Here is a 57,671-nt window from a genome sequence, read left to right as displayed (position 1 = left end):
AAGATGGTTTGCCCACCGACCAACAGGATGCCGCCGACACAAAAAGTCATGGGCAGGCGGACGGAATGTTTCACCGACGGGGAAAAATGGTTGGCTAGCGCGGCAACCAGCAGGCCGAAAAAGCTTACCGGGCCGACAACGGCGGTCGCGGTCGCAACCAGCGCGGCTATCCAGAGCAGCAGCCATAAGGTATTGCGCGTGTAGTTGATGCCCAAATTAATGGCCTGATTGCGGCCGAGCAGGTAAACATCGAGGCGGTGGCGTTCGCGCCAGATTACGGCAGCGCTGATGAGCAACACGACTGCGCCGATGCCCAACAATTCCGAGTGGACGGTATTGAAGGTGGCAAACATATTCGCCTGCGCGGCGGTAAATTCTTCGGGGTCAATCATGCGCGAAAGCAGCGACGACAGGCTGCGGAACAAAATCCCGAAAATCACGCCGATTAAAATCATGCGCGACAAATCGCGTCCGCCCTGTTTGATGAGCGTGTAAAACAGCAGCAGCGAGCCGCCCATCATGATGACCAGCTCAAAGCCGAATTTGCCCGTCAACGGCAGGGAAGCATAGCCTACGCCGCCGAGCGTAAACACCAGCAAGGTCTGCAAAAACACATACAGCGAATCGAAACCCAAAATCGAAGGGGTCAGAATCGGGTTGTTGGTCAGCGTTTGGAAGAGTTGCGTGGACACGCCGACCGCATAGGCGACCATCAGCAGCGCGGCAAGTTTGGTCAGGCGCAGGTTTAAAACAAAGTCCCAATCGCCTTTGACATTGAGCGTCATAAACAGGGCGCAGGAAACCAGCAACAGCGCAAAAGCCACCCACAACGGACGGCTGCTTCCTGCCATAAAATCGATATTTTTTTCAGACGGCATGAGCAGGTTTCCTTAATAAAAGCCACAAAAACAACACCGTACCCATGACTCCGAAAACAGTCGATACAGGGATTTCAAACGGAAACACAATCACGCGTCCGACAATGTCGCACAGCAACACCAAAGACGCGCCCAGCAAGGCCACCGCCGGCAGGCTTTGGCGCAGCTTGTCGCCCATCAGGCGGCTGATGATGTTCGGCACGACCAAGCCGATAAACGGAATATTGCCGACCGTTACGACCACCAAAGACGTAATCAGCGCCACAATAATCAGCCCCGACCACAGAATCGCCGTCCGGTTCAGCCCCAAGTTCACGCTTACCGTTTCGCCCAAACCCAAAATCGTCAGCTGGTCGGCAATCAAATAGGCAAACAAAGCCAAAACCCCCGTTGCCCACAACAGCTCATACCGCCCGAGTAACACGCCGGAAAAATCGCCCTGCTGCCACACGCCCAGCATTTGCAGCATTTCGTTTTGATACGCGATAAAGGTGGCCACCGCCTCAATCACACCGCCGAAAATAATCCCGACCAAAGGCACCATTAGTTGCGCGGTCGGCGGCAGGCGGCGGATCAGCAGCATAAAGACCAACATCCCGATCAGCGCGGCAACGGCGGCAACCGACATTTTTGCCAGCAGCGGCGCGGCCGGAAGCATCAGGGTCATCAGAAGCAAACCCAAAGCCGCGCTTTGGCTTGCGCCCACCATCGACGGTTCGACAAAACGGTTACGCATCAAAATCTGCATAATCATGCCGGCCACGGCCATCGATGCGCCTGTCAGCACAATGGCAAACGTGCGCGGCAGGCGGCTGATGAACATAACCTGTTGGCTGTCGGAGAGCGAAAATAGGGCGGACCAGTCGAATTGGGCCACGCCGACCGACAGGCTGACGGCAAACAATATCAGAAGCGCGATGCCGTTGATAAGGTTCAAATAAAAGGGCTTGTGAAACATAAACGATAAGGTCGTAAAAGAAACAAAGGCATTATTTTGTAGTTGTATCGTTTTAAAAGATAACGAAGCAAACGGGCAAGAATGCCCGTTTCAGACGGCCTGATGACCAAAATACAGCTTGGGCAAAGGCCGTCCGGATGCCGTGAAACGGAAGGATGGGCATTGCCGCCCGCCGAAACAACTATTTCGCCGCGTTGAATGCGTCGGCAACCTGTTTGGAAGCGTTCAGCAATTCTTGTGCGCCGCCGGCCGCCAAATAAGTTTCAGGAACAAGGTAAACCACCTGTCCTTTTTTCCAGGCGTTCGTTTCAGCGACCAGCGGATTGTTCAACACATCTTTTGCCGCCTGGCCTTCTTCACCGATGGCCGCGCCGCGGTCAAGGACGAACAACCAATCAGGGTTTTTCTCTTTCAAGTATTCAAAGCTGATAGGCTGGCCGTGGCTGCCTTCTTTAATCGATTCATCGACAGCGGGAACGCCGATGTCTTTATGCAGCCAACCGCCCAAACGTGAAGAAGGGCCGAAAGCCGACATCTTGCCGCCGTTGACCAATACCACCAAACCCTTACCTTTGCCTTGTGCCGCAGTTTTCGCCGCGTCAAACGAAGCGTCGATTTCTGCTTTCAGCTTGTCCGCTTCGGCCTGTTTGCCGAAGATTTGCGCCAGCGCGTCGATACGCTCTTTTGAGCTTTCTTTCAGATTGGCAGTTTCGGCGGTCATTTCGATGGTCGGCGCAATCTCGTTCAACTTGTCAAACGCCTTGGCTGCACGGCTGCCGATGATGATGAGCTGCGGTTTGTAAGCGTTTAAGGCTTCGTAGTCAGGCTCAAACAGCGTGCCGGCAGGTTTGGTCGTTTTGAAATATTCGTCCAAGTAGGGCAGGCGGTTTTTGTCGACGGACAAACCGGTTTTCACGCCCAGTTTGTTTAAGGTATCGAGCATGCCCAAATCGTAAACAGCGATGCGTTCAGGATTTTGCGGCACTTTCGCATCGCCGCGCGCCGTTTTGACGGTCAGGCTTGCGCCTTCGGTTTGGGCGGCAGAAGCGGAAGCAGTTTGGGCTTGGTTGGAAGCAGAATCTTTCGGTGAACACGCACCCAAAGCAAGGGTGCAGCATACGGCTAAAGCGGTCAAACGTAACATAGGGTTTCTCCGTGGTCGGAAATAAAGTAAATCGAAATGATAACTTGTATCGGATTATAAAGCTAGATGCCGTCTGAAAACTTTTGTTTTCAGACGGCTTTTTCAAGCTGATTGCTTAGAAGCGGTAGTTTACGCTCAAGCGGACATCGCGGCCTGGTTCAGGCAGAGAATTGGCACCTGCGCGCTGGCTGTGCGGCTTGTAGTTTTTATCAAAGACATTGTTGACGGAGAAGTTGACGTTCAAGTCGTCTTTGCCTGTCGGTTTCCAGTTGGCGAAGATATCGTTGACGCCGTAGCCTGCACGGACAACATTCAGAGCCACGTCAGAGCCACGCGAGGTCGGCGCATAGCCTGCATTTTGGACATAACGTCCGCGCCAGCCGATTTCCAGATTCGGATTGTCGAATTGGTAAGACAGGCCGGTTGTCCATGTGCGTCCCATCGGGATGGCGGTTGTCACGATGTCGGCTGTATCGCCGTTCAGTTTCGGTCTGCTGTAAGCTACGCCTGCGCGGGCGGTCAGACCTTTCCAATGGTAGGCGGCGTTCAGTTCGTAACCTCTGTTTTTCAGCTTGCCGCCGTTATACCAGACGTAGTTTCGTCCTTCTTGACGGATGGCCTGTACATCTTTGATTTGCTGATGGAAATAGCTGCCGGAGAGCGTCAGGGCAGAATTCCAGTGGTAGTTAAAGCCGATTTCTGCATTTCGCGAGCGTTCTGCTTTCAAGTCAGGCGACGAAACAATCGGCCTGTTGTTTGCTAAAGCCGCTTCGTACAGGCGTGGGCTGCGGGTCGCATAGTTCAGACTGGTGTTGATGGAGAAATCAGGAGTAATGTCATAAACCAACCCGATGCTTGGATTGAGGTTGCCGTCTGAATTTTCTGTTTTGCTACTGGTTTTCATTTTCCAACGGTCATAGCGCAAACCTGTGGTCAGCGTAACCGGAGAGAAATCCCAAATGCCTTCTACATATACGCCGGCATCGTTTTTCTTCTCACCGCCTTCTCCGTTTGAGCTGCTTTTTTGAGTGCGCCAGTTTACTCCGTATTTCAGGGTATGACGGTCAAAGAGGCGGCTGTCGAGATTGAGATTGGCTCCGTATGTCCGTACTTCGCCGTCCAATTCATAATTGGGATTGGGGACTTCGTCGCGTTTGGTATTCAAACGGTAAACATTGGTTTTGATTTTGTCGATAAAGCCCCAGTTTCCGCCTTTGAATTCCAAGTTGGTGGTGTCTTGGGTCAGCGTGCGGTAACGCGGCGAGTTGTTGGCGGTATTCGGAATGCGGTTGCCGTTGGCATCCAAAACGTATTGACCCGTGCGGCGGTCGGTTTGGAAGACTTGCGAGAAATCGAACTCCTCGCGCAGGGCGCGTTCCCCATATTGTTTTTCTTGGCGGTGGCTCAATTCAATACGGTTGTCTTCATTGAAGCGATAGCCGATTTTGCCCAGCAAACCGCGTGAACCCAATCCACTGTTTAAAACCTTATCGCTTCCGAGCAGATTACGGTAGCCTTTGCCTGCCGTGTATTCTTTGTCGCGTACGAAATTGCCTGAAACCAAAGCATCAAAACCGCCTGCCTGACCATAAACGCTTGCGCCGCGTGAATAGCCTTTATTGCTGCTGATGCCGGCATTGACTTTGAAACCGACGTTTTGACCTTCTCTCAGCAAATCTTTGGCTTCAACCGTTTCGGCAACAATTGCGCCGCTGGTTGCACCGATACCTGCGGAGGCTGAACCCGTACCTTTTTGCACGGCAACGACTTTTACCAATGCGGGGTCAAGCATAAAGCGGCCGTTGTGGTGGAAAATCTGGCTGTCGGTGTAAGTATCGTCAACTTTATAGTCTATTTGGTCTTGTCCCATGCCGCGGATGGTCACCCACTGCGACTGACCGTTGCCGCCGCCGAAACTGATAGAAGGCTCGTTGAACAATACGTCTTTTAAATCAGTGGAAGTCGTTTCTTCCATACGTTTCGTCGTTACACGGTGTGTGGCGCTTGTGGCCTGTCCTTTGACGGTAACGGTATCAAGCACAACATTGTCTTTGGCTTCATTTTCTGCGTGTGCAAAACCGGCTGCCAGTGTCAGTGACAGCAGGCTCAGTCGAAACAGGGGCGTATTCATTGAGAAATGTCCTTAATAAAATGACAGTAATAAAAAAATAAAAGCAAATAAAGAAAAATTATCTTTAAATCATGCAATTAAGAATAATCATCATTTATAATGATGCATATAAAAGAAACGGTTGTAAAGAGTTGTATTGAATTTGTAAAGGAAGTGGGTTGTTTTTAAACGAACTTTGCAGTTGGTATATCAGGCCGTCTGAAAAATATGTGATCGGGCATTTTTGCGTATGAAAATATTTGGAAAGACTGCATAGAAATTTTTACTTTTTCCCTTGAATTTGTCGCAAATAACCCAAATCTACCCACCATTACGGCAGGCTTTCTACTAAGTGTGCCGCTATTTTCAAGCAAACCGTGTCTGTCATGTCCGACAGACAATTGTTTTCAATCTATTTATTTATCGGAGCATTAAGACATGACCATCCGCCCTTTACACGACCGCGTAGTCGTCAAACGCTTAGAAGCTGAAGAAAAAACCGCCTCCGGCATCGTTTTGCCGGGTGCGGCTGCTGAAAAACCCGACATGGGCGAAGTAATCGCCGTGGGTGCGGGCAAAATCGGTAAAGACGGTGCGCGCCGTCCGCTGGATGTCAAAGTCGGCGACAAAGTGATCTTCGGCAAATACAGCGGCCAAACTGTAAAAGCCGACGGCGAAGAGCTGTTGGTAATGCGTGAAGAAGACATCTTCGGTATCGTTGAATAATTGTTGAATTAAGTTTCAGAACCAAAGGCCGTCTGAATCAAACATGAAGTTTTCAGACGGCCTCAAACAGATTTTTAATATTGATTTGGAGAATTTAAATGGCAGCAAAAGACGTACAATTCGGCAATGAAGTTCGCCAAAAAATGGTAAACGGCGTCAATGTATTGGCAAACGCCGTACGCGTAACTTTGGGCCCTAAAGGCCGCAACGTGGTACTTGACCGCGCTTTCGGCGGCCCGCACATCACTAAAGACGGTGTGTCTGTTGCAAAAGAAATCGAATTGAAAGACAAATTCGAAAACATGGGCGCGCAAATGGTAAAAGAAGTGGCGTCTAAAACCAACGACGTGGCCGGCGACGGTACCACTACTGCAACCGTATTGGCGCAATCCATCGTTGCCGAAGGCATGAAATACGTGACCGCCGGCATGAACCCGACCGACCTGAAACGCGGTATCGACAAAGCCGTTGCCGCTTTGGTTGACGAGCTGAAAAACATCGCCAAACCTTGCGACACTTCTAAAGAAATCGCCCAAGTCGGCTCTATTTCCGCCAACTCTGACGAACAAGTCGGCGCGATTATCGCCGAAGCGATGGAAAAAGTCGGCAAAGAAGGCGTGATTACCGTTGAAGACGGCAAATCTTTGGAAAACGAGCTGGACGTGGTTGAAGGTATGCAGTTCGACCGCGGCTACCTGTCTCCTTACTTCATCAACGACGCTGAAAAACAAATCGCTGCTTTGGACAATCCGTTTGTATTGTTGTTCGACAAAAAAATCAGCAACATCCGCGACCTGCTGCCTGTTTTGGAACAAGTGGCCAAAGCCAGCCGTCCGCTGTTGATTATCGCTGAAGACGTAGAAGGCGAAGCCTTGGCGACTTTGGTCGTGAACAACATCCGCGGTATTCTGAAAACCGTTGCCGTTAAAGCCCCTGGCTTCGGCGACCGCCGCAAAGCCATGTTGCAAGACATCGCTATCCTGACCGGCGGCGTGGTGATTTCCGAAGAAGTCGGCCTGTCTCTGGAAAAAGCGACTTTGGACGACTTGGGTCAAGCCAAACGCATCGAAATCGGTAAAGAAAACACCACCATCATCGACGGCTTCGGTGACGCTGCCCAAATCGAAGCGCGTGTTGCCGAAATCCGCCAACAAATCGAAACCGCAACCAGCGAATACGACAAAGAAAAACTGCAAGAACGCGTGGCTAAATTGGCCGGCGGCGTGGCAGTCATCAAAGTCGGTGCCGCTACCGAAGTCGAAATGAAAGAGAAAAAAGACCGCGTGGAAGACGCGCTGCACGCTACCCGCGCAGCCGTTGAAGAAGGCGTGGTTGCAGGCGGCGGCGTAGCCCTGTTGCGCGCACGTGCTGCTTTGGAAAACCTGCACACCGGCAATGCCGACCAAGATGCAGGCGTACAAATCGTCTTGCGTGCCGTTGAATCTCCGCTGCGCCAAATCGTTGCCAACGCAGGCGGCGAACCTAGCGTGGTTGTGAACAAAGTGTTGGAAGGCGAAGGCAACTACGGTTACAACGCAGGCTCCGGCGAATACGGCGACATGATTGAAATGGGCGTACTCGACCCTGCCAAAGTAACCCGTTCCGCGCTGCAACACGCCGCATCGATCGCCGGCCTGATGCTGACCACAGACTGCATGATCGCTGAAATCCCTGAAGAAAAACCTGCTATGCCTGATATGGGCGGCATGGGTGGTATGGGCGGCATGATGTAAGGCCGTCTGAAACCTTCAGACAAAAAGCAAAACCGCACGGTAATCAGCCGTGCGGTTTTTTATTTGCCAGTGGAAAGCGTGAGATGGTGCAGAGGGCATGCCATGATTTACGGAGAAATAAGGGTAGCCAAATTCCATTGAAACAGAAGCAGTTAAATAAACTTCATCATCAAAAAAGGCCGTCTGAAACTTTATTTTGCGTTTCAGACGGCCTGCTTAATGATCTAAACCGTTACTTTTTGCTCGAACGGCTGTATCGGACAGCTTGAGACAAGATTTCTTCAATTTCTATCCACATAATGCCTCCTTACAGTAAACCAGGTTGACCTAAAGCCGGGTCGTTGGCTCGTGCCGCTTGGGCATCTTCGACAGTCAGTCCAAGGGCTTTGGCTACGCCTTCGCCGTATGCCGGATCGCAACGGTGGCAGTTGCGGATGTGGCGGAATTTGATGAAGTCGGGGGCGTCGCCCATGGCTGCGGCGGTGTTGTCGAACAAAGCCTGTTTCTGCGCGTCGTTCATCAGGTTGAACAAGGCGCGCGGTTGGCTGAAGTAGTCGTCATCGTCTTGGCGGTAGTCCCAGTGCGCCGCGTCGCCGCTGATTTTCAAAGGCGGTTCGGCGAAGTCGGGCTGTTGCTGCCATTGGCCGAAGCTGTTGGGTTCGTAGTGCGGCAGGCTGCCGTAGTTGCCATCGGCGCGGCCTTGTCCGTCGCGCTGGTTGCTGTGGACGGGGCAACGCGGGCGGTTGACGGGAATTTGGCGGAAGTTTACGCCCAAACGGTAGCGCTGCGCATCAGCGTAATTGAACAAACGGGCTTGCAGCATTTTGTCGGGGCTGGCACCGATACCGGGAACCAGGTTGCTCGGGGCGAAGGCGGATTGTTCCACATCGGCGAAGAAGTTTTCGGGATTGCGGTTTAACTCAAATTCGCCCACTTCAATCAGCGGATAGTCTTTTTTCGGCCAAACTTTGGTCAAGTCAAACGGATGATACGGCACTTTTTCCGCATCGGCTTCAGGCATGACTTGGATGTACATCGTCCATTTCGGAAACTCGCCGCGCTCGATGGCTTCGTACAGGTCGCGCTGGTGGCTTTCGCGGTCGTCGGCAATGATTTTGGCGGCCTCTTCGTTGGTCAGGTTTTTAATGCCTTGTTGGCTGCGGAAATGGAATTTCACCCAAAAACGCTCGCCCGCTTCGTTCCAAAAACTGTAAGTATGCGAACCGAAGCCGTGCATATGGCGGTAGCTGGCGGGGATGCCGCGGTCGCTCATGACGATGGTGACTTGGTGCAGGGCTTCGGGCAACAGCGTCCAGAAATCCCAGTTGTTTGTGGCAGAACGCATATTGTTGCGCGGGTCACGTTTGACGGCTTTGTTCAGATCGGGGAATTTACGCGGGTCGCGCAGGAAGAACACAGGCGTGTTGTTGCCGACCATGTCCCAGTTGCCTTCTTCGGTATAAAACTTCAACGCAAAGCCGCGGATGTCGCGTTCCGCATCGGCTGCGCCGCGCTCGCCTGCCACGGTGGTGAAACGGGCGAACATTTCGGTTTGCTTGCCGACTTCGCTGAAGATTTTGGCACGGGTGTATTTTGTAATGTCGTGCGTCACGGTAAACGTACCGAACGCGCCCGAACCTTTGGCGTGCATACGGCGTTCGGGGATGACTTCGCGCACGAAGTCGGCGAGTTTTTCATTCAGCCACAAATCCTGTGCCAGCAGAGGGCCGCGCGGACCGGCGGTCAGGCTGTTTTGATTGTCGGCAACGGGCGCACCGTTGTTCATGGTCAGATGGGTGACTGGGCATTTAGAGATAGACATAGTTATTTCCTTTGTGAAGTTGTTATAGGTTGATGAAATGGTTTCCAGGATGGAATGCTTCTATACAAAATATGATAAATTTTCAATATCAATATTTAAATATAGTTTGCGTTAAGCTATGAATCAAACTATACAGAAAGGTTTTAGCTATTGAAACTATGAAACCGATTTAGAATAAATATTATTAATTAATAATCTAATATTGTTTGTTTTTATAAATGATGGTGTTATAAAAAAGATAGTGTATTTCACAGTCAAATAAATTTACATTTCTTGACGTTGCAATAATGCGCACCCCGATTTATTCGGGGTGTTTGTTTTGTTTTAAACGGTTTTAATGTTTTTATTTATGTTTTATTTTCAATAAATTAAAAATCGCCGGTGAAAGCCAGGTTTAATTTTTCATTTATATCTTTCCGGCTCGAAATCTTGACCGTTTTGTAATAAGTTGAAAGCTATCACAGCAAGTTTGCGCATGATGGCTATCAGTATGAGTTTTATGGGCTTTCCTTTGGCTTTTAATCTGTTTACGAAACTGGAAAAGACGTTACAGCGATAAGCAACTACGGCGGGCATATACAGGCTTTTTCTGATGTCGGCATTGCCGATTTTCGATATTCGGCTTTTGCCGTTTACGCTGCTTCCAGATTGGTTTTTGCGTGGGTCTAAACCGAGATAGGCAGTAAACTGCTTTTGGTTGGAGAAAGGATGTCTTTTGTAGGCGGAAAGCAATACTGCTGCGCTTTGTTCCCCTATGCCCGTAATGGTCTTTAGGCGTTTGCGTTGCGTATTGTAATCGGGATGAGACTTGTAGAACTGGAGCAGTTGCTTTTTGATGGCACGTATTTAGCTGCTCAGATTTTCAATGGTGGTTTTGATATGTGGGGCGATGTAGTCGGGTGCTTCGTGCAGTTTGGTGGTTTCGGTCGCACGTTGTTGTTTGAGATGGTCTAAATATCGGGCGAGTTCTTTGAGCTGTTTCTGTTCTTGTGACGGCGGTATCCATGCTTTCAGTTTGTGTTTCCGGTCTTGGCAGTATTGTGCGATTAGTCTTGCATCTTGCTTGTCGGTTTTACTTCGTTGAAGTTCGGCTATGGCATACCCTTTTATTCTTCGCGGATTCTCGACCGTAACGATGTAATGCTGATGTAAATAATGGGCTAGCGGTTCGTAATATGTTCCGGTGGCTTCGCAGCAGCAATGCAGCTCTGAAGTCATTTGATGAAATTTTAGCCAGTCTGTAAGTAGTTGGAATCCTTTCGGGTTGTTGCTGAATCTCTTTTCATGGTTTTGGCCGTCTGAAATGAGACAGCAATCTATTGTGAGTTTTGATACGTCTATGCCTAAGTACATGTGTTTTACCTTATAAATTCGGGTTGCGCCCTAGATAGTGTCCAAACTGTAGATGTACGAAAGCCCACGCTTCTATCTTTTTTACAAGCTATGGCTTTGGCCGTGCTTTCGAAGTCGTGGGCTTTACTTGGTGTTTCGTCAAACGCCAAGCCCTGAAAATGCTGGTTTCACGTTCAGGGCTTGAAGCTTATCGTGTGCTTGCCTTCGGCGACATTCGCCATGTGGCAGGGGTTGGCGCAAAAAACCGCCCCAACCCTTGCTAATAGCGTTTTTGGGTGAGCTAGCGTCAAGGGGTATCCAAAAAGTTTTATAAAGGCAAAAAACGCGCCTTTACAAAACTTTCTGGACGTCCTCCCCCTGACTTGTGTTCAAGTAAGTGGGTGGATTAGGGGTGTTTAATTTATAAAAATATTAACACTGCAAAAATTAAAACAAGGGCTATTGAAAAACCTATCAAAGCTTCTTTAAAAAAGACTTTAAATATAGACATTCCATATTTTTTATGCAAATGAACTATGGCGTAAAGTATTAATCCACCAACTACTATATCAAAAATCATATCCCAACCTTTGCCCCTTGATTACTTAACGATTTTTCTTCGTATCCGTCATACATCAAATTTTGCGGACTCTTTCCGCCCATTGTCAAGACTTGAGGCGTTTCTTGCTGTGCCTTTGGTGCTTCCGTTGCCGCCGATTCGGGCTGTTTTGTCTTGTAGGGGTTAAAGGGCAGGCCGTCATTTACATATTGGACACAGGTTTTTTTGCTGATCTCTTTTATTTTTGTGCCTTGATCGGTGTAACAGTTACAGCCTTTTTCAGATTTAATGCAGGCAGATGGCCAAGGCATGGCTTTAAAGTCTTTGTTCATACTATCGTAGATCGGGGCGGTTTCGGGACGCTCTGCTATTCTTGGTTCGTAGTCTTGCGGTGTGATATAGGGCTTTTCTTCCTCTTTTTCGGTTGTTTTCGGCTCTTGTTGTGGATATTGACCGCTTTGTTCAATTTGGGTTTGTGCCGTTTGTGTGTTTTGTGCAGTTTGGTTACTGTCTGTTTCGATTGTTTTTTTGACTTCTATCGGTTTTGATATGTCTTTATAACTGCCATATGCAATAAACATACTGAATATAATTACTATAAGAACCAAAGGCAAAATAAATATCACTTTGCTTCGTTTGGTTTTGATTTTTGTGTGTTCTTCGGCCGATTTGTAAACTCCAAATGCTTTTTTATCAAGTTTATAAACACTTTTAACGCCGTTTGCTATATCGCCGTTTGCTTCGGGGTTGGCGCATCTTTCCCATTCGACCATGCGCCGAACGCCTAGGCTGGTTTTGCCGATATGGCAATGATGACCTATCAGGCTTCTGACATTGGCATCTATAAGCCGTGGATGTTGTGTCAATAAAAAAATATCTATGCCTTTATGTCGGTGTGTTTCAAGTTCAGCGACATAATCAGGGACTTTTGAACCGCTTGGGCGTGGACGAAATACGCGTTGACACTCATCGATCACGAGAATCGCGCCAGTAGGTGCCCATTTGTGCCATGTCTGCATGGTTTCGCCTTCAGGGATCGGCAGATTTGGGATGATTTGGCCGTCAACCTCGGGAATTCCATCAAGATAAAGTGGACGGTTTTTTAAATCGTCTCTTGTCATCAAGTCTGAGATCATCTTTAATGTTTTGCCCGAACCAGGTACGCCTGTTATCAGATACAACATTTTTTTATCTCCTTTTTAATTATCTGTTTTATTTTTTTGACATAACTGCCGAGAGTTTGGCAAATGATTTAAGCGATGCAATAAATGCGAAAGTGCCAAATATCCAATTAAGACACACTCCCATGCCTGTTATATAAAGTATTTGTAAGGCATCATCAGATATACCGCCTATTTGATTTGTTACATAGCTTAATAACTGCTGTTGCAGTTCGTTTGCACCTACATAAGTTACAAACGACAAACCAAACGCGGCCATGATTTTTCCTGCTACGGTTGTCAATACGGCAGTTAACAATTTACTCCACATGTTACAACTCCTTGACTGCCGACCATGCCGCCCAGCTACAACTTATCATGCATATTAAAATCAAAATTGGCCTGATTTTTCGGGCAATGTCGCAAATTGTGTCATAACCCATCTCAAAACTTCCAAACAGTCCAAAATCAAATGATTGTGGCTTTGGACAAACGCCATCTGTCTGAAAGTGTTCCAACGGTTTCAAAGTTCCTATATCTTGATCGTTTTGCGGGATGCTTAGATCTTTTTCTTCTGCGTTGCCCAAATCTGCACACGCTGCGATATTTGGAAACAGCGAACATAATCCATTTTCTTGCTGTCTTGGCGTTTGTTGATTGTTAGGAGTGTTCTGACTATTCGGCTCATTTGGAGTATTGGGAGAATTAGGGCTATTTGGTGTGTTTGGCGTGTCTGGACTCTCCTGTCTGCTCGGTGTTGTCTTTTCGGGCTTATTCGGTGCTTCTGGACTGTTTGGCTTTAAATCTGGACGTGGCACATAATCAACGCCTACAGTACCATCTTGATTCATTTTGAATCTTGTTTGTTGAGGGGTGCTACTGCCTTCAGGTGTATACGGCGCACTAAGTGCGGTATCAGGGCTAAATGTGCTTTGCTCGGCAGATTGATTCATAACGCCCATTTTTGCCAGTTGGTTCATCAATTCGGCATGGTTTGTCTGATTGTTCTCAAGCATACGTTTTAAGATGTCTAACATTTCTTTTTGTGTCAGCATGAAATCATTAATATCAACTGAATCATTATTATTTATAATATTTTTACGGTTTAAATCGCTATTGGGATAAAAATTAAGGCCTAAAAACTGACCATCAACACCTGCAAATTTAGGACTATATGTAATTGTCAAATCATCTGCATATTTATATGTGATACTTGATTTAATTTTAGACAAATCATAATTCCCGATATCAAATCTTCCAGAAGGAGTAGATGATACATAGCTTTTCCATTCTATATTTTCGCCTAAATACCCAAATTCATGAAACCTAACGAGTACAACGTTTTTTCCTGATTTTTCTTGTCTTTCTAAATTTTCTTTTTTTTCTTGCTGTGCTTTGCCTTTTTGTGCTGCTTCTGCTGCTTTTTTAGCTGCTGCATTTGCTACTGCTTTTTGATAGTTTCCTTCGGCTTCTGCTTGTTTTTGAGCTGCATAAAATCTTTCTGCTGCATCTCTAAATTGTTGCGGTGATGGATTATTTACTAACCCTAAAGATCGCCCTAAATTCACAATGGATTCGGGCAATCCACCAAATAAGTTATTGCCGAAATCTCCTAAAGCAAGAACGGAACCTTCAAACGCTGACTGATAATTCCCAGCTCTTAATTGAGTTGCTACATATGAGCCATTTTTACTTAACGCATTTGCAGCCGATGACCCAAACCATACACCTGTAGCAGTTTTTTGAATCGCGCTTGTACCGACTCTTTGATTAACAGTCGTGTCCATCGTGCCAGTTTCGCCATATCGACCTGTAACCGTTACAGTTTTGCCTTGGCTACCATTAATATTTCCGCCATTTTTAGTTACTGTCGGTTTGCCGTTGTTTTGTACATCAACTTTCCAAACGCCTGTTTTTGGATCGTAGCCACGACGTTGCAATGCCTGGTCACTAGGGAAACCTGCGTTTTGATGTTGTACCGGCGGAGGAAGGCCGACTTCTGCAAACGCTGTTAACGGACTTAAAACTTGCGCGCCAAAACATATAAGCACAAGCAGGCGACTGCGTAAGGCGAAACGCCGAGAATAAAATAAACTTCGGGTATCATTCATTTTTCCTTTTCCCTTTTATTCGTCATTTTGCATATTGGCCAGTCTTACGACTTTTAGACAGACTACGACAATAAATAAACCTATAAAAGCAAGCAGCATAGACTGTCCCAACTCTCTACCCTGATCATAAAAATCTTGATTATTGCACTGCGGAAAGTTGATTTTTACTTGATTACCGTGATATTCCCATTCCGAACCAATAAAAACAGGGTGATTCAACACCCCGTCTTTATCTATTGTCGGTACGACTTGGGTCATCACGGCATTTGTTGCTTCTTCTGCTTTTTCATAGCAGATTCGGCCTACCAGATGTCCCATATCTGCACCTTATGCTTTGTTGATAACGCGTTTAACCAGACCAATTGACACGATGGCAATCGCAATACCTACAACAACGACACCGAATGCGACAATACCTGTTTTCAGTGCGCCAATTTCGGTTGCTGCTTCTGACAGCAGATCATCCGCCAATACAGGAGCGGACATAACGGCCACAGATGCGGCTACCAATGCTTTTTTAATCATGTTCATGATTTTTTCCTTTAATGTAAGGACGGTGTATTGATTTTTTGAATTTCGGCCACCGTCTTAAACCGAATTTCAATCTTTCAAAAATCCAAAAACGACAAATTCATATTGATTGCCGATTTCTTCAATACCTGCTTTTACGGCTTCTTCAAAATCGACAAATAAACCTGCGTTGTTTATTAGTTTTGTATGGCCTATATCCCCTGTTTCAGGGGACAGATACAAAAAGTCCCCTGTTGATACGGATTGAACAACATAGACTTTTTGCATAAATCAACCTTTCTTAATCGGTTGGAAACCGTGAACTTTCAGTTTTTGAGTTTTGCCGGTTGTCACAATTTCTACATTCAGATTTGCATCAATCGGAAATTGTGCTGTTTTAAATTGTTCAAAATTTGCGCTTGTGCCAAAGTCGTATTCCGTGGCTGAGCTTCCCAAAGCGTTGCCTTGGGTACTGTCTAAAGGAGTTGCTACGATCAGACGGCAGTAGTCAAAGGCTTTGCCCTCAATTTGTCCGCTAAATTTTTTAACGCCAACGATTTGGCCTTGCATTGTGAAAATCATCTTTTTTTCCTTTTTTTAAGCCTCTTTTCGGGCAGAGACTAATAAGCCCATGACATCGGCAGTTTTGCATATTGCGAATACATATGATTTAAATACGATTCTTCATTGAATTCATGTTTTTGTTTTTCAAGCTGTTTTTCCATATTTTGATAATATTCATACATAAAATATGGATCTGCTTTTTCTTTATTCTCTTGCAACTTTTCACTATGAATAAAGAGCATTTCGGACAGTTTGCAATCAAAATTATTTAGATTTAATGATTTTGGTAATTTTTGGTGGTCGGGTTCTATCAATTCAAAAAGTTCATCTTTTTTAAGATCAGGAAAAATCGCCTTCAATCCGTTGGCTGCTCTTCCAAATTGTTTCTTAACCCATTCGACATATCTGTTAGCGGAAATGACCTTATTTTTTTCAACCGCCTGAATACGGCTTGCGTGATTGGCAAATTTTTCGCAGATCGGATACGCTCCGCCAAAATAAAGACCTGGGTTTTGCAAGACTTCAAAGGGAATCACAATATCCTTTGACTTAAACTCAATTTCAAAGCGTGTCCAAACACTGGACTTGTCGCCCAGTTGTTTACCTTTTTCATAAACGCGGACATATTTTGAGGACTCTCGAGAGCCTATCCCGTAGGTTTTGCCCTTCGTCATTTTTTCTTCGTCTTCTTCTTCCCAGTCTGAGCCGATACATTCGCCTTTCGGTTTGACGTGATGGCAGGTGAAAAGACCTTTGTTTCGGTCCTCTCTTGCTTGGTTTGGGCTGTATTCGCCTTTAAAAAAGTCTTTTGCAATATCTACGCGTGTAATTTTTGGCCGTACCGCTTGAGTCAAAAACTCATAAAGTCTGGATTCCCAGCCGTTTTTTGCTGCTGTACAGCCTGTTGCGGTAAGCTCTACAAGCATTGTTTGATTTTGTCCGCCGAAATGGACGCGGCCATAAAGTACATCTTCATCACCCATCAGCCAGCATCTTTCATAAAAACGACCGCCCGAACCTTTTGATTCTTTGTAGATGCCAAAGCCCATAATTTCATACATCAGCATTGATGCTGCTTTTACAAAGTCTTCATCTTCTAAAAGACTGATTCTTGTGCCGTACTTATCAAAAAATGTACGCTCATGAAATGAAAAACTGATTTGATCGATAAAGGAAGAATCTGAAACACCACGACGGAGCGGAACACCTAACAGATTGCCTTTGCCGTCTAAGATATAGGTTTCGTAACATTCAAAGGATTCCTGGAATACTCCGGCGTCTTCGATTTCTGTACCCCCCCTGTTAGATGAGGGGGGAGAATAAGAAGCGACACCGTCCGTTCCGCCGTCCGCTGGCGCGGCCGCCAAACCGTCCGTTGCCGCTTCTCTCTCTAAAATCTCTTTCTTCATGGCGCATCCCTTAAATAAAAACCCTTTGCAAATAATACTTTTACGTTTGTAAAGGTAATATTTACAAAGGGCAATATATAAGGCCGTCTGAAACCCGATTCCCCACGTTTCAGACGGCCTTTGCCTATTCAAAAAATTTATTTTTTATCGTACAAACCGCGCACCACGCGACCGATCGCGGCAATGCCTTTTTCCAGCGTTTCCGCGTCCTGCGCAATGCTCATGCGGATGCACTCGCCCGCGTGCGGATAATCTTGCGTATCGATGCCGACAAAGAAATGCTCGCCCGGAATAATCAGCGTGCCTTCAGCCTTGAGCATTTCGTACAAGGTTTGCGACGAAACCGGCAGGTTTTCAAACCAGAGCCACAAGAAAATCGCACCTTCAGGCTTATGAATTTTTAACGGATACGCACCCAATTCACGCTTGAGCAGGGAAACCGCCGTTTGCGCCTGCCGACGGTAAAACGGCTGAATCACTTGGTCGGCCAACTGTTTCAGACGGCCGTCGTTTAACAGCGGCGCCGCAATCGCCGCGCCGAAACGGGTTGGCGACAGGTTCACAATCGCATTCAAACTGCTGACGGCTTTGACCACTTCCGGCGCGGCGACAATAATGCCGGTACGCACGCCGGGCAGGCCGATTTTAGAAAGGCTGAAGCAGAGGATGATGTTTTCGTGCCAGTTGAGCGTCACATCGCTGTAAATAATATTCGGGAACGGCATTCCATAAGCGTTGTCGATAATCAGCGGAATCCCGTGTTCCTGCGCCAAAGCGTCCAAACGCGCCATCTCACTGTCGGTCAGCACATTGCCGGTCGGATTGGTCGGGCGCGAACAGCAAATCGCACCGATTTTGCCCGCTTTCAATTCAGGCAGGCTCTCCAGTGCGTCAAAGTCCACACGGTATTTGAAAAAGCCCGCTTCGCCTTCGTGTTCGACATTTTCGATTTTCGGCTTCACCGAGATAAAATGCTGCCCTTCGACATGCACGTCGGCATAACCGATATATTCAGGCGCAAGCGGCAACAAAATGGCTTTTTCAACCGTTTGGCCGTCTGAAAGATTGAATTTGCCGCCGAACAGGTTGAACAAATAGAAAAACGCGTTTTGCGAACCATTGGTCAGCGCAATATTGTCCGCCGTCAGATTCCAGCCGTATTCGCGGTTGAGAAACTCAGTCAAAGCCGCAATCAGCGCCGCATCGCCCTGCGGATTGGAATAATTACCGATATTCTCAACAGCGTGTTCCGCTGCCAGTTTAGAAAACACATCGGCGAACACCGCATTGACTTCAGCAATCTTCGCCGGATTGCCGCCGCCAAGCATATTGACGGGCTTGTCGCTTTTGAGCGCATCGCCCAAATCGTCCATCAACTGCAAAATGCCGCTGTGTTGCGTGAATTTTTCGCCGAATGCTGAAAACTGCATGGAAACTCCGTTGCTGGGTGTGTAAAAACAATAAACCGCTATTATAAGAACAAAGGCCGTCTGAAAACCAGTTATCCTGATTTTTCAGACGGCCTTTAGTTTCTCAGCTATCTATGCTGAATAACCCGATAGCCATTTTCTACACTTTATTATTCATACGTAACTATCCATTGAAAGAATAAGGGAAAATCGTACTATCATCAGCATTCTTCAAATTTGGGAAAGATTTAACCAAACGAACGACCTCCATAGCTGCGCTCTTCTTGAACTTGCGGAACATTTTGAGCGACTTCTTGAGTCTGATTTTGTTTTAAGGTTTCTCGCAACTCATCTCTAAAATTCGCCACCACATCAGCATTTTCAGCTAATGCTTTGGTTGTGAACGCACCATCTTTGTCGTTTTTAAAGCCTTGAATTAGAGCTTGGAGTTTGTCAGCTGCAGTTAAAGCTGATTCAGCAAAATTTACGCCTATTTCTCCGAGATTAGCACTTACCTTTTTATGTTGTAACTCCCAGTTTTGGCGAATATTCCTTAACTGTTCCTCAGGTATCAATAAAGACTCTTCTCCTGGTGTTAAAGCATGCCCTAAATCAGGATCATTTAACCCCATACCTTTTAATAAGGTGGAAGCAACAGAGTTGCTATTATCTCCTAAACCGAAGAATGGATATGTGAATTCATGTTTATTAATTTCTTTTCCTATCGCATACCCTAAATTAAATTTATCCATAACATCTTTATAATTCCCTTCAAAAACTACTTCTTGATTTTGAGACGAATTATAAAAAAAACCTTTTACTTCTTTTTCATTGTAAACATACAATTTATCAGAAGGTAAATAACCGATTGGTTTAATTTCCCCATCTTTTGATGTCGCAAGTCCATTCAATTCATGGATTACCCGATTATTAGGATCCAACACAGCAATAAAATTATGTCCAGCTATACCTCCTATAAGAGGTAATTGTGATTTAACAATTTTATAGTTCCCAGTATTTTCCATATTTAATTCACTTTCTCTGTGTCTTCTACAATTTGATATTCGATCTTCAAGGAATCCACCCCTCTTTTAGGAGAAAGAACAATATGATAAATACGTTTAGCCCGGCCACTTCCCGAGCTAATACCAGCAACCTTAGTTTTAATATATCCTGAATATTCGCAAATCTCTTTTTCTACTTCACAAATCATACCCATTTGAGAAACGGTCTTTCTAATATTATCAGCACTTTTATCACCACTTAACTGAGCATAAATCATTTTACTCAATGCTTCTTTTTCAGGTTCATTTGGAAATGTTTCAGTAATATATTCTTTAATTTTCCCATGGGGCAAATTATCATAATTAACAGTCATTTTGGGAAAGCCTAAATCACAAGCTGCCAAAAGAAGGGACAAACTCAAAAGAATAGCTAGTTTTTTCATTTTAAAGCTCCTTAACTTTTTAGTAATCTAAACCATTATAATAACTATTTCTTTATAATTAATAAGTTTACATTAATTATTCACATTCTATCAGTATTTCGCAAACATAGATAAAATAAAACGACAAACGGTCATATTTTAAAAACAATGTACAAAACTTTCCAAAATCTACTCTCTCTTTTATCATGCTTCTATAAATTTCATAAAATAGATGATTTTAAACCTACCAATTTTTTTTCAAGCATCCTTTAATACAAAAAAAGAGTGTATGCAACACACTCCTAAAATTCTTCATTTTAAACAATAAAAACTGTGATCTAAAAGCACATTTTACAATTATCCTCACAATAGACAAAGGCCGTCTGAAAACCAATTATCCTGATTTTTCAGACGGCTTTTAGTTTCTCAGCTATCTATGCTGAATAACCCGATAACCGTTTTCTACACTTTTACCTGTCTTCGCACAAAGTTCATCGCCACATCGCACGATATTGGCTCTATTGATGCGACCGACCATATCTGCATCCTGTCGTTTTTGATCAATCAGCGTGGCATAGAAAAAAGATAATGCCAATCCTCCAATAACCAATGTTGCCATTGCAAGCGAAATAATCCATACCAAACGTGAAGAAATCTTCTGATTTTCTTCATTTACCTTATTCAAGTATACATTGAATTCACGTACTTGATCAGCCATTTGGTTGCGTGCCTTTTCCATATCACGCACATAACCAGCCACAGAATTTGACATTTCTTTCGTCACTTCCGCGCGTACCATCTCTGTAATCATCTTACGTTGATCGTAAAGTGATTTATCCAATTTATCCTCAAGATTTTGGACAATCTGATGGGTACTTTGCCTAAATTGTGCCATTACCTCGGCGGTTTCAAGCAAAAGATTATGTGCCTGTTCAAGTTCGTTATTATTCATGCGTAACTATCTATTTAAAGAATATGGGAAAAAACGTGCTATCAGCACTCTTCAAATTTGGGAATAATTTAACCAAACGAACGACCGCCAGAGCTGCGCTCTTCTTGAACTTGTGGAGTATTTTGAGCAACTTCTTGAGCCTGATTTTGTTTTAAGGTCTCTCGCAACTCATCTCTAAAATTTGCCACCACATCGGCATTGTCAGCCAATGCTTTGGCTGTGAACGTACCATCTTTGTCATTTTTAAAGCCTTGAATTAAAGCTTGAAGTTTATCGGCTGGCCTGTCATTACCCTCAGAAGATTTGGAATGTTCTTGCTGACGAGTTGGAGCTGTGATTCTTTCGATATTTTCGTCCCGACGTTTTGCATCTGCCGGGTGACTAATTCCATGTGCAGTATTCATACGGAAATTTTTTAAATCTTCCATATCAAGCTGACCATGCACTTTTACAGTTTTATTTCCAGGCAAAGTAACTCCATTGTCTTTTTCTGTTTGTGCAATAAACTTAACAAGAGCCTCATTAACTTTTGCACCATATTGATTGCCAATATCCGCAATAAAGACCTTTGCCTGCATACTGTTATTCAAAAATTCTCTATTTACTTTATTTTTAACATTACTAATCTTTTCCTCTACCTTTAAAATTTTATCATCTAAATTTTCATTATAGCTTTCATTAATTAATTTTATTCCTGTCGGAGATGATAGCGCAGCATCCAATTTAGGCTTGATTTGCTTGTAGAATGCTTTATCTTCATCACTCATGCCCCGAATTGCTATCTTTCCTTCCTTAGTCTTGACATCATTAAATGGTTTGTATATCCGATGAAGCTGCATCATATCAGATTCTGATAAAAAAGAATTTCCTGCATTATCTTTGGCATGATGAAGTATTTTTTCTAATAACTTTTGGCCATTTTTATTAGATCCCACATCAAATTGAATTCCACCAAAGCTTGGACCACTAGAACCATATACAGCATCAGACATTTCATATGCACCATACCCCCCATGCAATTCATTTACCATCATAGCTTGATGTAGATAATATTTAAAACCATCTTTAGGGGTTAAATGATCGCCACCGGTAAAACGAAGGCCATGATTCGCTTTCTTTGCCATACTTTATTCCTTTCTTAAAACAAATTAGAAGCGCTCCAATGCTTTCAAATGAGCTTGCGATTGCTCAATTCGGCATTGAAGAATATACCAATCAGATGCAGATTTTAGATCTGTATTATTTGTAGGATCAGAACAAAGTTGTTCTCTATATGCATTCCAAGTTTTACGTACTTTAATAAAATAAGAGGAAGGCAAAGCATGTAGAGCCATATCTTTTTGTTTTACTCGTCGGTATATCATCTTATATTTTTCATCAATTTTTTTTTCTAAACGGCTATCCCAAACATCCAAGCAATCATAACTAACATTTTCAATATTTTCTAATGCACTTTTAGGACAGACTTCTTTTTTATGCTCTATATTTTCCTGTGCAAAACATGAACCTGCCCCTAATAGGCAAACAGAAAGAAATAATGCTTTTTTCATTTCAAACTCCTTAAATTTGTAATGGCTTAGCCCATTATTCTAGCACCATTTTGAAAACTTAGTACGAATAAATAACTATCAATTAGATTTTAAAGATAAAATTTAAAAAATAACTGTTCTTTTATTATGCTTCTATAATTTTCATAGAAATAGATGATTTTAATCCTACCTATTTTTTCAAACATCCTTTAATACGAAATGATATATGCAAGTCCACGAACTGTAATTTAAAACAATAAAAACAGTAAGTTAAAAATACACTATGCAATTATTCTCAAAATAAAAAACAGGCCGTCTGAAAATATTTCAGACGGCCTTTACTATCCAATCTTTCCTTTAACGGCCAAAATTCTCACGGCGTTCGCGCCAGTCTTGGCGGATGGAGCCGCTTTTGCCGACAGGGGTGTCTTGTTCGACTTCCCAAATAAAATTCGTTCCGCCGCCAATCGGGTGCGAACCGCGCAAGCCGATGTGGCTGCCTTGGTCGGCAACGGCAGTTCGGCTGTATGTTTGGCCGCCGAAACGGGTTTGCGAGGTTTCGATGCCGCTTTTGATGCTGCCGTAAAGCTGTACGTCGGCATGTGCGGCGAGTGCGGCGGTGGAAAGTGCGACAGTGAGGAGAAGTTTCAAGTTCATGGTTTATCCTTTTTTGCAGAGGAATTGTGAGGCGATTGTATCGGCCTTGTGCGTAAACAAGTTACAATTCTTGCAAAATCTGACAGGAGTTTTGATGATGCGCTCTTTACGCGCTGCCGCGGTGCAAATGGTGTCGTCCACCGACCCCGAAACCAATATTGCCACGATGAAACGCCTTGTCCGCGAGGCGGCCGAACAAGGGGCGGATTGGGTGTTGTTGCCCGAATATTGGCCGCTGATGGGCAAAAACGATACGGACAAGCTGGCATTTGCCGAGCCTTTGGACGATGGACGCGTTGGCGAAACCTGCGACACCCGTTTTCAGACGGCCTTAAGCGAAACGGCAAGGGAATGCGGCGTGGTGTTGTTTGGCGGTACGGTTCCGCTGCAAAGCCCAAACGCGGGCAAGGTGATGAACACTATGCTGGTGTATGACCGCAACGGCAACCGAATCGGGCTTTACCACAAAATGCACCTTTTCGGCTTTTCCGGTTTGGGCGAACGCTACGCCGAAGCCGATACGATACTGGCGGGCAGCGATGTGCCGAAGTTAAGCGTGGACGATGTTCCGCTGGCGGCCGGTGTCTGCTACGATTTGCGCTTTCCTGAGTTTTTCCGCGCCCAGCAGCCGTTTGATGTTTTATTGTTGCCGGCCGCGTTTACCCACACGACCGGCAAGGCGCATTGGGAATTGCTGCTGCGCGCCCGTGCAGTGGAAAACCAATGCTACGTCATCGCGTCGGCACAGGGCGGACTGCATGAAAGCGGCCGCCGCACATTCGGCCACAGTATGATTATCGACCCTTGGGGCGATGTGTTGGCGACGTTGCCCGAAGGCGAAGGCGTGATTTGTGCCGATTTGGATACCGCGCGCCTGCAAAGCGTGCGCACGCGCCTGCCTGCTCTGAAACACCGATTACTTTAAACACGCACTATGTCCCACTCCCAACCCACACGCATTCTCGGCATCGACCCCGGCAGCCGCGTGACCGGCTTCGGCGTTATCGATGTCCACGGCCGCGAGCATCATTATGTTGCTTCCGGCTGTATCAAAACGCCGACCGGCGCGTCGCTTTCCGATCGCATCGCCGTGATTGTCCGCCATATCGACGAAATCATCCGCCACTATCAGCCCCATCAAGCGGCCATCGAGCAAGTCTTTGTCAACGTCAATCCGGCCGCGACTTTGATGCTCGGTCAGGCGCGCGGTGCGGCGATTGCCGCTTTGGTCATGCACGATTTACCCGTATTCGAATACACCGCGCTTCAGGTCAAGCAGGCGGTGGTCGGCAAGGGCAAGGCCGCCAAAGAGCAGGTACAGCATATGGTGGTTCAAATGCTTGCTCTTTCAGGCACGCCGCAGGCCGATGCCGCCGACGGACTCGCCGTCGCCCTCACCCACGCCCTGCGCAATCACGGATTGGCTTCTCAACTCAATCCCGACGGCCTGCAGGTCAAACGCGGCCGTTTCCAATGGTAAGCCGACATTCAGGCCGTCTGAAATCGTGTTCCAGCCCGTTTTCAGACGGCCTTTCGGTTATAATAGCCCTTTGCCCACATACAGCGAGCCTGCATGAAAGCCGCCTTCCTTTTTCTCTACCTTATCCGCCTGCTGCCCTTTTGCGTGTTGCACAAGATTGCCGATGCAATCGGCATTCTTGCTTATTACGCAGTCAAACCGCGCCGCAAAGTCGGCGAGGTCAACCTCAAAAAATGCTTTCCCGAGCTGAACGACAACCAGCGCACCGCACTGCTCAAACGCCATTTCCAACACATGGCCAAGCTGATGCTCGAATACGGCCTCTACTGGTACGCGCCTGCGGACAAACTGCGCTCGTTGGTGCGCTATCAAGACAAACACCATCTCGACGAAGCCCTCGCCGCCGGCGAAAAAGTCATCATCCTCTATCCGCACTTTACCGCATTTGAAATGGCAGTTTACACGCTCAATCAGGATGTACCGCTGACGAGTATGTATTCGCACCAAAAAAACAAAGCCCTGGACGAGCAAATCCTGAAAGGCCGCCACCGCTACAACAATGTTTTCCTGATCGGCCGCACAGAAGGCCTGCGCGCCATCATCAAACACCTGCGCAAAAGCGATGCGCCCTTTCTTTATCTGCCCGACCAAGACTTCGGCCGCAACGATTCCATTTTTGTCAATTTCTTCGGCATTCAGACGGCCACGATTACCGGCCTCAGCCGTATCGCCGGCATGACCAAAGCCAAAATCATTCCCGCCATCCCCACACGCGAAGCCGACAATACCGTAACCCTGCGCTTCTATCCGGCTTGGGACAATTTCCCGACCGAAAATGTCGAAGCCGACACCCAGCGCATGAACGACTTCATCGAAGAGCGGGTACGCGAGCATCCCGAACAATATTTCTGGCTGCACAAACGCTTCAAAACCCGTCCCGAAGGCGAAAGCAGCTTTTACTGACTACATAAAATTACAATTTAAGCATGAAAAAGCGGCAAAACCTTTCTTTTACCGCTTTTTCATTTTAATTGTATCAAACCTAAGCTCGGCTTCAATTTCAAACAATCAAATCAAATTCTACTTTAAATGCTTTAAAAACAACTTTTTTCAAGGCAATTGAAACTTTCAAACAACCTTATATTTTTTCTCAAATAAAAAATGCTCTATTCAATACCCTTTTCATTTATATGTTAAATTTAATTTCATTTAAAAACAAAATGTTATAAAATAACCTTTAAAATAAAACAAATTTTAATCATTCGAAATATGAAATTAAATTAAATTTAAAGCAAGAAATGCAAAATAAACATCTAATTTTAAATTAATTATGAAATTTAATTGCAAAAATATGACAACAACCGCAATTTACCCCAAACCAAACCTTCAGAAAAAAATACTTGGCAAACTGTAAAAATTCGCGTAAATTTCACTACATCAAACTACAAAACGTTCAGACGGCCTAGCCGGTTTTAGATGTTTTTGTAAGCAGTTTTCTGATATTGCAAGCAATTGCAGTATTTTTAGAGGATTTCGGCGCAATACCCGAAATGAAAGTTTACCGGTGCAGAGTTGAGCTGCATCTGTAAAGCCGCAGGTGAAAGCCTGTATTGTTTGTGAAGCGTAAATCTCTGATTTGAGGTATTGGGGCAATCCTGTGGGGGATTGCCTCTTTTTTTATCTGCGCCGTCATGCCACAATGGCATCATTCCTTATCCAACCCGATCACGCCATGACTCCGATACTCGCCTTCGACATCGAAACCATCCCCGACGTAAACGGCATCCGCCTGCTTTACGATTTGCCTGCCGATTTGCCCGACAACGAAGTTGTCCTGTTTGCCCAACAGCAACGCCGCGCCAAGACCGGCAGCGACTTTATGCAACACCATCTGCACCAAGTCGTCGCCATCTCCTGCTGTATGCGCTGGGGTCAGGATAAAATCCGCGTCAGCACCATCGGCGATCCCGAAGACAGCGAAGAAGTCATGATTGCCAAGTTTTTCGAGGTCATCGAAAACTACACGCCGCAACTCGTCAGCTGGAACGGCGGCGGTTTCGACCTGCCCGTCCTCCACTACCGCGCCCTGATACACGGCATCAGCGCCGCCCGCTATTGGGACATGGGCGACGGCGACTTTGGCGACAGCCGCGACTTTAAGTGGAACAACTACATCAGCCGCTACCACACCCGCCATTGTGACCTGATGGATTTGCTTGCCCTCTACCAACCGCGCGCCAGCGTGCCTTTGGACGATATGGCCAAACTCTGCGGCTTCCCCGGCAAACTGGGCATGGACGGCAGCAAGGTTTGGGACGCTTATCACGCAGGCCGTCTGAAAGACATCCGCGACTATTGCGAAACCGATGCCGCCAATACCTACCTGATGTACATGCGCTTTCGCATGATGAGCGGCGCGCTTGATGCCGACGAATACGAAGTCGAAATCAAACGCATCAAACACTATCTGGCCGCACAAGCCGAAGAAAAACAACACTGGGCGGAGTTCGTCGCTGCTTGGCGTTAAACCAGGACGTCTGAACAGCTAAACCGGAAAACCAAAAGGGCGTGTTCGACACGCCCTCTTTTAATTCCGACAAACCATGCCCGCTAAGCAGGCAAACGCCCCAGCGTGACCCTGTCCAATCCTGCCAAATCCTGCTCTGTTGCCACTTCGGCAAAACCGTTCTCCAGCATAATGTTCCGCACCGCTTCGCCTTGGTCATAGCCGTGTTCAAACAGCAGCCAGCCGTTGGCTTTCAGGTATTTGGGGGCTTCTTGGATAATGTGGCGGATATGGCTGAGGCCGTCTGAAAAGTCGGTCAGCGCGTTTTGCGGTTCAAACCTCAAATCGCCTTGCGACAAATGTTCATCGCCGTCCTCGATATACGGCGGATTGGAAACAATCACATCATATCGGCCTTCAGACGGCCTGTCGGTATCAAACCACGAACCCTGCGCAAATTCGACTTTTGCGCCCAATTCGGCCGCATTTTGACGGGCAGTATCCAAAGCACCGACGCTGATGTCGGATGCGCGAACATCGGCATCAACGCGTTCAAGCGCGATGGTTACGGCAATGGCGCCACTGCCCGTCCCCAAATCCCACACGCGGCCTTGCGGCGGCAAACGTTTGAGCACAGCTTCCACCAAATGCTCGGTTTCAGGGCGTGGAATCAGCACATGGGGATTGACGGCAAAGCGTCGTCCGTAGAACTCGCGCTCGCCCAACAGATAGGCCATCGGCTCGCCTTTCAGACGGCGTTGAGCCAAAGCCTCCAAGGTTTGCAGGGCGGAGTCCGCCAAATCGTCCGTACCGCGTGTCACCAACTGCGCGCGCGTATAACCCAGCGCATATTGCAACAACATCCGCGCTTCGTTTTTGGGCAGTGCCGATTGGCGCAACCATTCATCAAGCGTCATTTTTCGTCCCATCTGCCAGCGTTGCGGCTTTTCTTTCCTTATTCTTTCCGGCAAACGTGCCGATGGTGGCAACCGCAAATGCGGCATACCACAAATAAAATCCAGCACCGTAACGCACGATATCCGATGTATTCCCTGCCTCATCGACGTGTACGGCTTTCACACTGAAAGCCACCAGCGCCAAGCCCCAAAGTGCCGCATGGACAGGCACGACCTTCTTCCGCAACGCCAGCAACACAATGGCCGCCAACCAAACATAATTCGCATAGGCCGCACAATACCTGATATCCAAAGAAGCAAATATCGACCCCAAAATCAAAACGGTCAAACCCTTCATGCTTTCATGATTGCCCAAATAAAATGCAACATTGGACAAAGACGCTATCCACAGGACAACCGACACCAGCAACATCACTATGGGAAAACTTGATTTCCGATTCTGTTCCTGCATGGTTTTATCCTAATGTAAAAGGCCGTCTGAAAACCTTTCAGACGGCCTGCCGTTTAAATTTCGCTACCGCCGACGGTCAGTCCGGCATCAATCCTCAGGGTCGGTTGTCCGACGCCGACAGGAACGCTCTGCCCTTCTTTACCGCAGACGCCGATGCCGCTGTCGAGCGCGGAATCGTTGCCTATCATAGAAACGTGTTTCAGCACTTCGGGGCCGTTGCCGATGATGGTTGCACCTTTGACAGGGTATTGCAGCTTGCCGCCTTCCACCCACCACGCTTCGGATGCGCTGAACACAAACTTGCCGCTGGTAATGTCCACTTGTCCGCCGCCGAAGTTAACGGCGCAAATGCCCTTGTCGATGGACGCGATGATTTCTTCCGGCTCATAGCCGCCGTTTTCCATAAAAGTATTGGTCATGCGCGGCATAGGCGCGGAAGCGTAACTTTCGCGGCGGCCGTTGCCGGTCGATTGCGTGCCCATCAGGCGGGCGTTGGTCTCGTCCTGCATATAGCCGACCAAAATCCCGTCTTCAATCAATACCGTGCGGCGGGTTTCATTGCCTTCGTCATCGATATTGAGCGAACCGCGTCTGTCGGCAATATCGCCTTGGTCAACGACAGTAACGCCTTTGGCGGCGACACGCTCACCGATTCGGCCGGAGAAAACGCTGGTTTCTTTACGGTTGAAATCGCCTTCCAAACCATGTCCGACCGCTTCGTGCAACAACACGCCCGGCCAGCCGTTGCCCAAAACGACGGTCATCTCGCCGGCAGGCGCAGGACGGGATTCGAGATTGGTCAGCGCTTGTTTGACGGCGGAATCGACAAACCGATGCACCAAGTTTTCATCGAAATACGCCAAATCATAACGCCCGCCGCCGCCCGCGCTGCCCTGCTCGCGACGCTCGCCCTGCTTGGCAATGACAGTAACGTTCATACGCACCATCGGGCGGATGTCCGCAGCGTGTTTACCGTCCAAACGGGCGATGTACACCATATCATATTCGCAGGTCAAACCGGCCATCACTTGCACGATACGCGGATCGGCGGCTTTGGCCAGCGTTTCAACTTTGTTTAACAGCGCGACTTTGGCAGCGGAATCGAGGCTGGCAATAGGGTCAATCGCCATGTGGACAGGCTTGCCGTAGGCAGGTATCGGCACTTTGACGCTGGCCTCGCCACCGGCCGCACCAATCACGCGCACGGCTTTGGCAGAGCGGTTGATCGAATCGATACACAGGCTGTCGGCGTAGGCAAAAGCAGTTTTATCGCCCGAAACGGCACGCACGCCCACACCCTGATCGATTTGGAAGCTGCCCGATTTGACGATGCCCTCTTCCAAATGCCAGCTTTCATAGGCAGTACGCTGACAATAGATGTCGGCATAATCGACATGGTTGGCGCCGATAATGCTCAGACTTTGGGCGAGCAAATCGGGGGAAAGATGGTTGGCTTCGAGCAAATCTCGCTGTACGGCGGCGTAGGTTTGTTGCATAATTTTTCAGACGGCCCGACAAGCAGGCAAAGTTAATTCGGCCTTGATTATACGGCATTTTATATGGCTTTGGATATGTTGATTGCTTGGGTTTATGAGTGATTGAAACAAATCAAAAGGCCGTCTGAAATATAGGGTCGAAATATTTGCCTTACCCTATTTCAACGTCAGCCACGTGAAGAAGATAACAAATCATCATAGGATTGATGTAGCGCAGGCTGATAAAGATTCAAATAATAAATAGATTGGAATTAAAATGAAAAAGTTACTTGTTGTATTGCTAGGACTGGCAAGCCTTAATGTTTATGCCAACGGCTGTGGCGGTGAATACCAACCTGCAACTGGAACATGTCGTATTATTGACAGCTCCGGCAGACAAATTCTATATAATGTGGGTGCTCCACAATCTTCTAGCGGCTCTACTCAGAGTCAACCTAGAGTTGTCAATATCGATGTTCCTTCAAAATACGGTGCATGGGCATTAAATTCTAAAACAGGTATTGCAGGCGGCGCACTTGAGATGGATTCACTTGAAGCTGCCAAAAGAGAAGCTATTAAAACCTGTGAACAAGGTGGACAAAACAAACCATGTAAAGTTTTAGTCTGGGTTCGAAATGGTTGTATCGCTGTTGCTCAAGGAAAGGATAGTAAATCATGGAGAAATTTTTTCGGAACAACTCCACCAGGCATGGCTGAAATAGAAGCATTAAGGAAATGTCAAGAACATGGACTCTCACAATGCAAAGTTGTTGTAAACGAAGCCTGCTCATTGCCTAAATTCTAATAGACAAAAGGCCGTCTTTATTCAGACGGCCTTTTCAATCACGGCAAAGCCAATACCGCAATTTAATTTCCATATAAAACAAAATATTACAGCAATACCCATTATTTTTTCAATTTTGCTATTGATAATAGTTATTATTAGCGTATAATCAAAACCACTCGGAAGACGTCCTAATCCGAGCCATTAAACGACAGATTTTATCCCCCTCTTCCCCATTATCTCTTAATACTCGGAGTGCGCATATACGAAACATACCTGTTCCCCTTTATATCAGATACTCAAAACCGAAAAACATGAAACCCACTGCCGATACAGTGGGTTTCGTGTTTTGTGGTGTTCAGTTTATCAGGCTTGGGACTGCTGTTCAGGCCGTCTGAAACCGAATAAACCTGATTATCGGCAGGTTTTCATGTTCAATTTACCATAACGGCCGACAATGTTTCTGATGTCTTGGGCATCGCGCTCGTCGACCGCCATGAAGACCACGGTCATGCGCGCCACGCTCAAACCGGTATCGGGTGCGCTTCTGTCTTCCTGTTCGACAATGCGCGCGCCGCCGAAACCTGCGCTGGACAAGCGTGAAATCAAAACTTGGGCGGAAGAACGGCTGCGTGTTACGTCAATGCTGATTTCGCCGTTATGAATGCTGCCGCTAAAGCCGCGGCTGCCCAAGGCATCAAGCTGGGCGGAAGTGTCGCCGTCGGCAGGCAAAACCACGCGGAAGGTTTTGGAAGAAGTCTCGCCACCGGATGCGCCGTTGCGTTTTTCGATACTGCGGCTGGCCGCATGAGGCCATTTGCCCAACAGGCCTTTGATGCGGTGGTAATCGTCTTCATCCATCACCACGGTGGCGCTGCTGGTACACAAGCGTTCCACGCCGACCGCGCCCATCTCTTCTTCAGCGGCGCGACGTTCTTGCGCTTCTTTCTCGCGGCGCATTTTTTCTTTTTTCTCTTTCAACTGCTGCGCTTCTTGCTTTTTACGCAAGGCTTCTGCTTCTTCGGATTCAGGTTCGGCCATAATCAGGCCGTCTGATTCATCCGCCACCCAATCGGGTTGCGATGCCTGCTGAGGCTCGGCTTTGGGCGCGTCCAAAGAAGATGGGCGCAATAATTCGTGCGTACCGCCTTCCAAAGCAGATTCGGGTTTGGCGGTTTTATGTTGTGTCCGATAGGCAACCATGCTGCCAAAAACAATGATGTTGAGTGCGACCAAGACCGCAAACAGCCATTTCATGATGCGTTTTCCTTTTTATTGTCCGTTGCGATGGGCAATCCAATGCAAGAGCCCGTGAATCACGAGATTATCGACGATTTTCACTTGGTTGTCATGAACAAATGCCTCGGGCAAGGCCTGCACGACTCTGGCCGCGCCGCCGCCGGTGATAATGATATCGACCGGCTTGCCCCCGCCCGTTTTGTCTTTCAGACGGCCGTGCATCATCATCAGCGCACCGCAAACGGCATCCATCATGCCGCTGGCAATGGCGTTCGGCGTTGTGGTTGGGAAAGGATATACTTTACCGATGGGGCGGTTGAGATTGGCGGTTTTGAGTGCCATCGCCTCTTTCATCAAGTGAAAGCCGGGCATGATGGTGCCGCCGAGATAATGATTGTCTTCCGTCAGCGCGTCGGTGGTTACGGCGGTGCCGCAGCTGACGACGACGCAGGCGTTTTGCGTGAAGCGGCGGCTGCCCAGCGCATTAAACCAGCGGTCGGAACCATGTTCTTCAGGGCGGCGATAATGGTTGCGGATACCCAAAGCCTGCGGCATGGAAGACAGCCATTCGACCGGACGGGTCAATTGTTCTTCCACCATCGCTTTTTTTACCGAACCGCACACGGCGCAACCGACAATCTTCACATTTTCATCGGCAAATCGCAGCCATTCTTCGCCCAGCTTGGCCAAATCACGATACGGCGCGCGGCTGACTTCGGTAAATGTGCCGTTCTCCACCCACGCCCATTTCAACTGACTGTTGCCGCCGTCCAGCAGCAAAAAGCGTTCCGGCTTGGCGGCGGCTGGTTGTGCCGGACGGTTATCCGGGCGCAAGCTGATTTCGCCGCTGACGATGGTTTTCTCGCCCTCGTCCGTCAGCAGACGCAACGCGCCTTGCGCGTCCACGCCTTTGACCACGCCTTCGTGGACAACGCGCCCTTCTTGAAGCAGCAAGACCGGCCTGCCTGTGTCGCGGTTGGCGGCATCGTATTCGCCGACACATGACGCAAATCCGTTTTGCGCGTATTCGTTCAGCAGCGCATCGAGTTGCGCCAACACCGCATTCAATAAGGTTTTGACGCTTACGCCCTGCTTAGAGGCCGTCTGAAACAAAGCCTGCACGGAAGTAGCGTTTTCCACTTCTTTCGGCAATACAAAATTAATGCCGATGCCGATGACGGCGACGGTTTTATTTTCCACCCGCGTCGTTTCAATCAACACGCCGGCCAATTTATCGTTGGCCACGACCAAATCGTTCGGCCACTTGATGTTCACGTCCAAACCGATATCGGCAAGCGCGCGGCGGCAAGCCAATGCCACCACCAGCGCCAGCGAACCGAGCTCATACTGCGGCTTGTCAAACGCCCAGCCCAGGCTGAACATCAAGCATTCGCCCTGTCGGTTGACCCAGCTTCGCCCCTGCCGTCCGCGCCCTTTGGTTTGAAAATGTGCCACACACAAGGCCTTGTGCGCCAAACCTGCCGACCGGCGCGCCAACGCCATGATTTCATCGTTGCTGGACGAACATTCGTATTTCAACTGCGCGCGAAAACCATGTTTCCCGGCCATTTGTTGCAGAGATTCTTCGGCAAACACAGCCAATGGGCGCACCAAGCGCCATTGCCCGTCATGCTGACGCAGCAAACCGCGGATATGGCCCGGCATCTGCTGCCAAAATCCGTTTAATTGTTGCGGCTTCATCCCGACTGCACGCGCCAACTGAGAAACGTGTTGCGGAAGGCCGTCTGAAAGCGCGGCGAGCAAGGCCCAATGGCGGCTGTTCAAATCCGTCATGCGCCTCCTCCGGCTTTGCGGATTTTCGCCAACGTTTTGGTGGTCGAAGTCTGGTGTAAAAACGGAATCGAAAATACTTTACCGCCGCGCGCAAACGTCTCGGCCGCACCGACAATCTTATCCACAGGCCAATCGCCGCCTTTAATCAATACATCGGGTTTGACCATTTCAATCAACGCGGCCGGCGTATCGTCATCAAACCATGTGACCAAATCCACGCTCGCCAATGCCGCTGCCACTGCCGCGCGGTTTTCCAAAGGATTAATCGGACGATCGTCCCCTTTGCCCTGACGGCACACCGAAGCATCGGTATTCAACGCCAAGACCAAAGCCGCACCGGCCGATCGCGCCTGCGCCAGATACGTTACATGGCCTCGGTGGAGAATATCGAAACAGCCGTTGGTAAACACCAGCGGACGGGGCAATGCCGCCAAACGCTCCGCCAGCTTTTCGGGCGGACAGATTTTGGATTCGAATTCTGGAGCTGACCATTCGGACATGATGCGGTTCCTTTGGGAATAAAACAGAAAATAATCGGGGTATTATAAAGGATAACAGCGAAACGCCATAAAAAGATACCGAACGGTACGATATTCGGGCTTGACTGCGTATTCATCGGCATTTGACAGACACTACATACGCCATTTTTGCCGCTGCCATAATGGAACGGTTTGACGAATACTGTTTTTGAAAACCAATAAACTTGAATAAAATTCAGGGCATAAACGGAAAAAAGCCTGCATACAATATGCAGGCTTTCATCTGGGGTGGCTGATGGGGCTCGAACCCACGACAACTGGAATCACAATCCAGGGCTCTACCAACTGAGCTACAGCCACCGTAAAAATTGGCACGCCCGACAGGAATCGAACCTGTAACCCCCGACTTAGAAGGTCGGTGCTCTATCCGGTTGAGCTACGGGCGCTCATGCCGATTCGTGCTTAGAATTTTGTGGTCGGGGCGGTGGGATTCGAACTCACGACCCTCTGCTCCCAAAGCAGATGCGCTAACCGGGCTGCGCTACGCCCCGACTGAAGACCCGAACTATACAGACCCTTTTCAAGTCGGTCAACACTTACTTTGCTTTATTTTTCTATTTTTTATTTATCTTATTATTTTTAATCATTATTTATTTTTATGTTTCGTCATCAGGTCCACTCTTTTGTGTCAGGCCGTCTGAAAAATGCGATAATTTGAACGCAATATTTGTCCCTATTTAGAAGGAAAATCATGACTGCTCAACTTATAGACGGAAAAAAAATCTCTCAGCAACGCATCGAGGCGGTCGCGCAGGCGGTAAAGGCGCGTCAGGAAAAAGGTTTGCACACACCTTGTTTGGCGGTGGTATTGGTCGGCGACGATCCTGCCAGCGCGGTTTATGTACGCAATAAAAAACTGGCCTGCCAAAAAAGCGGCATCGAATCGCGCTCTTACGAGCTGCCGTCTGAAACCACGCAAGACGATTTGTTGAAACTGGTGGACGAATTGAACGGCGACCCTGCCGTCGACGGTATTTTGGTGCAACTGCCGCTGCCGGCCCACATCGACAGCCAGGCGGTTTTGGAACGTATCGTGCCGCATAAAGATGTGGACGGCTTCCATCCTTACAATGTCGGCCGCCTGGTCGTCAAAATGCCGCTGATGCGCCCGTGCACACCCAAAGGCGTGATGACTTTGTTGGAAGCCTACGGCATCGACCCGAAAGGCAAAAAAGCCGTGATTGTCGGCGCGTCCAATATTGTCGGCCGCCCGCAGGCGTTGGAATTGCTGCTGTCCCGCGCGACGGTAACCATCTGCCACAGCGCCACGCAAAACCTTGCCGATGAAGTTGCCGCCGCCGATATTTTGGTGGTCGGCGTGGGCATTCCGAATTTTGTTAAAGGCGAATGGGTCAAACCCGGCGCCGTCGTTATCGATGTGGGCATCAACCGCTTGGACGACGGCAGCCTGTGCGGCGACGTGGAGTTTGACGTTGCCAAAGAACGCGCTTCCATGATTACGCCCGTTCCCGGCGGCGTCGGCCCAATGACGATTGCCACTTTGTTGGAAAACACGGTACACGCGGCCTCATTGCACGATTAATCGCTGTCATTTAAGTTAGGCCGTCTGAACATGGTTTTTCAGACGGCCTGACCTGCTTTTTTGTTTTTTACCTTATCGGCTTCACATGTCCTTACTCTCTTCCCACACCGACAACCCGACTTTCCGCAACGCTTCCTATATCCTGATGGGTTTGGCCTTGCTGATTGTCTTGCACTACCATTTGCTGCCGCTGCTGCTGTCGGTTATCCTGACCTATATCTTTATTACGCGCACCAACGGCGTCATCCTCAAACTCCGCCGCCGTGTTTTGCCGCGCAACACGCGGCTGCATAAATCGCTCAATGCGCACAATATCAACCTGATTTCCACCACGCTGACGCTGGCCATCGTGTTCAGCATCATTGCGATGATGTCTTTGGGCATTTACCACCTGATACACGGCGGCCACGTCGGCTTTATGCTGGCCAAGCTAGCGGCGATTTTGGAAGACACCAAAAACAGCCAAGACCTGCCTGCGGCCATTCTCAATATGCTGCCCAACAATATGGCCGAAATCAAAACCTCGGCGATCAAGCTGATTGAAGAATACCGCGCCGCGCTGACCCGCATCAGTAAAAACAGCATCACGTCCTTCGTGTACATCCTCATCGGCATCATCATCGGCGCCATGCTCAGCTTCCACCGCCTGAAAATGCGCAAAAACCGCCGTAAAATGCCGCTGTTTAAAGCCGAATTGGTGCAACGCATCGTCACTTTTGAAACCAGCTTTGAACGCGTGTTCCTCGCCCAAGTCAAAATCTCGCTGATCGACACCTTCCTGACCGGCTTGTACCTTTACTTGGTTTTACCGCTGTTCGGCGTTGAGCTGCCGTTTAAAATGACCGTCCTGATCGTCGCCTTTATCGTCGGCCTGATTCCGGTGGCGGGCAACCTGATTTCCAACATCATCATCATTATTTTGAGCCTCGGCGCATCGCTTTACGTCGCACTCGCCTCGCTGGTGTTCCTCGTTGTCATCCACAAGCTCGAATATTTCCTCAACGCCAAAATCATCGGCTCGGAAATCGAATCCAGCGCGTGGGAATTGCTGGTGGCAATGGTCGTCTTTGAACGCATTTTCGGCATCGGCGGCATCATCGTCGCGCCGGTTTATTACGCCTATTTGAAAAACGAATTGAAACTGCGAAAATTGATTTAATCAGTTGCATTTATACACATCAAAGGCCGTCTGAAAACGACAATCGGGTTTTCAGACGGCCTTTGCTTTACCTTTTCTTACACTTTACGGCATAATGACAACCACGCATTTCTAGAAGAAAGACAAACAATGTCAACCAAAACCCCTTCCCTATTCGGCGGCGCGATGATTATCGCCGGTACGGTTATCGGCGCAGGCATGCTTGCCAACCCGACCGCCACATCCGGCGTATGGTTTGCCGGCTCGCTGGTCGTGTTGCTGTACACCTGGTTTTCCATGCTCTCCAGCGGCCTGATGATTTTGGAAGTCAACACCCATTATCCGCACGGCGCCAGCTTCGATACCATGGTCAAAGACCTGCTCGGCCCGGTTTGGAACATCATTAACGGCGTTGCCGTCGCCTTCGTTTTATACCTGCTCACCTACGCCTACATCTTTGTCGGCGGCGACCTGACCGCCAAAGGCATCGGCAGCGCGGTAGGCGGCGAAATTTCGCTCACCGTCGGCCAACTCGTCTTCTTCGGCATTCTCGCCTTTTGCGTTTGGGCATCCGCACGCTTGGTTGACCGCTTCACCAGCATCCTCATCGGCGGCATGGTATTGACCTTTATTTGGGCAACCGGCGGCCTGATTGCCGATGCCAAAATGCCTGTCTTGTTTGACAGCCAAGCCCCTGCCGGCACCAGCTACTGGATTTATGTCGCCACCGCCCTGCCCGTCTGCCTTGCGTCATTCGGCTTCCACGGCAACGTTTCCAGCCTGCTCAAATACTTTAAAGGCGACGCGCCCAAAGTGGCCAAATCCCTGTGGTCGGGCACGCTGATTGCCTTGGTGATTTACGTCCTCTGGCAAATCGCCATCCAAGGCAACCTGCCGCGCAGCGAGTTTGCACCGGTTATCGCCGCCGAAGGCCAAGTTTCCGTCCTGATCGAAACGCTGTCCAAGTTCGCCCAAACCGGCAATATGGACAAAGTGTTGACCCTGTTCTCCTACATGGCGATTGCCACGTCCTTCCTCGGCGTAACGCTCGGCCTGTTCGACTACATCGCCGACATCTTCAAATGGAACGACAGCATCTCCGGCCGCACCAAAACCGCCGCGCTAACCTTCCTGCCGCCCCTGATTTCCTGCCTGCTCTTCCCCACCGGCTTCGTTACCGCCATCGGCTACGTCGGCCTGGCCGCAACCATCTGGACAGGCATCATCCCGGCCATGCTGCTCTACCGCTCGCGCAAAAAATTCGGCGTCGGCAAAAACTACCACGTTTACGGCGGATTCCGGCTGATGGTTTGGGTCTTCCTCTTCGGCGTCATCAACATTGCCGCCCAAATATTGAGCCAAATGGAGCTTGTTCCCGTATTTAAAGGTTAAATTCCCTTAAGGCCGTCTGAAACACCCTCTTTCAGACGGCCTAATTCATTATTTTCCGCTACAATACCCCCTTTCCCCCAACGAACCCCGTCCATGTACGACAATATCCGTTTCCATCTCGACGAAGACTATCCCGACCAGCTCCCGCCCGAAAACGCCGCCACCCACATCGGCATGTACTGGCAGTGGGCGGCGAAATCAGGCCTCGTCAACCCCGTCTGGCAAACCGCCCCCGAAACCGCGGCCGACTTCGCCGCCATGACCGCAGGCACAATCAGCGGACGGCACTTCCTGCTCAAACACATGGACGGCGCATTGACGGCGGACGACTTTACCGAACTCGGCCAACGGTTTACCGAGTTCTACTACACCGACGAAGAAGACGGCTACGGCGCATTTATGGAAGACTACGTCCTCGCCCTCGACACGCCCTCGCTCGGCGGCTTCTACCACGTCAAAAACACCCCGGAAACCTTCACCAAACTGACACCCGTTTTTCAGACGGCCTTTGAAAAATGGAAAAGCAGTTTGAAAGCAGAAAAATAAGGGCCCGAACCATGAAACTCATCATCCTCGACCGCGACGGCGTCATCAATCAAGACCGCGACGATTTCGTCAAATCTGTTGACGAATGGATTCCCATCGAAGGCAGTATGGATGCCATCGCCTTTTTAACGCAGGCAGGCTACACCATTGCCGTGGCCACCAACCAATCCGGTATCGGCCGCAAATACTTTACCGTGCAAGACCTGACCGAAATGCACGCGAAAATGCACCGCCTTGCCGTTCAAGCCGGCGGCACCATCGACGGCATATGGTTTTGCCCGCATACCGCCGTTGATAACTGCGAATGCCGCAAACCCAAACCCGGCATGATTCTCGACATCATCGAACGCTTCAAGGCCGATGCCGCCGAAACCTGGCTAGTCGGCGACAGCCTGCGCGACCTGCAGGCCATTGATGCCGCTGGCGGCAAATCTGCGCTCGTCCTGACTGGCAAAGGCAAAAAAACGCTGGCCCAACACGAACAAGACCTGCCCGAACACACCCAAATCTTCGACAACCTGCTCGCTTTCTCGCAATACATCATGCGCGAAAACACACAAATCGAAGAAACCGCGCAAGCCATCTTATAAACAAACAACAAGGCCGTCTGAAACCTGATCACACCGGCGTTCAGACGGCCTTCCAACGACAGACTATTCCCCGATATGCTGATTATCCGCAACCTGATTTACTGGTTCATCCTTTCCTCCAGCATTATTTTGCTGTTCCCCTTTATGCTGCTTGCCCTGCCCTTCCAAGGCGGCGCGCACAAAATGGCGCAAGTTTGGGTGCGCATCCTCAACTGGTCGCTCAAACACGTCATCGGTTTGAACTACACCTTAAGCGGCGCAGAAAACATTCCCGACCGACCGGCCATCATTTGCGCCAAACACCAAAGCGGCTGGGAAACCCTCGCCCTGCAAGAAATTTTTCCGCCTCAAGTCTATGTTGCCAAACGCGAACTTTTCAAAATCCCTTTCTTCGGCTGGGGCTTGAAACTGGTTAAAACCATCGGCATCGACCGCAGCAACAGCCGTGAAGCCAACAGGCAGCTGATAGAACAAGGCCTTGCGCGCAAAAACGAAGGCTATTGGATTACCATTTTCCCCGAAGGCACACGCCTGCCGCCCGGCGAAAAAGGCCGCTACAAGCTCGGCGGCGCGCGTATGGCCAAAATGTTTGAGATGGACATCGTCCCCGTCGCGCTCAACAGCGGCGAGTTTTGGCCGCGAAATTCCTTCCTCAAATACCCCGGCACGGTCAGCGTCATCATCGGCAAACCCATTGCCTACGGCAGCGGCAACGAAGCCGAACTCATGGCCCAATGCGAGCAATGGATAGAAAGCCAACAGCCCCTGATTACCGGACAAGGCCCGTTCGCGCCCCAAACCAAATAAATCATTCCATCGGGTGGGTCGCCATGCCCGCCCCTTTCCCTCAAACACCATGCCCCGCCTCCATACCCACACCCTTTCAGACGGCCTGACCATTCATATCCAGCTCAAACGCAGTGCCAAGAAAAACCTTATCTTGCGCCCCGTTTCCGCCGATACCGTCAGCATCAATATCCCGCCGTTTGTGACCCAGCGCAACTTTACCCAATGGCTGAACGACAACGAGGCCATCCTGCGCCGCACCCTAAACAAAACACCAGCCCAGCAAAAATCCACCGACACGCTTCCCGAATGGATTTGGTATCAAGGCGTTCAGACGGCCTTGTCCGTCCACACGGCAAACCACATCCAAATCAGGCCGTCTGAAATCCTGTTGCCCGAAAAAGAAACCGCCGCCCAACTCACCCATTTGCGCCGCTTCCTGCTCGAACGTGCGCACGAATACCTGCTACCGCGTCTCGAAAGCCATATCCAAAGCACCCGCCTGACCCCGAGCGCTATTTCCCTGTCCAACGCCAAAACCTTCTGGGGCGTATGCCGCCACACCACCGGTATCCGCCTCAACTGGCGGCTTATCGGCGCGCCCGAATATGTCGCCGACTACGTCTGCCTGCACGAACTCGCCCACCTGCGCCACCCCGACCACAGCCCTGCATTTTGGGCGCTGACCCGCTCGCTCACACCGCATGTCGATCAAGGCAAACAATGGCTGAAAGCACACGGCGGCGAATTGTTCCTTCTCGGCTAAGCCTTTACTTTCAGTATTTTTCTGCAAGCAAACACCGGCCCAAAGCAAAGAATCAACGCCTTCCAAACAAATCATGTAGCCGCGCGTAAAATCGAGTTTATCCGCTTGCCGCCCCTCAGGCATGCCGATAAGATGATGTCGTTCTCCAAACCCTTTTCAGAAAGGAAAACCGATGACCAAAGCAAAATCGTTACTGGCCACCGGCATTTTGGCTCTTTTCTCCGCCACGGCATTCGCCTCCCCGCTGCCTTCCGAAATCTACCGTCCGGCAGGCGCACACACCATCAAAGCCGATCATCAAGGCGACGGCGAGTTTGAATACGAAGCCGAACTTTCCGGCCGACACAATTCCATTCCATCCCTGGCCAAAAAAGTGATCGCCCACGCGCGCAGCAAAGGTTTCCATGTGGTCGAGTCCGAAATCAAACACGACGATGCCGATCTGAAATTCAAACGCGGCAAACAAGAGCTGGACGTTTCCATCGAAGACAAAGGCCAAGGCCGTATCGAATACAAAGCCGATTTGGACTTGGACAAAAACTAAATCCGATCCGCAAACAAAGGCCGTCTGAAATCCCATCAGGTTTCAGACGGCCTTTTGTCGCCTTTATTCAGATAAAATGGCACTCAGTTTACAAAATTTCCAACTCAAAACATTGTACAATCTGCCCACTTATACCGATAACATCCCCAACATTGCCATGAAAAAACGTCTGCTCCTCCTTACCATCCTGCCCCTTTCCCTTCACGCCGCCGATGTGCCGCCCGATGTAAAACCCGAGCTTCAAGTCAACACTGCCGAACCCCAACAGCCCGAAGCGCACAATATCCCTGCCGAACAGACAAACAGGCCGTCTGAAAAAATCATCAACGTCGATGCCGACACCCTGCTTGCCAACACCGACCTACTGGCACGCGCCATGTATTCCGCCGTTGTCGCCCACAATATCCCCGGCATCAAAGCCGTTTTGCCCATTTACGAACAATGGCCCGAACACGACCGCGCCATGGCACGCTATGCCAAAGGTTTGCTTGCCCAATCCGAAGGGCGCGCCGCCGAAGCCGTCGGCCATTACCGCCGCTTTATCGCCGAGCAGCCCGATGCCTCCGCCGTCCGCTGGCAGCTTGCAACCGCCTTATTTGAAGACAAACAAAACGAAGCCGCAGCCGACCAGTTCGACAAACTGCAAACCGAATCCCTCCCTCCTGCCTTGCAAGAACGCATCGAAACCTACCGCAAAGCCCTGCGCGAACGCGACTCATGGCAATTCAACGCCGGCTTGAACATCACACGCGAACAAAACATCAACCAAGCCCCCGGCCAACGCCGTCTGGGCAACTACCTGAGCGACGAACAATGCCGCGCCGTGCGCCTTGCCTATCCTGACGACGATTGCTTCCGAGGCTGGACCTTCCCCGAACCCATCGATGCCACCGCCATCCACTACCAAATCGGTGCAGAAAAAAAATGGTCGTTGCCACGTGGCTTCTATGCCACGGCAGGCGCAGACCATTACGGCAAAATCTATCCCAAACACACCAACTACAACGACCTCACCACACGCTTCTCGGCAGGCATTGGCTATGCCGACCAGCGCAGCGATATCGGCATTACCCCGTTCCACGAACGCCGCTTCTACGGCAACGACCCCTACACCTACACCAACGGCGCACGCCTTCACTACAACCATTGGTGGCAACCCAAGCTGCAAACCCTCAGCGCATTTGAAGCAGGCCGTCTGAAAAACAGCCGCCGTGAACATTCCGACAACACCAGCCAACTGCTCAGCAATTCCATCATTTACTACCGCAACGCGCGCCAATACTGGGTAGCCGGTATCGACCTCTACCGCGAACGCAACCGTGACGACAAAAGCGACAGCTTCAACCGCTACGCCCTGCGCACCACATGGGGACAAGAATGGCCCAAAGGCCTCTCCACCGTCCTACGCCTCAGCGCCGCCCAACGCCGTTACCAAGCCCCCGGCTTCTTCAGCAACGAACAAAACCGCCGCGACAAAGAAGCCTCCGCCTCCCTGAGCGTATGGCACCGCGCCCTCCATTTCAAAGGCATCACCCCGCGCCTGACCATTGCCCATAACAAAACATGGAGCAACGACAAGTTCTACGAATACGGCAAAACCAAAATGTTTGTCGAATTGAGCAAAACGTTCTGACAAGTAGAACCAATCTATGGATAAAGCAAAAATGCCTGTCCTGCATACTGATTTACAAGACAGATTCAAACTTTTACAGATACCGGATAAATAGATTTTTTAAGGCATAATTTCTTATTAAATTCATATTTATCAAATAGATGAAATTTAAGCCCATATTACTTTACAACGTAACGTACAACACTATATAACGCTACAAAAAAATCAGGCCGTCTGAAACCCGACTTGGCGTTTCAGACGGCCTTAGTATTCGTTATCATATCCGTTCACCTCTTCAGAAAGTATGATGATGAACGCCCTAAACAAAACCCTCTTATCCATTTCTGTCGCGCTGGGATTGAGCTCCTGCGCTTCCGTCAAAACCGCAGACACCTACGACCTAGACTTTTCCAAACAAAAATACACCGAACAAAGCATCGAAGTGAACGGTCAAGCTGTCAAATTCCGCGCTTACGAAGGCGTGGTTTACGTCCGCAATCCTGTCGATACCCGTTACGAAATCATCAATATTTATGTACCCGAAGCCTATTACAACGGCGGCGAGATAGACGGTTTCAACGCCGAAACCGCACCGATTTTCCTGCCCAACCAAATCGGCGGCTATATGCCGGCCGAACCCGGCAAACCCGCTTTAGAAGGCAAACGCGGCGAGCCTGAAGACGGCCAAAAATCGCCCAACGCCGCCCTGGTTGCCCTCTCCAAAGGCTACGTCGTCGCATCCCCTGGCGCACGCGGCCGAACGGAATCCACCGGCAAAGCACCTGCAGCCATCGTTGATTTGAAAGCCGCCGTCCGTTACCTGAAAGCCAACGACAAAGTCATGCCCGGCAACGCCGAAAAAATCATTTCCAACGGCACAAGCGCAGGCGGAGCGATGTCCGCCCTCTTAGGTGCGACTGCCGACCAAAAAGATTACGAAAACCACCTCAAAGCCTTAGGCGCGGCAGACGGCAGCGACAAAGTTTTCGCCGTATCCGCCTACTGCCCGATTACCGATTTGGACCATGCCGATATGGCTTACGAATGGCAGTTCAACGGTATCAACGACTACAAAAAAATGAACATTTCCATGCTCGACTACCGCGTCAAACGCGAGCTGGTCGCAGGTACGCTGACCGATGACGAGAAAAAACTGTCCGACCTCCTCAAACCCCTATACCCCGCATACCTCAACAGCCTGAACCTGAAATCCCCAGAAGGCAAACCCCTGACACTGGACACCCAAGGCAACGGCAGCTTTAAAAACCATATTGCCGGTTTACTTGCCAAATCCGCACAAGCCCAGCTTGATGCAGGCAAAGACCTGAGCGACCGTACTTGGCTGACCGTCCGCAAAGGCAAAGTCGTCTCCGTCGATTTCGATGCCTACGCCAAAGCCGCCGGCCGCCAAAAAACACCTCCGGCCTTTGACGGCGTAGATTTGAGCGCAGGCGAAAACCAACTCTTCGGCACCAATACCGTCGACAAACGCCACTTTACCGCGTTCTCCATGCAACACAACACCGCCGCCAACGCCGAAATCGCGGATGAAGAAACCATCAAAATCATGAACCCGCTCAACTACATCGGCAAACCGGGCGTAAACCTGCCGCAAAACTGGCGCATCCGCGTCGGCACCAACGACCGCGACACCTCACTAGCAATCTCCGCCGTCTTAGCCGCCAAACTGCAAAACAACGGCCAAACCGTCGACTACGCTCTGCCTTGGGATGTCGGCCACGGCGGCGATTATGACTTAGACGAACTGTTTGCCTGGATGAAACAAGTCAGCAGCGCTGCAAAATAAGCGTTCGCAATATAGATTGGGATAAGATTTGGTATCCCGTTTTAATTTAAAGAAAGGCCGTCTGAACCTTTTCAGACGGCCCATATTTTCGATAAACCCTCAATTTTTCCATTGTATAAACGAAATTTTATAACAGCATTAAATATCAATTTAAACAAATAAACTAATTTTAAATTCCATAAAATAATTAAAATAAAGAAATTTTAGAATAAAATTGCTAAAACAAAAAATCAAGCCTTGTTTAATTCCGCTAAAACCTGTAACCTGTATCAAAAATAAACAAGAGAGTCCATCATGTCCCAGCACCACCCTACCGACGATATTAAAATCAAAGAAGTCAAAGAGTTACTCCCCCCAATCGCGCATTTGTATGAGCTGCCTGTTACGCCTCAGGTTGCCAATTTGGTTTATAAAACACGTCATGAAATCTCGGATTTGGTTCACGGCCGCGACAACCGTTTGCTGGTCATCATCGGCCCATGCTCGATTCACGATACTAAGGCGGCGGTTGAATATGCGCAAAAATTGCTGCCCTTGCGCAAAAAATATGAGAAAGAGCTGCTGATTGTGATGCGCGTGTATTTTGAAAAACCGCGTACAACCGTTGGCTGGAAAGGCCTAATTAACGATCCGCACTTGGACGGTACGTTTGACATCAACTACGGCCTGCGCCAAGCGCGTCAGTTGTTGCTGACTTTGAACGAAATGGGCATGCCTGCTTCGACTGAATTCTTGGACATGATTACGCCGCAATACTACGCCGACCTGATTTCTTGGGGCGCGATTGGTGCGCGCACGACTGAAAGCCAAGTGCACCGCGAATTGGCCAGCGGCCTTTCCTGCCCTGTCGGTTTTAAAAACGGTACGGACGGCAACCTGAAAATCGCCATCGACGCCATCGGCGCGGCCAATCATCCGCACCACTTCCTGTCTGTCACCAAAGCCGGTCATTCTGCGATTGTCCACACCAGCGGCAACCCTGACTGCCATGCGATTTTGCGTGGCGGTAAAGAGCCTAATTACAGCGCAGAACACGTTAAAAACGCGGTAGCGCAGCTTCAAAAAGCCGGCGTGAGCAGCAACCTGATGGTGGACTGCAGCCATGCCAACAGCCGTAAAGACTTCCGCAAACAAATGGACGTGGCGCGCGATGTTGCAGCGCAGCTGAAAGCCGGTGAAGAACACATTATGGGCGTGATGGTGGAAAGCCACTTAGTTGAAGGCCGCCAAGACAAACCTGAAGTTTACGGTCAAAGTATTACGGATGCCTGCATCGGTTGGGATACGACTGAAGAATTGCTGGCCCTGCTTGCCGAAGCGAAAGGTTATCAAGCGTAAGTGCAAAACTATTAAAAAGACCGGATACGTTCCGGTCTTTTTTGTGTCTGTCATTTTGATTTCTTTGCTCAAGATACCGAGCAAATTTTAGTCAGGTTCAACATCAAAACAATATGAAAAAAAATTCAGGCCGTCTGAAAACCCGATCATTCAGGTTTTCAGACGGCCTCTTCTACTTTTCTTTTCAATTAAAACGTGTGTTTAACCGTTGCAGTCACACTACGCGGCGTGCCGTAAACGTGAATATCCGGCATGGTGCGGTAGCGTTTGTTAAAGACGTTTTCAAAGTCCAAACTGATGCGGGTGGATTTGCCGATTTTGTAATGACCGGTCAAATCGAGCGTTGCGTATGGACGTTGGGTCAACGCGGCCGCGGCGGCTGGATTGATGTCTACAGGGTATTCGTCGAGCGTGTGGCTACGGCTTTGCCAGTTGACGTTGGCACCCAGGTTCAAACGGTCGGTCACGTCATACGCGGTAAAGAGTTTGAACAAGTGAACCGGATAAGATGGATGCAGTTGAACCCCTTCGCTGTCTTTGATTTTGGAACGTGCATAAGACGCATTCAACAGCCATTTATCGCTCAAGCGGCCACCGACAGAGAGTTCCACGCCTTTTGTTGTGGTGTTGTCGGCTGCACGGTAGTATTCCTCGCCATTCGCGAATTTGCCTGCAACAACGCCCAAATGGTCGCGTTTGTTCATAAAGACGGAGGCGGAAGCATTCAGACGGCCTTCAAACCATGACGCTTTCAAACCAGTCTCGTAGGTTTTGCCGCGCTGCGGTTTGAGCGCTGCGCCGTCTTTGGTCAGGTAACGCACTTGCGGACGGAAAATGGTGGTGTACGACGCATAGGCGGTCAAATTGTCGCCGATGTCGTAGGTTACGCCCAAATAAGGAATGAAAACGTTTTGTTTGTGGCTGCTGTGTGCGAATTTGTTACGGCTGGTGCTGTAACGGTACCGCCAATCTACAAAACGGCCGCCGCCGATAAAGGCGAGCTTGTCGGTCAGTTTGAAACGGGTCGAGCCGTAAACCGACAGGTTTTTCATGTGTGAAAAACCATCGCGCAGATACGGCATATCGGGTTTGGCGATGTTGCCGTCAAATTTACGCAAATCGGGAATCATCGACTCGCCTTCTTCATAGAAAGACAGGTTTTCTTTGTTGTCCTGATAGCTGATGCCGACATTGAACTCGTGCGAGCGGCCCAGCGCTGGATAATTGCCGTCCAAGGCCAGCGCAAAATTCTGATCGCGGTATTTGCTGCGGTCGCGGTCTGAAGTGAAAAGTGCAGAGTAATCGGGATTGATTTCAAATGTACCGGCAATGCCTGAAACGATGTCGTTTTTACCCGAAACATGGCTGTAATCACCAGTCAGTTTCCAGCCGTTGTCAAACTCATGGCTGAGGGAAGTAAATACTTCGGCACTGGTGTCTTTGCCGTATGCCCAGCGTGCGGAAGAATTGCTGCGTGGCGAAGATTCAAACGGTTTGAATCCGTCTTTGCGATTACCTGCTGCTGTCAGATAGCTGAAACGCGAGCTGCCGGTATTGCGGAAACGGTGTATTTCCGTACCGAGGCGCCATTGGGTTTGCGGCGTGAGATCGTAAGACAAAATGCCATAGAAAGTGTGATTGTGGCGCGAAGTGTTCGGCAGATAATCGCCGCCGTGGTCGCTGACCAAAATGGCGCGGCCGCGCAAGGTATTGTCGGCATTCAGAGGATGATTGGCATCAAGGACGAAACGGTAGTGGTTCCACAAACCGACACCGGCTTCCACGCTGATGGCTGGCTTGGCAGTCGGTTTTTTACGTTCCAACGCAACCGTACCGCCCGGCTCGCCCATACCGCCGTTGGACAAACCGCTTGCGCCGCGCACGACGACGACTTGTTCGTACAATGCGCTGTCCAGATTGTTGGTGCCTCGGCGGATGGCTTTACTGTCGTAAAGGAATTTGGGCGCGCCGTCCACGGAAATGCTGTCAATCGCCTGACTGCGCGAAATAAATTGGCTGTGGCCGGAAACGTTGTTGCCCATTTTGCTGTGGAACACGCCCGGTGTTTGTTTCAATACGTCCTGCAAGGTATCCAAACCTTGGTCGTCCATTTGTTTTTCGGTAACGACAGACAAGGACTGCGGCGTTTCGCGCTGGGTCAGGCGGATGCCTGTTGCGGCGGAAGATGCGGGAATGGTGTAGTTGGAAGTAGTCTGTTTTCCAACACCTTGGACGGTAACTGTCGGCAAATCGACACGTTCTTGCGGCTGGCTATTTTCTACTTCGGTCGCGACAGAATATGCCGAACACAGCGCCAGACTGACGGCAAAGCTTAATTTGCCATAGGGAAATACGGGTAGTGACATAGCTTCTCCAGTTAGCTGATGTTTTAATTTGGTGGCAGATTCTATCAAAAAGATGTAGTCCGATGAAACTATGTTCCAATCTCTATTTTCTAAGTAGTTTGTTTAATTAGAAATATTTATTTGTTTACTAGTTATAAATAACTAAAAAGGCCGTCTGAAAACTGAATCATCAGGTTTCCAGACGGCCTTAATCTTTTTATCACAAAAAATCAGTCTGCCAATTTTCGTGCCAACTCTGCCAAACGTTTACCTTGTGCGAAGGCAATGTTGTTTTCTTCGGCGGTCAATGCCGGCTTGCTGTCGTGACCGGAAACATGGCTTGCGCCGTAAGGCGTGCCGCCGCTTTGGGTATTACTGAGCGCGGACTCGGTATAGGGAATGCCGCTGATGACCATGCCGTGGTGCAACAGGGGCAGCATCATGGTTAGCAAGGTGCTTTCTTGGCCGCCGTGCAGCGAAGATGTGCTGGTGAATACGGTGGCAGGTTTGCCGACGAGTTCTGCGCCGAGCCAAAGGGGAATGGTGCCGTCGATAAAGTATTTCATCGCGGCAGCCATATTGCCGAAACGTGTCGGGCTGCCGAGCGCGAGACCGGCGCAATTTTTGAGGTCGTCGGCAGTCGCGTAGGGCGCGCCTTCGTCGGGAACGGCTTTTTCAACGGCTTCGCAAACGGTGGAAACTTTGGGCACGGTACGCAATACGGCTTCACAACCGTCCACGCTTTCGATACCGCGTGCGATTTGGCGGGCAAGGTTGCGCGTGCTGCCGTTTTGGGAATAAAAGAGGACGAGGATTTTCAGGGGATTTGGGTTCATTTGGGGTTTCCGTTACAATGCTGTCAGGTTTCAGACGGCCTTTTGAATACTAGGGCCGTCTGAAAAGAAAAATTTCTATTCAAAAGTGGGAAAAGGTTATGCCGTTTTCGCAATGGTGGCAAGATTTTTTGAAAAGTAAGGGCGTGGCGTTTGCTTGGTTTGTCGTGCGCCGTTTTGATGACGAGCGTGTGCCGCAGGTGGCGGCAAGCATGACGTTTACGACGCTTTTGGCTTTGGTACCCGTGTTGACGGTGATGGTCGTCATCGCTTCGGCCTTCCCCGTTTTCGACCAATGGTCGGGGGAATTTGTCTCTTTTATCAACCGCACCATTGTGCCGCAGGGCGCGGATATGGTGTTTGACTACATCAATGCGTTCCGCGATAAGGCCACCAAGCTGACGGCGATCGGCAGTGTGATGTTGGTCGTAACCTCGCTGATGCTGATTCGGACAATAGACAATGCGTTCAACCGGATTTGGCGCGTCAATTCGCAACGGCCCTGGATGATGCAGTTTTTGGTGTATTGGGCGTTGCTGACGTTTGGGCCTTTGTCTTTGGGCGTGGGCTTGTCGGTCGTAATCGGCCAGGTGCAAGTGGTGGGCGGCTCGGAATGGCTGAGGGTTATCACTGCGGTTTCATTTATTACGGTACTGCTGTGGGGTTTGTACCGCTTTGTGCCCAACCGTTTCGTACCGGCCAGCCATGCTTTGGTCGGCGCGGCCGTAACGGCGTTTTGCTTGGAAACGGCACGCTTTTTGTTCGCGTGGTACATGGGCAACTTTGACGGCTACAAATCGATTTACGGCGCATTTGCCGCGGTACCTTTTTTCCTGTTGTGGCTCAACCTGTTATGGACGCTGGTATTGGGCGGCGCGGTTTTGACCTCGTCCCTGTCCTATTGGCGCGGCGAAGCGTTCCGCCGCAGTCTGGATGCACGCGGTCGCTTTGACGATGTATTGAAAATCCTGCTGCTGCTCGATTCTGCCCAACAAAACGGCAAGGCGTTGCCGGTACAGGAGTTCAGACGGCATATCAATATGGGCTTTGACGAATTGGGCGAGCTTTTGGAAAAACTGGCGCGACACGGTTATGTCTATTCGGGCCGCCAAGGCTGGGTCTTGAAAACGGGGGCGGAGTCCATCGACTTGGCGGAGCTGTTCAAACTCTTTGTCTACCGTCCGCAAACGCTCAACAAAGACAAGGTCAATCAAACAGTTGACCACATCATGCAGCCCTGCTTGGAAACCTTGAACATGACGCTTGCCGAGTTCGGCGCCCATACGAAAAAGCAATCCTCTTAAACCTGATGCCGTCTGAAAGCAAAAATATCAAGTTTCAGACGGCCTTTGCTATAATCGGCACACTACTGAATATTACATTCGACCTACAAGGAAAAATAGATGAAAACACCAGCCCTACTCTCTCTGCTCGGTTTGATTCCATCTGCCGCCTTTGCCGCCCACGGCGTAGGCCTCGGCCAACCACCCAAATATCCGGCCAACTTCACCGCCTTCGAATACGTCAATCCCAACGCTCCTAAAGGCGGCACGTTTACCACGCCTTTCCTCGGCGCTTTTGACACGCTCAACCCCTTTACCCTCAAAGGCAACCACGAATACGGCATCAGTATGCTGACGCTCGACACCCTGACCGAGCAAAGCATGGACGAACCTTACGCCGTTTACGGCCTGATTGCCGAAGACATCGCCCTGGCGCCTGACGGCCTTTCCGTTACCTTCAAAATCAACCCCAAAGCCAAATTCCACAACGGCGACCCCGTTTTGGCCAAAGACGTTGCCGCTTCATTTAACATCCTGACCAAAGACAAAGCCGCCGCCCCCATGTACCACTTCTACTGGAGCGACGTGGCCAAAGTAGAAACGCCCAACGACCGCACCGTCGTGTTCCGTTTCAAGCAGCGTAACTCAGAATTGCACATGATTCTCGGCAGCCTGCCCGTCTTCTCGCATAAAAGCTATCCCAAAGGCCTGGCTGCCGCGCCCAACAGCCTGCCCATCGGTTCCGGCCCCTACCGTTTTGCCAAAGCCGAAAACGGCCGCATCAGCGAGTTTGTCCGCGACAAAAACTACTGGGCGCAAAATCTGCCCGTACGCAAAGGCCGCTACAACTACGACCACATCCGCATCAAATACGTCAAAGACGAAGTTGTCCGCATCGAAGGGTTAAAAGGCGGCCAATATGACTTCGTACAAGAAAACGTCGCCCGCAACTGGGCGCGTGCCTACTCCGACGAAGTCCTCAAAAAACGCAACCTGTCCAAACACGAATGGCTGCAAAACAGCACAGCAGGCATGCAAGGCTTCGTCATCAATATGCGCCACAAGCCCTTGGACAATATTTACGTCCGCCGCGCCTTGATTGAAAGCTTCGACTACGAAAGCGTCAACAGCCGCATCTTCTACGGCGCATACCGCCGCACCGACAGCTTCTTCACCAACAGCACCATGGCCGCAACCGGCAAGCCCGACCGTGCAGAAACCGCATTGCTCAAATCATTGGGTACCAAGCTGCCCGAGGGCGTATTGGATCAAGACGTCCCTATGCCGCCGGTTACCGACCCCAAACTGGGCGTGCGCCCGAACCTGCTTAAAGCACGCGCCCTGCTTGAAAAAGGCGGCTACCAATACAAAAACGGCAAAGCAGTGGACAAACAAGGCAAACCGCTGACCTTTGAATTCCTCGCCCCAAGCAAAAACTACGAACGCATTACCGCCAAATGGCAGCGCGACCTCGCCAAAATCGGCATTACCATGAACGTGCGCACCGCCGATTCCGCCGTGTACCAAAAACGCATGAACGACTTCGATTTTGACGTCACCACCGGCTACTACGGCAACAGCGAAAGCCCCGGCAACGAGCAATACGACTACTTCAGCTGCGCCGCCGCCAAAACCGAAGGCAGCCGCAACCTGTCCGGCGTCTGTCATCCCGCGGTTGAAAAACTGCTGACCCATTTCAACAGCTTTACCAACCGCCAAGAGCTGCAAACCACCTCGCGTGCGCTCGACCGACTGATCCGCCACCAATACACCATCGTTCCAAACTGGTTCGCCGACCGCTACCGCGTCGTGTACCGTAACGATGTGGGCATTCCGTCCAAGCTGCCGAAATACTACGACCCCATCACCTTCGCCATGACCGCAGGTTGGAAGAAAAAGTAGTCGCATTTCGACAACACGTCCAAGCATCTGACAAGCCCTTGGCGTGTAGTCCTAAGCATAGAGTCATAAAACCTAGTTGTTTGTTTAAAAACAATCAATCGGCTGATTCCAAACAAACATAAAAGAAAAAACAACTTAAAGCCAAATCAAAGGCTGTCTGAAACATCCGCCAGCAAAATCATCTGCAACGGAACATTTCAGACGGCCTTTTCGTCTCTTTTCAATCCAGTTTCGCAACCGAAACAAAATATCAAAAATTAACAAAAAAATTGCAACACAATACCCTCAAAATTTACAAAACCGTGTACACTTCCAACTTAAGATTTTGAATTATAAGAATAATCGTAACAAGAACTACAATCATCCCAATTTAACCAATATCAAGCGTTCATATAACAAAAGGAACAAAAACATGGAAATCAAACGTCTCTCTACCATTCTCAAACTGATTGCCAACCCCGAACGCATGGCCATCCTTTTCCTGCTGCTGGACGGCGACCGCAGCATTACCGAACTGGCACAAGCACTCGGCTCCTCCCCGACCGGCATCGCCAACCACCTCGCACGCCTGCGTACCGAAGGCATCATCGATTTCACGCGCTACCACCGCATCATCGAATACCGCCTCATCTCCGAAGAAGCCGCCACCATCCTCAATACCCTGCGCACGCTCAAAGACCAAGCCGAATAAACAAATTATTCCACATCACAACAACAAGGCCGTCTGAAACATCAGCTTTCAGACGGCCTGCCCCTTTCAGCCCATATCGAAAAATAAACCAATCCGCTATACAATACCGCCCATGCCCACAGGCGCAATCCGCCGCCTTCCCACCCAACAGCACACACGGAAACATCATGAAAATCGCCACTTGGAACGTCAATTCCCTCAACGTCCGCCTGCCCCAAGTACAAAACTGGCTGGCCGACCACCAAGCCGACATACTCGCCTTACAAGAACTCAAACTCGACCAAGACAAATTCCCGGCCGCCGCCCTGCAAATGATGGGCTGGCATTGCGTCTGGAGCGGCCAAAAAACCTATAACGGCGTCGCCATCATCAGCCGCCACGAACCGCAAGACGTACATTGCGGCCTGCCAGCCCTCCCCGACGACCCACAACGCCGCGTCATTGCCGCCACCATCAACGGCGTGCGCGTCATCAACGTCTATTGCGTCAACGGCGAAGCCCTGGACAGCCCCAAATTCCAATATAAAGAACAATGGTTTGCCGCACTGACCGAGTTCGTCCGCGCCGAAATGGCCACCCACCCCAAACTCGTCCTGCTCGGCGACTTCAACATCGCCCCGGCCGATACCGACTGCTACGACCCCGAAAAATGGCACGAAAAAATCCATTGCTCCTCCATCGAAAGACAATGGTTTAAAAACCTGCTCGACCTCGGCCTGACCGACAGCCTGCGCAAAGTCCACCCCGAAGGCGCGTTCTACACCTGGTTCGACTACCGCGGCGCCATGTTCCAACGCAAACTCGGCCTGCGCATCGACCACATCCTCACCAGCCCCGAACTCGCCGCCACCCTTACCGACGTCACCGTCGACCTAGAAACCCGCGCCCAAGAACGCCCCAGCGACCATGCACCGGTAATTGCCGAGTTTGACTGTTAGATTTTAAAGCAATATAAACAATAAGGCCGTCTGAAAACTGGATTTCAGACGGCCTTATTGCAAAAGGTTTTCAGATGATGTTTGAGGTCGTCTGAAAGTTTGAACCAATGGTTTGAACGGCAAAAAACGCGTGCGTGCGCACACACCCTACACCTCGGTTTTAAAGTTTGTGCCGCCCACAGGTAGGGTGTGTGGCACAGCCACGCACGCGGTTGGTGGAGATGCAGGCTACGGCTTGCTACTAATTATTAATTATGAAGATGGCAGTAATAATGGTGCTAAATAAGGAAGGATTGCAACATCTCTTTTAGAGAAATAATTTTTTGCTCTTTCTTTTAACCATACTTCATTAAAATGCCATTTAAAATCCTGATAATATTGAATTGGGTACAGTTTCGCATCCACAATTCGACCATCTAAATATTCATGCTTATATGTTGGAAAATTATTAGGTTCCACTCCTCTGTTTTCTCTTAACCATTTACAAAATAATTTTCCCTCTGAAATATCAGGAACAAGTTGATTAGGTAGCACATATCCCTGCTCTTCTAAAGGAGCAATCAAATTTAATGTAATTTCATTAAGCATTGAAAAATGTGTATAAGGAATTTTATTTCTGTTTTTTAGGTATCTTTGTATGTGATTTGGATTGATTTTTCCTGCATTACCAGACATCCATTCATGTACCCATTGAGAGACTTTAACTGCAAACGCAGGTGAAAGCCATTGTGCTAAATTAATAGCTAGGTATGGATGTACCCATGTTCCTTGTAATGTTGGTTCTCCTCCAATACGTTGTTGAATTATGGTATTCTCAGATAATTTAGTTTGTTTTATTAATTCATCTAAAAACTTACTGGTTGATTGAAGAGCCCGATAATCGCTATATGATTTACCTACGCTTTTGCAGAGTGCAGTAGCGTTAATATATCCATCACTTATACGCTGAGGAATAATTTCACTTCCTTCAATTCTAGGAATTAATTGTAACTGCTCTGCCATAACCATACTCCATTGTGTTAGATAACATAGTTATTATAACATGACCAAAAAATATTCTACTCACTCCGATCCAAACAACAATCCCTCCTTAATCCCCCGAATCCTATCCCTCAACACAGCAGCTTCTTCAAACTGCAAATCCCTAGCCGCCTGCTGCATGGCTTTTTCCAGTTTGGCGATTTCTTTAATCGCGTCTTCTTCGTTGTGAATCTCGCCGACTTTAACCTTGTTTTTACCTTTCAGACGGCCTTTGCCGCTGTCTTCTTCGTGGTACACGCCGTCGATGATGTCTTTGACCTGTTTTTTAATCTGTTGCGGTACGATGCCGTGTTCTTCGTTGAATTTAATCTGTTTTTCGCGTCGGCGTTCGGTTTCGTCGATGGCGGCTTTCATGGAGTCGGTGATTTTGTCGGCGTACAGGATGGCGACGCCGTTCACGTTGCGCGCGGCGCGGCCTATGGTTTGAATCAGGCTGCGGTGGGAGCGTAGGAAGCCTTCTTTGTCGGCATCGAGAATGGCGACGAGAGAGACTTCGGGGATGTCGAGGCCTTCGCGCAAGAGGTTGATGCCGACGAGTACGTCAAACAGTCCGAGCCGTAAATCTCTAATGATTTCAACACGCTCTACGGTGTCGATGTCGCTGTGCAGGTAGCGCACTTTGATGCCGAGTTCGCTGTAATAGTCGGTGAGTTGTTCCGCCATGCGTTTGGTGAGGGTGGTAACGAGTACGCGCTCGCCTTTTTGGATGCGGTCGTTGATTTCGCTCATTAAGTCATCGACTTGGGTGGCAACGGGGCGGATGATGATTTTGGGGTCAACCAGCCCTGTGGGGCGGACGACTTGTTCGACCACTTGTCCGGCGTGTTCTTCTTCATATTTGGCGGGGGTGGCGGAAACGAAGATGGTTTGCGGCATGACTTTTTCAAATTCGTGGAATTTGAGCGGGCGATTGTCGCGGGCGGAAGGCAGGCGGAAGCCGTAGTCCACGAGGTTTTGCTTGCGCGATGCGTCGCCTTTGTACATGCCGCCGATTTGGGTGACGGTAACGTGGCTTTCGTCAATGAACATAATAGCGTTGTCGGGCAGGTAGTCCATCAGCGTGGGCGGCGGTTCGCCTTCTTTTTTGCCGGAGAAGTGACGGGAGTAGTTTTCAATGCCTTTGCAGAAACCCATTTCGTAGAGCATTTCGAGGTCGAAGCGGGTGCGCTGTTCGATGCGTTGTTGTTCGACGGGGCGTTGTTCGCGGGCGAAAAATTCGATGCGTTCGCGCAATTCTTCTTTGATGGACTCGCAGGCGCGCAATACGGTGTCGCGCGGGGTAACGTAGTGGCTGGACGGGAAGACGGTGTAGCGGCCGACGCGTTGGATAAGGCTGCCTGAAAGCGGGTCGAACATATCGAGACGGTCGATTTCGTCGTCAAACAGGCTGATGCGCAAGGCGTTTTCGGAGCTTTCGGCGGGGTACACGTCAATCACGTCGCCGCGCACGCGAAAGCTACCGCGTTTGAAGTCTAAATCTCCGCGTTCGTACTGCATGGAAACGAGCGTAGCGATGATGTCGCGCTGCTCGATGGTGTCGCCTTCTTTGACGGACAACACCATTTGTTGATATTCGGTCGGGTCGCCGATACCGTAAATGGCGGACACGGTGGCGACGATAATCACGTCGTCGCGCGTCATCAGGTTTTTGGTGGCGGAAAGGCGCATTTGTTCGATGTGTTCGTTGATCGCGCTGTCTTTTTCGATGAACAAATCTCGGCTGGGCACATAGGCTTCGGGCTGGTAATAGTCATAATAAGACACGAAATATTCCACCGCGTTTTCGGGGAAAAACTCGCGCATTTCGGCGTAGAGCTGGGCGGCAAGGGTCTTGTTATGCGCCATGATGATAGCGGGTCGACCGCTTTGGGCGATGACGTTCGCCATGGTGTAGGTTTTGCCCGAACCGGTTACGCCGAGCAGGGTTTGATAGGCCAGGCCGTCTGAAAGCCCTTCGAGCAGGCCGGCAATGGCGGTAGGCTGGTCGCCGGCAGGTGGGAAAGGCTGGTGGAGTTTGAAGGGGGAATTTGGGTATTGGATGACTTCCATAAGACAGCTTGTTTTATGTTCAGGTAAAGAGATGATTATAACAAAGGGCCGTCTGAAAATTGATAGTGTGCCAATCTGACAAGACTAAATATTTCATCTCCTCTCTTTGCTACTTGAGGCTTATTCTGTTGAATCTCTCCTCTTCATTCCCCTACCCCATAAAAGGCTTACACTCCGCATCATTACCCCTAAATATCTCCTCACCGTCCGCACAGCTGCCCTTCCTCTTCATCTTCCCGCACACCACCGCCGTCAGCGACTCGTTCAAGCGCAACACCCTCGGCTCCGCCTCCCTGTCCAGCGCCACCGCCTTCAAGGTAAACTTACCCTCCAGGATGCCCTTAGCCTGACCG

At 49.3% G+C, this 57,671-nt stretch carries 52 protein-coding genes, 3 tRNA genes and 2 pseudogenes (1 of these 57 running past the window's edge); 22 read left to right on the top strand and 35 right to left on the bottom strand.

Annotation, left to right across the window (positions count from 1 at the left end; all coding sequences use genetic code 11):
* The 4 genes from ACTHUF_RS08055 to ACTHUF_RS08040 form a co-directional block, all read right to left on the bottom strand.
* Nucleotides 1-878 carry the 5' portion of an iron chelate uptake ABC transporter family permease subunit gene (locus ACTHUF_RS08055; protein WP_070615889.1) on the bottom strand. The gene continues 94 nt to the left of window position 1, outside the view, so 878 of the gene's 972 nt are visible here — the first part of the coding sequence; it begins with the start codon at nt 876-878; its stop codon lies off the left edge, out of view.
* On the bottom strand, nt 868-1,836 hold the full coding sequence (locus tag ACTHUF_RS08050; protein ID WP_440407468.1) for an ABC transporter permease: 969 nt from the start codon (nt 1,834-1,836) through the stop codon (nt 868-870). The genes ACTHUF_RS08055 and ACTHUF_RS08050 overlap by 11 nt, the downstream gene beginning before the upstream one ends.
* A gap of 181 nt (nt 1,837-2,017) precedes the next feature.
* Nucleotides 2,018-2,980: a siderophore ABC transporter substrate-binding protein gene (locus ACTHUF_RS08045; RefSeq protein ID WP_070850350.1), complete on the bottom strand. Its 963-nt coding sequence runs from the start codon at nt 2,978-2,980 to the stop codon at nt 2,018-2,020.
* Nucleotides 2,981-3,095: 115 nt separating this feature from the next.
* Nucleotides 3,096-5,111, bottom strand: coding sequence for a TonB-dependent receptor domain-containing protein (locus ACTHUF_RS08040; protein WP_440407467.1), 2,016 nt, complete (start codon nt 5,109-5,111; stop codon nt 3,096-3,098).
* 417 nt (nt 5,112-5,528) lie between these two features.
* Here ACTHUF_RS08040 and groES point away from each other — a divergent pair, with 417 nt between their 5' ends.
* Together groES and groL are read left to right on the top strand one after the other, a co-directional pair.
* Nucleotides 5,529-5,816, top strand: a complete 288-nt coding sequence (gene groES / locus ACTHUF_RS08035; protein WP_003744509.1) for a co-chaperone GroES — start codon at nt 5,529-5,531, stop codon at nt 5,814-5,816.
* A gap of 98 nt (nt 5,817-5,914) precedes the next feature.
* Nucleotides 5,915-7,549 carry a chaperonin GroEL gene (gene groL, locus ACTHUF_RS08030; RefSeq protein WP_070843552.1) on the top strand — a complete coding sequence of 545 codons (1,635 nt, stop codon included), beginning with the start codon at nt 5,915-5,917 and terminating at the stop codon, nt 7,547-7,549.
* 307 nt (nt 7,550-7,856) lie between these two features.
* On the opposite strand, the gene katA is transcribed toward groL, so the two are convergent.
* The 17 genes and pseudogenes from katA to ACTHUF_RS07945 form a co-directional block, all read right to left on the bottom strand.
* Entirely contained in the window at nt 7,857-9,371 is a 1,515-nt protein-coding gene (katA, locus tag ACTHUF_RS08025; RefSeq protein WP_440407466.1) for a catalase KatA, read from the bottom strand.
* A 402-nt stretch (nt 9,372-9,773) separates the two neighbouring features.
* Nucleotides 9,774-10,724, bottom strand: a pseudogene (locus tag ACTHUF_RS08020) (IS110 family transposase).
* Nucleotides 10,725-11,279: 555 nt separating this feature from the next.
* On the bottom strand, nt 11,280-12,446 hold the full coding sequence (locus ACTHUF_RS08015) for a zonular occludens toxin family protein (RefSeq protein ID WP_440407465.1): 1,167 nt from the start codon (nt 12,444-12,446) through the stop codon (nt 11,280-11,282).
* Between the two features lie 28 nt (nt 12,447-12,474).
* A complete protein-coding gene (locus ACTHUF_RS08010) occupies nt 12,475-12,753 on the bottom strand; it encodes a DUF2523 domain-containing protein (protein WP_049336921.1) in 279 nt (92 codons plus the stop codon).
* A 1-nt stretch (nt 12,754) separates the two neighbouring features.
* The gene (locus tag ACTHUF_RS08005; protein WP_440407464.1) at nt 12,755-14,533 is read right to left on the bottom strand and encodes an IgG-binding virulence factor TspB family protein; all 1,779 of its coding nucleotides are present in this window, start codon (nt 14,531-14,533) and stop codon (nt 12,755-12,757) included.
* A gap of 15 nt (nt 14,534-14,548) precedes the next feature.
* On the bottom strand, nt 14,549-14,851 hold the full coding sequence (locus tag ACTHUF_RS08000) for a hypothetical protein (RefSeq protein WP_440407463.1): 303 nt from the start codon (nt 14,849-14,851) through the stop codon (nt 14,549-14,551).
* A gap of 9 nt (nt 14,852-14,860) precedes the next feature.
* On the bottom strand, nt 14,861-15,064 hold the full coding sequence (locus ACTHUF_RS07995) for a major capsid protein (protein WP_440407462.1): 204 nt from the start codon (nt 15,062-15,064) through the stop codon (nt 14,861-14,863).
* Between the two features lie 69 nt (nt 15,065-15,133).
* The gene (locus ACTHUF_RS07990) at nt 15,134-15,331 is read right to left on the bottom strand and encodes a hypothetical protein (protein WP_070615096.1); all 198 of its coding nucleotides are present in this window, start codon (nt 15,329-15,331) and stop codon (nt 15,134-15,136) included.
* Nucleotides 15,332-15,334: 3 nt separating this feature from the next.
* On the bottom strand, nt 15,335-15,625 hold the full coding sequence (locus ACTHUF_RS07985; RefSeq protein ID WP_440376150.1) for a hypothetical protein: 291 nt from the start codon (nt 15,623-15,625) through the stop codon (nt 15,335-15,337).
* 38 nt (nt 15,626-15,663) lie between these two features.
* Nucleotides 15,664-17,016 (bottom strand): replication initiation factor domain-containing protein, encoded by a 1,353-nt coding sequence (locus ACTHUF_RS07980; protein WP_440407461.1) that lies wholly within the window; start codon nt 17,014-17,016, stop codon nt 15,664-15,666.
* 137 nt (nt 17,017-17,153) lie between these two features.
* On the bottom strand, nt 17,154-18,446 hold the full coding sequence (locus ACTHUF_RS07975) for a valine--pyruvate transaminase (RefSeq protein WP_440407460.1): 1,293 nt from the start codon (nt 18,444-18,446) through the stop codon (nt 17,154-17,156).
* Between the two features lie 227 nt (nt 18,447-18,673).
* On the bottom strand, nt 18,674-19,450 hold the full coding sequence (locus tag ACTHUF_RS07970; RefSeq protein WP_315092751.1) for a hypothetical protein: 777 nt from the start codon (nt 19,448-19,450) through the stop codon (nt 18,674-18,676).
* Nucleotides 19,451-19,452: 2 nt separating this feature from the next.
* The gene (locus ACTHUF_RS07965) at nt 19,453-19,872 is read right to left on the bottom strand and encodes a hypothetical protein (protein ID WP_315092749.1); all 420 of its coding nucleotides are present in this window, start codon (nt 19,870-19,872) and stop codon (nt 19,453-19,455) included.
* A gap of 409 nt (nt 19,873-20,281) precedes the next feature.
* Entirely contained in the window at nt 20,282-20,803 is a 522-nt protein-coding gene (locus ACTHUF_RS07960; RefSeq protein WP_315092747.1) for a lytic enzyme, read from the bottom strand.
* A 68-nt stretch (nt 20,804-20,871) separates the two neighbouring features.
* Complete coding sequence (locus ACTHUF_RS07955; RefSeq protein ID WP_315092745.1) at nt 20,872-21,927, bottom strand: hypothetical protein; 1,056 nt, start codon at nt 21,925-21,927, stop codon at nt 20,872-20,874.
* 24 nt (nt 21,928-21,951) lie between these two features.
* Nucleotides 21,952-22,353, bottom strand: coding sequence for a hypothetical protein (locus tag ACTHUF_RS07950; protein ID WP_003684225.1), 402 nt, complete (start codon nt 22,351-22,353; stop codon nt 21,952-21,954).
* Nucleotides 22,354-22,689: 336 nt separating this feature from the next.
* The gene (locus tag ACTHUF_RS07945) at nt 22,690-22,989 is read right to left on the bottom strand and encodes a porin (protein WP_315092742.1); all 300 of its coding nucleotides are present in this window, start codon (nt 22,987-22,989) and stop codon (nt 22,690-22,692) included.
* Nucleotides 22,990-23,083: 94 nt separating this feature from the next.
* Between ACTHUF_RS07945 and ACTHUF_RS07940 the strand changes: the two genes are divergently transcribed.
* From ACTHUF_RS07940 to ACTHUF_RS07925, 4 genes are all read left to right on the top strand, one after another.
* A complete protein-coding gene (locus ACTHUF_RS07940) occupies nt 23,084-23,914 on the top strand; it encodes a carbon-nitrogen hydrolase family protein (RefSeq protein WP_070822046.1) in 831 nt (276 codons plus the stop codon).
* Nucleotides 23,915-23,923: 9 nt separating this feature from the next.
* Nucleotides 23,924-24,469 carry a crossover junction endodeoxyribonuclease RuvC gene (gene ruvC, locus ACTHUF_RS07935; protein WP_315092739.1) on the top strand — a complete coding sequence of 182 codons (546 nt, stop codon included), beginning with the start codon at nt 23,924-23,926 and terminating at the stop codon, nt 24,467-24,469.
* 78 nt (nt 24,470-24,547) lie between these two features.
* Nucleotides 24,548-25,432: a lipid A biosynthesis lauroyl acyltransferase gene (locus ACTHUF_RS07930; RefSeq protein ID WP_440407530.1), complete on the top strand. Its 885-nt coding sequence runs from the start codon at nt 24,548-24,550 to the stop codon at nt 25,430-25,432.
* Nucleotides 25,433-26,201: 769 nt separating this feature from the next.
* Nucleotides 26,202-26,996 carry a 3'-5' exonuclease gene (locus ACTHUF_RS07925; protein ID WP_003749126.1) on the top strand — a complete coding sequence of 265 codons (795 nt, stop codon included), beginning with the start codon at nt 26,202-26,204 and terminating at the stop codon, nt 26,994-26,996.
* Nucleotides 26,997-27,079: 83 nt separating this feature from the next.
* On the opposite strand, the gene prmC is transcribed toward ACTHUF_RS07925, so the two are convergent.
* From prmC to tldD, 3 genes are read right to left on the bottom strand one after another with little or no spacing between them, the layout of a single operon-like run.
* Entirely contained in the window at nt 27,080-27,892 is an 813-nt protein-coding gene (gene prmC, locus ACTHUF_RS07920; RefSeq protein WP_440407529.1) for a peptide chain release factor N(5)-glutamine methyltransferase, read from the bottom strand.
* Nucleotides 27,882-28,343: a hypothetical protein gene (locus ACTHUF_RS07915; RefSeq protein ID WP_440407459.1), complete on the bottom strand. Its 462-nt coding sequence runs from the start codon at nt 28,341-28,343 to the stop codon at nt 27,882-27,884. Before ACTHUF_RS07915 ends, prmC begins: the two co-directional genes overlap by 11 nt.
* A 53-nt stretch (nt 28,344-28,396) precedes the next feature.
* The gene (gene tldD, locus ACTHUF_RS07910; protein WP_440407458.1) at nt 28,397-29,839 is read right to left on the bottom strand and encodes a metalloprotease TldD; all 1,443 of its coding nucleotides are present in this window, start codon (nt 29,837-29,839) and stop codon (nt 28,397-28,399) included.
* A 256-nt stretch (nt 29,840-30,095) separates the two neighbouring features.
* Here tldD and ACTHUF_RS07905 point away from each other — a divergent pair, with 256 nt between their 5' ends.
* Nucleotides 30,096-30,623, top strand: coding sequence for a DUF4189 domain-containing protein (locus tag ACTHUF_RS07905; protein WP_440407457.1), 528 nt, complete (start codon nt 30,096-30,098; stop codon nt 30,621-30,623).
* A gap of 393 nt (nt 30,624-31,016) precedes the next feature.
* Here ACTHUF_RS07905 and ACTHUF_RS07900 read toward each other — a convergent pair whose 3' ends face one another.
* The 6 genes from ACTHUF_RS07900 to ACTHUF_RS07875 all read right to left on the bottom strand — a co-directional run bounded on the left by ACTHUF_RS07900 (nt 31,017) and on the right by ACTHUF_RS07875 (nt 34,665).
* The gene (locus tag ACTHUF_RS07900; RefSeq protein ID WP_440407456.1) at nt 31,017-31,859 is read right to left on the bottom strand and encodes a cell division protein; all 843 of its coding nucleotides are present in this window, start codon (nt 31,857-31,859) and stop codon (nt 31,017-31,019) included.
* A 15-nt stretch (nt 31,860-31,874) separates the two neighbouring features.
* A complete protein-coding gene (locus tag ACTHUF_RS07895; RefSeq protein WP_440407455.1) occupies nt 31,875-33,635 on the bottom strand; it encodes a bifunctional biotin--[acetyl-CoA-carboxylase] ligase/type III pantothenate kinase in 1,761 nt (586 codons plus the stop codon).
* Nucleotides 33,632-34,138 (bottom strand): adenylyltransferase/cytidyltransferase family protein, encoded by a 507-nt coding sequence (locus tag ACTHUF_RS07890; RefSeq protein ID WP_440407528.1) that lies wholly within the window; start codon nt 34,136-34,138, stop codon nt 33,632-33,634. The genes ACTHUF_RS07895 and ACTHUF_RS07890 overlap by 4 nt, the downstream gene beginning before the upstream one ends.
* A 260-nt stretch (nt 34,139-34,398) precedes the next feature.
* A tRNA-His gene (locus ACTHUF_RS07885) sits at nt 34,399-34,474 on the bottom strand.
* Nucleotides 34,475-34,483: 9 nt separating this feature from the next.
* Nucleotides 34,484-34,560: transfer RNA gene (locus tag ACTHUF_RS07880), tRNA-Arg, on the bottom strand.
* A 27-nt stretch (nt 34,561-34,587) separates the two neighbouring features.
* Nucleotides 34,588-34,665 (bottom strand) — tRNA-Pro (locus ACTHUF_RS07875).
* A gap of 200 nt (nt 34,666-34,865) precedes the next feature.
* On the opposite strand from ACTHUF_RS07875, the gene folD reads away from it, so the two are divergent.
* From folD to aroG, 11 genes are all read left to right on the top strand, one after another.
* The gene (folD, locus tag ACTHUF_RS07870; RefSeq protein WP_440407454.1) at nt 34,866-35,717 is read left to right on the top strand and encodes a bifunctional methylenetetrahydrofolate dehydrogenase/methenyltetrahydrofolate cyclohydrolase FolD; all 852 of its coding nucleotides are present in this window, start codon (nt 34,866-34,868) and stop codon (nt 35,715-35,717) included.
* Between the two features lie 85 nt (nt 35,718-35,802).
* A complete protein-coding gene (locus tag ACTHUF_RS07865; protein ID WP_440407453.1) occupies nt 35,803-36,876 on the top strand; it encodes an AI-2E family transporter in 1,074 nt (357 codons plus the stop codon).
* A 129-nt stretch (nt 36,877-37,005) separates the two neighbouring features.
* Complete coding sequence (locus ACTHUF_RS07860; RefSeq protein ID WP_440407452.1) at nt 37,006-38,247, top strand: aromatic amino acid transporter; 1,242 nt, start codon at nt 37,006-37,008, stop codon at nt 38,245-38,247.
* Between the two features lie 93 nt (nt 38,248-38,340).
* Nucleotides 38,341-38,793 carry a DUF7832 domain-containing protein gene (locus ACTHUF_RS07855; protein ID WP_440407451.1) on the top strand — a complete coding sequence of 151 codons (453 nt, stop codon included), beginning with the start codon at nt 38,341-38,343 and terminating at the stop codon, nt 38,791-38,793.
* Between the two features lie 11 nt (nt 38,794-38,804).
* On the top strand, nt 38,805-39,383 hold the full coding sequence (gmhB, locus tag ACTHUF_RS07850) for a D-glycero-beta-D-manno-heptose 1,7-bisphosphate 7-phosphatase (protein WP_003749152.1): 579 nt from the start codon (nt 38,805-38,807) through the stop codon (nt 39,381-39,383).
* Nucleotides 39,384-39,458: 75 nt separating this feature from the next.
* Nucleotides 39,459-40,190, top strand: coding sequence for a lysophospholipid acyltransferase family protein (locus ACTHUF_RS07845; RefSeq protein ID WP_049347813.1), 732 nt, complete (start codon nt 39,459-39,461; stop codon nt 40,188-40,190).
* A gap of 49 nt (nt 40,191-40,239) precedes the next feature.
* Complete coding sequence (locus ACTHUF_RS07840; protein ID WP_440407450.1) at nt 40,240-40,935, top strand: M48 family metallopeptidase; 696 nt, start codon at nt 40,240-40,242, stop codon at nt 40,933-40,935.
* Between the two features lie 172 nt (nt 40,936-41,107).
* Nucleotides 41,108-41,479, top strand: coding sequence for a hypothetical protein (locus tag ACTHUF_RS07835; protein ID WP_036492581.1), 372 nt, complete (start codon nt 41,108-41,110; stop codon nt 41,477-41,479).
* Between the two features lie 157 nt (nt 41,480-41,636).
* The gene (locus tag ACTHUF_RS07830) at nt 41,637-43,112 is read left to right on the top strand and encodes a surface lipoprotein assembly modifier (RefSeq protein ID WP_440407527.1); all 1,476 of its coding nucleotides are present in this window, start codon (nt 41,637-41,639) and stop codon (nt 43,110-43,112) included.
* Nucleotides 43,113-43,401: 289 nt separating this feature from the next.
* Nucleotides 43,402-44,898, top strand: coding sequence for a subtype B tannase (locus ACTHUF_RS07825; protein ID WP_315093091.1), 1,497 nt, complete (start codon nt 43,402-43,404; stop codon nt 44,896-44,898).
* A 294-nt stretch (nt 44,899-45,192) separates the two neighbouring features.
* A complete protein-coding gene (gene aroG, locus ACTHUF_RS07820; RefSeq protein WP_440407449.1) occupies nt 45,193-46,236 on the top strand; it encodes a 3-deoxy-7-phosphoheptulonate synthase AroG in 1,044 nt (347 codons plus the stop codon).
* 188 nt (nt 46,237-46,424) lie between these two features.
* Here aroG and ACTHUF_RS07815 read toward each other — a convergent pair whose 3' ends face one another.
* Nucleotides 46,425-48,602 (bottom strand): TonB-dependent siderophore receptor, encoded by a 2,178-nt coding sequence (locus ACTHUF_RS07815; RefSeq protein ID WP_440407448.1) that lies wholly within the window; start codon nt 48,600-48,602, stop codon nt 46,425-46,427.
* 209 nt (nt 48,603-48,811) lie between these two features.
* Entirely contained in the window at nt 48,812-49,417 is a 606-nt protein-coding gene (wrbA, locus tag ACTHUF_RS07810; RefSeq protein ID WP_314512860.1) for an NAD(P)H:quinone oxidoreductase, read from the bottom strand.
* 98 nt (nt 49,418-49,515) lie between these two features.
* Between wrbA and ACTHUF_RS07805 the strand changes: the two genes are divergently transcribed.
* The 4 genes from ACTHUF_RS07805 (at nt 49,516) to xth (ending at nt 54,228) form a co-directional block, all read left to right on the top strand.
* The gene (locus ACTHUF_RS07805) at nt 49,516-50,718 is read left to right on the top strand and encodes a YihY family inner membrane protein (protein ID WP_049322936.1); all 1,203 of its coding nucleotides are present in this window, start codon (nt 49,516-49,518) and stop codon (nt 50,716-50,718) included.
* A gap of 99 nt (nt 50,719-50,817) precedes the next feature.
* Nucleotides 50,818-52,599, top strand: a complete 1,782-nt coding sequence (locus ACTHUF_RS07800) for an extracellular solute-binding protein (protein ID WP_036493920.1) — start codon at nt 50,818-50,820, stop codon at nt 52,597-52,599.
* 412 nt (nt 52,600-53,011) lie between these two features.
* The gene (locus ACTHUF_RS07795; RefSeq protein WP_004520933.1) at nt 53,012-53,290 is read left to right on the top strand and encodes an ArsR/SmtB family transcription factor; all 279 of its coding nucleotides are present in this window, start codon (nt 53,012-53,014) and stop codon (nt 53,288-53,290) included.
* A 167-nt stretch (nt 53,291-53,457) separates the two neighbouring features.
* Nucleotides 53,458-54,228: an exodeoxyribonuclease III gene (gene xth, locus ACTHUF_RS07790; protein WP_440407447.1), complete on the top strand. Its 771-nt coding sequence runs from the start codon at nt 53,458-53,460 to the stop codon at nt 54,226-54,228.
* 252 nt (nt 54,229-54,480) lie between these two features.
* Here the strand turns inward: xth and ACTHUF_RS07785 are convergent, their stop codons facing one another.
* From ACTHUF_RS07785 to ACTHUF_RS07775, 3 genes and pseudogenes are all read right to left on the bottom strand, one after another.
* The gene (locus tag ACTHUF_RS07785; protein WP_107737646.1) at nt 54,481-55,230 is read right to left on the bottom strand and encodes a KilA-N domain-containing protein; all 750 of its coding nucleotides are present in this window, start codon (nt 55,228-55,230) and stop codon (nt 54,481-54,483) included.
* A 60-nt stretch (nt 55,231-55,290) separates the two neighbouring features.
* Nucleotides 55,291-57,318, bottom strand: coding sequence for an excinuclease ABC subunit UvrB (uvrB, locus tag ACTHUF_RS07780; protein WP_440407446.1), 2,028 nt, complete (start codon nt 57,316-57,318; stop codon nt 55,291-55,293).
* A 151-nt stretch (nt 57,319-57,469) separates the two neighbouring features.
* Nucleotides 57,470-57,671: pseudogene (locus ACTHUF_RS07775) on the bottom strand (type IV pilin protein); the annotation flags it as partial.

Origin of the sequence: Neisseria sp. P0024.S006, from assembly GCF_051956595.1 — a bacterium.
Lineage (GTDB): Bacteria > Pseudomonadota > Gammaproteobacteria > Burkholderiales > Neisseriaceae > Neisseria.
Note: the sequence above shows the minus strand (reverse complement) of the source record. Positions and strands in the feature narration are given on the sequence as shown.

Coding starts and splice junctions, on each gene's coding strand:
- ACTHUF_RS07995 (WP_440407462.1), bottom strand. CDS start 15,064: ATGAACATGATTAAAAAAGCATTGGTAGCCGCATCTGTGGCCGTTATG.
- ACTHUF_RS07865 (WP_440407453.1), top strand. CDS start 35,803: ATGTCCTTACTCTCTTCCCACACCGACAACCCGACTTTCCGCAACGCT.
- ACTHUF_RS07895 (WP_440407455.1), bottom strand. CDS start 33,635: ATGACGGATTTGAACAGCCGCCATTGGGCCTTGCTCGCCGCGCTTTCA.
- ACTHUF_RS07945 (WP_315092742.1), bottom strand. CDS start 22,989: ATGAACTTGAAACTTCTCCTCACTGTCGCACTTTCCACCGCCGCACTC.
- ACTHUF_RS07960 (WP_315092747.1), bottom strand. CDS start 20,803: ATGAATAATAACGAACTTGAACAGGCACATAATCTTTTGCTTGAAACC.
- ACTHUF_RS07825 (WP_315093091.1), top strand. CDS start 43,402: ATGAACGCCCTAAACAAAACCCTCTTATCCATTTCTGTCGCGCTGGGA.
- ACTHUF_RS07970 (WP_315092751.1), bottom strand. CDS start 19,450: ATGGAAAATACTGGGAACTATAAAATTGTTAAATCACAATTACCTCTT.
- uvrB (WP_440407446.1), bottom strand. CDS start 57,318: ATGGAAGTCATCCAATACCCAAATTCCCCCTTCAAACTCCACCAGCCT.
- katA (WP_440407466.1), bottom strand. CDS start 9,371: ATGTCTATCTCTAAATGCCCAGTCACCCATCTGACCATGAACAACGGT.
- tldD (WP_440407458.1), bottom strand. CDS start 29,839: ATGCAACAAACCTACGCCGCCGTACAGCGAGATTTGCTCGAAGCCAAC.
- gmhB (WP_003749152.1), top strand. CDS start 38,805: ATGAAACTCATCATCCTCGACCGCGACGGCGTCATCAATCAAGACCGC.
- groL (WP_070843552.1), top strand. CDS start 5,915: ATGGCAGCAAAAGACGTACAATTCGGCAATGAAGTTCGCCAAAAAATG.
- folD (WP_440407454.1), top strand. CDS start 34,866: ATGACTGCTCAACTTATAGACGGAAAAAAAATCTCTCAGCAACGCATC.
- ACTHUF_RS08000 (WP_440407463.1), bottom strand. CDS start 14,851: ATGGGACATCTGGTAGGCCGAATCTGCTATGAAAAAGCAGAAGAAGCA.
- ACTHUF_RS07955 (WP_315092745.1), bottom strand. CDS start 21,927: ATGGCAAAGAAAGCGAATCATGGCCTTCGTTTTACCGGTGGCGATCAT.
- ACTHUF_RS07840 (WP_440407450.1), top strand. CDS start 40,240: ATGCCCCGCCTCCATACCCACACCCTTTCAGACGGCCTGACCATTCAT.
- ACTHUF_RS07990 (WP_070615096.1), bottom strand. CDS start 15,331: ATGCAAAAAGTCTATGTTGTTCAATCCGTATCAACAGGGGACTTTTTG.
- ACTHUF_RS07805 (WP_049322936.1), top strand. CDS start 49,516: ATGCCGTTTTCGCAATGGTGGCAAGATTTTTTGAAAAGTAAGGGCGTG.
- ACTHUF_RS07905 (WP_440407457.1), top strand. CDS start 30,096: ATGAAAAAGTTACTTGTTGTATTGCTAGGACTGGCAAGCCTTAATGTT.
- ACTHUF_RS07800 (WP_036493920.1), top strand. CDS start 50,818: ATGAAAACACCAGCCCTACTCTCTCTGCTCGGTTTGATTCCATCTGCC.
- ACTHUF_RS08005 (WP_440407464.1), bottom strand. CDS start 14,533: ATGAATGATACCCGAAGTTTATTTTATTCTCGGCGTTTCGCCTTACGC.
- ACTHUF_RS07795 (WP_004520933.1), top strand. CDS start 53,012: ATGGAAATCAAACGTCTCTCTACCATTCTCAAACTGATTGCCAACCCC.
- prmC (WP_440407529.1), bottom strand. CDS start 27,892: ATGACGCTTGATGAATGGTTGCGCCAATCGGCACTGCCCAAAAACGAA.
- ACTHUF_RS07940 (WP_070822046.1), top strand. CDS start 23,084: ATGATGCGCTCTTTACGCGCTGCCGCGGTGCAAATGGTGTCGTCCACC.
- ACTHUF_RS07915 (WP_440407459.1), bottom strand. CDS start 28,343: ATGCAGGAACAGAATCGGAAATCAAGTTTTCCCATAGTGATGTTGCTG.
- ACTHUF_RS08050 (WP_440407468.1), bottom strand. CDS start 1,836: ATGTTTCACAAGCCCTTTTATTTGAACCTTATCAACGGCATCGCGCTT.
- ACTHUF_RS07975 (WP_440407460.1), bottom strand. CDS start 18,446: ATGCAGTTTTCAGCATTCGGCGAAAAATTCACGCAACACAGCGGCATT.
- ACTHUF_RS08015 (WP_440407465.1), bottom strand. CDS start 12,446: ATGTTGTATCTGATAACAGGCGTACCTGGTTCGGGCAAAACATTAAAG.
- ACTHUF_RS07985 (WP_440376150.1), bottom strand. CDS start 15,625: ATGATTTTCACAATGCAAGGCCAAATCGTTGGCGTTAAAAAATTTAGC.
- ACTHUF_RS08045 (WP_070850350.1), bottom strand. CDS start 2,980: ATGTTACGTTTGACCGCTTTAGCCGTATGCTGCACCCTTGCTTTGGGT.
- ACTHUF_RS07965 (WP_315092749.1), bottom strand. CDS start 19,872: ATGAAAAAACTAGCTATTCTTTTGAGTTTGTCCCTTCTTTTGGCAGCT.
- ACTHUF_RS07900 (WP_440407456.1), bottom strand. CDS start 31,859: ATGAAATGGCTGTTTGCGGTCTTGGTCGCACTCAACATCATTGTTTTT.
- ACTHUF_RS07860 (WP_440407452.1), top strand. CDS start 37,006: ATGTCAACCAAAACCCCTTCCCTATTCGGCGGCGCGATGATTATCGCC.
- ACTHUF_RS07950 (WP_003684225.1), bottom strand. CDS start 22,353: ATGAAAAAAGCATTATTTCTTTCTGTTTGCCTATTAGGGGCAGGTTCA.
- ACTHUF_RS07980 (WP_440407461.1), bottom strand. CDS start 17,016: ATGAAGAAAGAGATTTTAGAGAGAGAAGCGGCAACGGACGGTTTGGCG.
- ACTHUF_RS08040 (WP_440407467.1), bottom strand. CDS start 5,111: ATGAATACGCCCCTGTTTCGACTGAGCCTGCTGTCACTGACACTGGCA.
- wrbA (WP_314512860.1), bottom strand. CDS start 49,417: ATGAACCCAAATCCCCTGAAAATCCTCGTCCTCTTTTATTCCCAAAAC.
- ACTHUF_RS07845 (WP_049347813.1), top strand. CDS start 39,459: ATGCTGATTATCCGCAACCTGATTTACTGGTTCATCCTTTCCTCCAGC.
- ACTHUF_RS07785 (WP_107737646.1), bottom strand. CDS start 55,230: ATGGCAGAGCAGTTACAATTAATTCCTAGAATTGAAGGAAGTGAAATT.
- aroG (WP_440407449.1), top strand. CDS start 45,193: ATGTCCCAGCACCACCCTACCGACGATATTAAAATCAAAGAAGTCAAA.
- ACTHUF_RS07855 (WP_440407451.1), top strand. CDS start 38,341: ATGTACGACAATATCCGTTTCCATCTCGACGAAGACTATCCCGACCAG.
- ACTHUF_RS08010 (WP_049336921.1), bottom strand. CDS start 12,753: ATGTGGAGTAAATTGTTAACTGCCGTATTGACAACCGTAGCAGGAAAA.
- ACTHUF_RS07815 (WP_440407448.1), bottom strand. CDS start 48,602: ATGTCACTACCCGTATTTCCCTATGGCAAATTAAGCTTTGCCGTCAGT.
- ACTHUF_RS07830 (WP_440407527.1), top strand. CDS start 41,637: ATGAAAAAACGTCTGCTCCTCCTTACCATCCTGCCCCTTTCCCTTCAC.
- groES (WP_003744509.1), top strand. CDS start 5,529: ATGACCATCCGCCCTTTACACGACCGCGTAGTCGTCAAACGCTTAGAA.
- ACTHUF_RS07835 (WP_036492581.1), top strand. CDS start 41,108: ATGACCAAAGCAAAATCGTTACTGGCCACCGGCATTTTGGCTCTTTTC.
- xth (WP_440407447.1), top strand. CDS start 53,458: ATGAAAATCGCCACTTGGAACGTCAATTCCCTCAACGTCCGCCTGCCC.
- ruvC (WP_315092739.1), top strand. CDS start 23,924: ATGTCCCACTCCCAACCCACACGCATTCTCGGCATCGACCCCGGCAGC.
- ACTHUF_RS07925 (WP_003749126.1), top strand. CDS start 26,202: ATGACTCCGATACTCGCCTTCGACATCGAAACCATCCCCGACGTAAAC.